This is a genomic window from Blautia sp. AM29-29 (assembly GCF_003480555.1).
In the GTDB taxonomy this organism is placed as follows: Bacteria; Bacillota; Clostridia; order Lachnospirales; family Lachnospiraceae; genus Fusicatenibacter; species Fusicatenibacter saccharivorans.
Window position 1 is genome coordinate 57672 of record NZ_QUJD01000004.1, and the last position, 57671, is coordinate 115342.

Annotated in this window: 48 protein-coding genes (1 of these 48 only partly in view); 7 read left to right on the plus strand and 41 right to left on the minus strand. The window is 49.2% G+C overall.

Annotated features, from left to right (window positions below; translation table 11 throughout):
• From DW769_RS04000 to DW769_RS04040, 9 genes are all read right to left on the minus strand, one after another.
• Positions 1–388 carry the 5' portion of a CapA family protein gene (locus DW769_RS04000; RefSeq protein WP_158565914.1) on the minus strand. 923 nt of this gene lie to the left of the window's left edge, so 388 of the gene's 1311 nt are visible here — the first part of the coding sequence; the start codon lies at positions 386–388; its stop codon lies beyond the left edge, outside the window.
• A gap of 129 nt (positions 389–517) precedes the next feature.
• Positions 518–1258: a gamma-glutamyl-gamma-aminobutyrate hydrolase family protein gene (locus DW769_RS04005; RefSeq protein ID WP_055226730.1), complete on the minus strand. Its 741-nt coding sequence runs from the start codon at positions 1256–1258 to the stop codon at positions 518–520.
• Positions 1259–1354: 96 nt separating this feature from the next.
• Positions 1355–2446, minus strand: coding sequence for a M42 family metallopeptidase (locus DW769_RS04010; protein ID WP_055265634.1), 1092 nt, complete (start codon positions 2444–2446; stop codon positions 1355–1357).
• Positions 2447–2489: 43 nt separating this feature from the next.
• Positions 2490–3290 carry a M55 family metallopeptidase gene (locus tag DW769_RS04015; RefSeq protein ID WP_055219245.1) on the minus strand — a complete coding sequence of 267 codons (801 nt, stop codon included), beginning with the start codon at positions 3288–3290 and terminating at the stop codon, positions 2490–2492.
• Positions 3287–4279, minus strand: coding sequence for an ABC transporter ATP-binding protein (locus DW769_RS04020; RefSeq protein WP_055219243.1), 993 nt, complete (start codon positions 4277–4279; stop codon positions 3287–3289). Before DW769_RS04020 ends, DW769_RS04015 begins: the two co-directional genes overlap by 4 nt.
• A 1-nt stretch (position 4280) precedes the next feature.
• Positions 4281–5294, minus strand: a complete 1014-nt coding sequence (locus DW769_RS04025; RefSeq protein ID WP_055219240.1) for an ABC transporter ATP-binding protein — start codon at positions 5292–5294, stop codon at positions 4281–4283.
• A 15-nt stretch (positions 5295–5309) separates the two neighbouring features.
• Positions 5310–6194 carry an ABC transporter permease subunit gene (locus tag DW769_RS04030; RefSeq protein WP_055265632.1) on the minus strand — a complete coding sequence of 295 codons (885 nt, stop codon included), beginning with the start codon at positions 6192–6194 and terminating at the stop codon, positions 5310–5312.
• A gap of 12 nt (positions 6195–6206) precedes the next feature.
• Positions 6207–7127: an ABC transporter permease gene (locus DW769_RS04035; RefSeq protein ID WP_118749996.1), complete on the minus strand. Its 921-nt coding sequence runs from the start codon at positions 7125–7127 to the stop codon at positions 6207–6209.
• Between the two features lie 140 nt (positions 7128–7267).
• On the minus strand, positions 7268–8968 hold the full coding sequence (locus DW769_RS04040) for a glutathione ABC transporter substrate-binding protein (protein ID WP_118749997.1): 1701 nt from the start codon (positions 8966–8968) through the stop codon (positions 7268–7270).
• A 446-nt stretch (positions 8969–9414) separates the two neighbouring features.
• Here DW769_RS04040 and DW769_RS04045 point away from each other — a divergent pair, with 446 nt between their 5' ends.
• A complete protein-coding gene (locus DW769_RS04045) occupies positions 9415–11385 on the plus strand; it encodes a sigma 54-interacting transcriptional regulator (protein ID WP_118749998.1) in 1971 nt (656 codons plus the stop codon).
• A gap of 1 nt (position 11386) precedes the next feature.
• Here DW769_RS04045 and DW769_RS04050 read toward each other — a convergent pair whose 3' ends face one another.
• The 4 genes from DW769_RS04050 to DW769_RS04065 all read right to left on the minus strand — a co-directional run bounded on the left by DW769_RS04050 (position 11387) and on the right by DW769_RS04065 (position 15538).
• Positions 11387–12454, minus strand: a complete 1068-nt coding sequence (locus DW769_RS04050) for a P1 family peptidase (protein ID WP_118749999.1) — start codon at positions 12452–12454, stop codon at positions 11387–11389.
• A 376-nt stretch (positions 12455–12830) separates the two neighbouring features.
• A complete protein-coding gene (gene spoVG, locus DW769_RS04055) occupies positions 12831–13121 on the minus strand; it encodes a septation regulator SpoVG (protein WP_022463229.1) in 291 nt (96 codons plus the stop codon).
• A gap of 28 nt (positions 13122–13149) precedes the next feature.
• Entirely contained in the window at positions 13150–14265 is a 1116-nt protein-coding gene (gene glgD / locus DW769_RS04060; RefSeq protein WP_117761731.1) for a glucose-1-phosphate adenylyltransferase subunit GlgD, read from the minus strand.
• A gap of 1 nt (position 14266) precedes the next feature.
• Positions 14267–15538: a glucose-1-phosphate adenylyltransferase gene (locus DW769_RS04065; RefSeq protein ID WP_022463227.1), complete on the minus strand. Its 1272-nt coding sequence runs from the start codon at positions 15536–15538 to the stop codon at positions 14267–14269.
• A gap of 560 nt (positions 15539–16098) precedes the next feature.
• Here DW769_RS04065 and murC point away from each other — a divergent pair.
• From murC to DW769_RS04090, 5 genes are all read left to right on the plus strand, one after another.
• Positions 16099–17490: a UDP-N-acetylmuramate--L-alanine ligase gene (gene murC, locus DW769_RS04070; protein ID WP_118750000.1), complete on the plus strand. Its 1392-nt coding sequence runs from the start codon at positions 16099–16101 to the stop codon at positions 17488–17490.
• Between the two features lie 535 nt (positions 17491–18025).
• Positions 18026–19189 carry a DnaD domain protein gene (locus DW769_RS04075; protein ID WP_118750001.1) on the plus strand — a complete coding sequence of 388 codons (1164 nt, stop codon included), beginning with the start codon at positions 18026–18028 and terminating at the stop codon, positions 19187–19189.
• Between the two features lie 21 nt (positions 19190–19210).
• On the plus strand, positions 19211–20209 hold the full coding sequence (locus tag DW769_RS04080) for an ATP-binding protein (RefSeq protein ID WP_022463224.1): 999 nt from the start codon (positions 19211–19213) through the stop codon (positions 20207–20209).
• Positions 20206–21396 (plus strand): ribose-phosphate pyrophosphokinase, encoded by a 1191-nt coding sequence (locus tag DW769_RS04085; RefSeq protein ID WP_022463223.1) that lies wholly within the window; start codon positions 20206–20208, stop codon positions 21394–21396. Before DW769_RS04080 ends, DW769_RS04085 begins: the two co-directional genes overlap by 4 nt.
• Positions 21397–21659: 263 nt before the next feature.
• Entirely contained in the window at positions 21660–24092 is a 2433-nt protein-coding gene (locus DW769_RS04090) for a GH36-type glycosyl hydrolase domain-containing protein (RefSeq protein WP_118750002.1), read from the plus strand.
• A gap of 89 nt (positions 24093–24181) precedes the next feature.
• Here DW769_RS04090 and DW769_RS04095 read toward each other — a convergent pair whose 3' ends face one another.
• From DW769_RS04095 to DW769_RS04235, 27 genes are all read right to left on the minus strand, one after another.
• Positions 24182–24961, minus strand: coding sequence for a tRNA threonylcarbamoyladenosine dehydratase (locus tag DW769_RS04095; RefSeq protein ID WP_055226710.1), 780 nt, complete (start codon positions 24959–24961; stop codon positions 24182–24184).
• Positions 24962–25006: 45 nt separating this feature from the next.
• Positions 25007–25462, minus strand: coding sequence for a threonine/serine exporter family protein (locus DW769_RS04100; protein ID WP_117761736.1), 456 nt, complete (start codon positions 25460–25462; stop codon positions 25007–25009).
• On the minus strand, positions 25459–26241 hold the full coding sequence (locus DW769_RS04105; protein ID WP_117761737.1) for a threonine/serine exporter family protein: 783 nt from the start codon (positions 26239–26241) through the stop codon (positions 25459–25461). The genes DW769_RS04100 and DW769_RS04105 overlap by 4 nt, the downstream gene beginning before the upstream one ends.
• Entirely contained in the window at positions 26238–27599 is a 1362-nt protein-coding gene (locus DW769_RS04110; RefSeq protein WP_118750023.1) for an MATE family efflux transporter, read from the minus strand. The genes DW769_RS04105 and DW769_RS04110 overlap by 4 nt, the downstream gene beginning before the upstream one ends.
• Before the next feature lie 142 nt (positions 27600–27741).
• A complete protein-coding gene (locus DW769_RS04115; protein WP_147398848.1) occupies positions 27742–28842 on the minus strand; it encodes a hypothetical protein in 1101 nt (366 codons plus the stop codon).
• 31 nt (positions 28843–28873) lie between these two features.
• Positions 28874–29230, minus strand: a complete 357-nt coding sequence (locus DW769_RS04120) for a helix-turn-helix domain-containing protein (RefSeq protein ID WP_118750004.1) — start codon at positions 29228–29230, stop codon at positions 28874–28876.
• Positions 29231–29410: 180 nt separating this feature from the next.
• Positions 29411–30925, minus strand: coding sequence for a serine hydrolase domain-containing protein (locus DW769_RS04125; RefSeq protein ID WP_118750005.1), 1515 nt, complete (start codon positions 30923–30925; stop codon positions 29411–29413).
• A 26-nt stretch (positions 30926–30951) separates the two neighbouring features.
• A complete protein-coding gene (locus DW769_RS04130) occupies positions 30952–32319 on the minus strand; it encodes a glycoside hydrolase family 32 protein (RefSeq protein ID WP_199688471.1) in 1368 nt (455 codons plus the stop codon).
• A gap of 32 nt (positions 32320–32351) precedes the next feature.
• The gene (locus DW769_RS04135; RefSeq protein ID WP_022461557.1) at positions 32352–33749 is read right to left on the minus strand and encodes a glycoside hydrolase family 32 protein; all 1398 of its coding nucleotides are present in this window, start codon (positions 33747–33749) and stop codon (positions 32352–32354) included.
• 215 nt (positions 33750–33964) lie between these two features.
• Complete coding sequence (locus DW769_RS04140; RefSeq protein ID WP_022461556.1) at positions 33965–35776, minus strand: extracellular solute-binding protein; 1812 nt, start codon at positions 35774–35776, stop codon at positions 33965–33967.
• 124 nt (positions 35777–35900) lie between these two features.
• Positions 35901–36812, minus strand: coding sequence for a carbohydrate ABC transporter permease (locus DW769_RS04145; protein WP_082426161.1), 912 nt, complete (start codon positions 36810–36812; stop codon positions 35901–35903).
• Between the two features lie 19 nt (positions 36813–36831).
• Positions 36832–37773, minus strand: a complete 942-nt coding sequence (locus DW769_RS04150) for an ABC transporter permease (protein ID WP_055265610.1) — start codon at positions 37771–37773, stop codon at positions 36832–36834.
• A 602-nt stretch (positions 37774–38375) separates the two neighbouring features.
• Positions 38376–39353 carry a LacI family DNA-binding transcriptional regulator gene (locus tag DW769_RS04165; protein WP_117802617.1) on the minus strand — a complete coding sequence of 326 codons (978 nt, stop codon included), beginning with the start codon at positions 39351–39353 and terminating at the stop codon, positions 38376–38378.
• 328 nt (positions 39354–39681) lie between these two features.
• Entirely contained in the window at positions 39682–40611 is a 930-nt protein-coding gene (locus DW769_RS04170; protein WP_055219198.1) for a DUF4097 family beta strand repeat-containing protein, read from the minus strand.
• Positions 40608–41225 (minus strand): DUF1700 domain-containing protein, encoded by a 618-nt coding sequence (locus DW769_RS04175; RefSeq protein ID WP_022461551.1) that lies wholly within the window; start codon positions 41223–41225, stop codon positions 40608–40610. The genes DW769_RS04170 and DW769_RS04175 overlap by 4 nt, the downstream gene beginning before the upstream one ends.
• Positions 41222–41539 carry a PadR family transcriptional regulator gene (locus DW769_RS04180; RefSeq protein WP_022461550.1) on the minus strand — a complete coding sequence of 106 codons (318 nt, stop codon included), beginning with the start codon at positions 41537–41539 and terminating at the stop codon, positions 41222–41224. Before DW769_RS04180 ends, DW769_RS04175 begins: the two co-directional genes overlap by 4 nt.
• Positions 41540–41679: 140 nt before the next feature.
• A complete protein-coding gene (locus DW769_RS04185) occupies positions 41680–42231 on the minus strand; it encodes a flavin reductase family protein (RefSeq protein ID WP_055219194.1) in 552 nt (183 codons plus the stop codon).
• An 85-nt stretch (positions 42232–42316) separates the two neighbouring features.
• A complete protein-coding gene (locus DW769_RS17170) occupies positions 42317–43441 on the minus strand; it encodes a non-canonical purine NTP pyrophosphatase (protein WP_117509935.1) in 1125 nt (374 codons plus the stop codon).
• A gap of 12 nt (positions 43442–43453) precedes the next feature.
• Entirely contained in the window at positions 43454–44389 is a 936-nt protein-coding gene (locus DW769_RS04195; protein WP_055265602.1) for a carbohydrate kinase family protein, read from the minus strand.
• Positions 44390–44478: 89 nt separating this feature from the next.
• Positions 44479–45768 (minus strand): 23S rRNA (uracil(1939)-C(5))-methyltransferase RlmD, encoded by a 1290-nt coding sequence (gene rlmD, locus DW769_RS04200; RefSeq protein WP_118750007.1) that lies wholly within the window; start codon positions 45766–45768, stop codon positions 44479–44481.
• Positions 45769–45787: 19 nt separating this feature from the next.
• A complete protein-coding gene (locus tag DW769_RS04205) occupies positions 45788–46618 on the minus strand; it encodes a deoxyribonuclease IV (RefSeq protein WP_117813516.1) in 831 nt (276 codons plus the stop codon).
• A gap of 60 nt (positions 46619–46678) precedes the next feature.
• Positions 46679–48211, minus strand: coding sequence for an ATP-binding protein (locus DW769_RS04210; protein WP_117509938.1), 1533 nt, complete (start codon positions 48209–48211; stop codon positions 46679–46681).
• A 26-nt stretch (positions 48212–48237) separates the two neighbouring features.
• The gene (locus DW769_RS04215) at positions 48238–49302 is read right to left on the minus strand and encodes a metallophosphoesterase family protein (protein WP_117802487.1); all 1065 of its coding nucleotides are present in this window, start codon (positions 49300–49302) and stop codon (positions 48238–48240) included.
• 129 nt (positions 49303–49431) lie between these two features.
• A complete protein-coding gene (gene asnS / locus DW769_RS04220; protein WP_117762055.1) occupies positions 49432–50823 on the minus strand; it encodes an asparagine--tRNA ligase in 1392 nt (463 codons plus the stop codon).
• A 75-nt stretch (positions 50824–50898) separates the two neighbouring features.
• Complete coding sequence (locus DW769_RS04225) at positions 50899–53367, minus strand: hypothetical protein (protein WP_118750008.1); 2469 nt, start codon at positions 53365–53367, stop codon at positions 50899–50901.
• Entirely contained in the window at positions 53367–54524 is a 1158-nt protein-coding gene (locus DW769_RS04230) for a class I SAM-dependent methyltransferase (protein ID WP_118750009.1), read from the minus strand. Before DW769_RS04230 ends, DW769_RS04225 begins: the two co-directional genes overlap by 1 nt.
• 147 nt (positions 54525–54671) lie before the next feature.
• Entirely contained in the window at positions 54672–55097 is a 426-nt protein-coding gene (locus tag DW769_RS04235) for a hypothetical protein (RefSeq protein ID WP_082424871.1), read from the minus strand.
• A gap of 163 nt (positions 55098–55260) precedes the next feature.
• Between DW769_RS04235 and DW769_RS04240 the strand changes: the two genes are divergently transcribed.
• Positions 55261–56352 (plus strand): TM7S3/TM198-like domain-containing protein, encoded by a 1092-nt coding sequence (locus tag DW769_RS04240; RefSeq protein WP_158579790.1) that lies wholly within the window; start codon positions 55261–55263, stop codon positions 56350–56352.
• Positions 56353–56429: 77 nt separating this feature from the next.
• On the opposite strand, the gene DW769_RS04245 is transcribed toward DW769_RS04240, so the two are convergent.
• Positions 56430–57650: an ABC transporter substrate-binding protein gene (locus DW769_RS04245; RefSeq protein ID WP_158579791.1), complete on the minus strand. Its 1221-nt coding sequence runs from the start codon at positions 57648–57650 to the stop codon at positions 56430–56432.
• Positions 57651–57671: the final 21 nt, after the last annotated feature.

A 57671-nucleotide genomic window follows, 5' to 3' on the forward strand; every position in this document is an offset into this window, starting at 1 on the left:
CTGTTGTGTCCAGAATGGCAGGACGCGATGCTTCGTAAAGATTTTTGCCTGCTCCGGCATATGCCACATCCTTTTTTTTCAGTTCGCTGATCGTAGATGCAAGTCCTTCATAGGAATAATCCATCGTATGATTATTCGAAATCCCAAGAAAATTAAAACCGTAACGCAGGGTATCTTCCAGACACTTCGCATCTGCCGTCAGCCATGTTCCGCCGGAATACGCCGATGCGTAACAGCTGCCGTCCGATATCGTCGTTTCCAGATTCGCCATCCGAACCTCTCCCTGCATCAGAAATTCGCGAATCGGCAAAACATCCTGATATCCCGGCAGAAGCCGTTTCATAATCAGAATATCACCTGCCGCCGATACTCTTATTGTTCTGTTCATTCTTTTTTTGCCTCCCGAACGATTCCTGCTCTCTGCTTTTGGAATCGCATCTTTATCCATTCTTATTTTTTCGTAACGGTTCAAAAGTCCCATCCCGGTTTTTCTTTCCTTTTACATAGCTCCAAATCGTTACCTTTTCTCTCTGTATCTGCTGCTTCTTTCTACCAGATCCGCAAAAAGGCGGTTCATCTCCGGCGCTGAGTGGATCAGCCCTTCCGGATGCCACTGTACGGCCACAATCTGTCCGTTGCGGCTTTCTATCGCCTCGATGGTTCCATCCGGCGCCGTTGCTGAAACCACGATGTCCTCTCCCGGCGTACGCACTGCCTGATGATGCATGGAGTTTACCGCATGGGTTCCCGCCCCGAGGATTTCTGCCAGATGGGTTCCCTCTTTAATTTCCACATGGTGATGCAGATAAGACCGCTCCAGGGACTGCAGATGCAGAATTGTGGTTTCCTTCTGTGTATAGATATCCTGGTACAGATCACCGCCGCACAGGACATTTAAAAACTGAATTCCCTTGCAGATGCCAAGCATGGGCATTCCCATCTCTTTTGCTGCCCGTCCAAGTGCGAACCATGCCTCGTCGATCTCCGGGCGAATGGTCTGGATCTGCGGTTTTGGCTCTTCTCCATAATACCACGGATTTAAGTCCTCTCCGCCGGGAACCAGAATTCCGTCGCACACAGCAAGTATGCCTTCCGGATCCGCTTTCATGGCAACTGCCGGAATTGCCATCGGAATTCCGCCGTTGTTCAGAACTGATTCGATATAATCGCTGTTGACATACATTCTCTCCGCACTTGAAAAAAGTCCCGGCTGTGTTTTATACGTATTTCCCAAGATTCCAATGATCGGTTTTCTCACTTGTAAACTCTCCTTTTTTACCAGATATGCCGAAAACGGCTTCACCTTTCCTGTGAACCCGCTTCCGGCATGCTTTTTCTTTCGTTATCGAATATTTTACAGTACATCCTGATGGCAGATATGACGGATCTTTTCCTCATCTAAAGCACGAATGACATTGGCTGCCATTGCGCTTGCTGCCTCCAGGTCTTCTTTTGCGCAGAAATTGTAATGGCTGTGCGCATAGCGGGATGGAACACCAAGCACCAGACACGGAACTGCTTTTCCTGTCACGCTGATTTTTGCTGCGTTTGTGCTTCCGCCTCTTCTTACGCTCTCCTGGTATTTAATTCCGCATTTTTCTGCTACTTCCTCGGCCAGTGAAATAAACTGCGTATTGGAAATATAGCTGTTGTCCAGGATACGAATCTGAACACCCTTCTTCATGCAGCCCTGTGCCTGTCCTGCGCTGATGAAAAAGTCATCGGAAGGAGATCCCTCAAATACAATGGCAAGGTCCGGTTTTACAATCTGACTTGTTACCACAGCACCGCGGGTTCCGACCTCCTCCTGTGCTGCAAAGGCGCCGACAACATTAACCGCAAGAGAAGCCTGCTCCTTTTCCAGCTGTTTCATCGTATCTACGATGCATGCGCAGCCGGCCCGGTTGTCAAATGCTTTTCCGAAGCAGATTTCATGCTCTGCATCGTATTCAAAGGTTACATCCGGCATCATCGGATCACCGATATGGATTCCGAAAACGTTTTCAACCTCCTCGCGGCTTGTTGCTCCGACATCCACATACATTTTTTCAATTTCCAGAGTCTGACTGCTGCGTTCCGCTGTTGTCATGAAATGAACCGGTTTTGCGCAGATAATACCATGTACCATTTTTCCGGATCTGGTGCGGATCCATACCGCATGTGCCGGAAGGCTGGTCAGATGAAAGCCGCCAAGCATGATAATGCCAAGGCATCCGTTGTCCTGGATATTCTGTACCATGAAACCGCATGCGTCCAGATGGGCATCCAGCTGGATGACCGGACGGGAATCCTGCTTTGTTCCCGGCATCCGCACATACAGGTTATTCATTGCGTCATTTTCTACATCAAATTCTTTGCAGTAATCTGCTATGGTACGGATGACATCCTCCTCGAATCCACTTGGTCCAAATGCATCGGAAAGCTTACCAAACATTTCTATATCCATTGTTTTATCCTCTTTTCTTTGGGTTTCTGTCAGATTTATATTCTTAATATACAACAAAGCAATGTGCTGTGACAATATCCATCCAGCGATCTGTCTCCAGCTTATTTGTGAAGGTATCTACCTTCTGCATTCCCGGATAAAACGACATCGTGTACGCTTTTTTCCAGTCTTTATAGGTTACCTCATATGTAAAGTGCTCCGGAAGAGCCACCTGACACTCTTTTTTCTGTCCGGCAACTGCCTTTTTTACCCCTTCCCGGATTTCGGATATCACTTTTCCTTTCGCTTTGCACCACGTTGCCGCACCGACACCATGCTTCGTTTCCACTGTCGTAATGCCCGGAATCAGTTCTTTGGCCTGACGGCAGATCTCTTCATCTCCGGAAAGGAACAGCACCGGTACGTGATGTGATGCTGCTGTATAGCTGTTCAGCATGCACTCACTCATCACTTTTCCATTCAGATGAATATACAGGCTGTTTCCTGTCGATGTGTGGCTGATCGAAAAATTGGGATCTCCTGCCGGTGCATGGTATCCAAGATACAGTACGCCGTCATAGCTGTCGTCGATACCATACATCATATTATACGGATGACCACTCTTTCCCCGGATCAGGGTGACATACTCCGGCATTTTCAGCGGGTCAATGTTGGATGCATCTCCGTGACCGTCCTTTACGACAATCTCATCCGCGCCCGCTTCATGTGCTGCTTCGCATGCCGCAACGACCTCTTCGGTCATCTCCTCTGCAAATCTCTGGTATACGCTTTCCTTCTTATGTGTTTCATCGGTCAGTGCCACTCCGGCACAGCCCTCGATATCTGCACTGATAAAAAGCTTCATTTCTGCTGTTCCCTTCTTTCTTTATCATAAAGATGACAATATACGTAATGTCCGTCATCCACTTCATATCGCTCCGGTGCCTGTGTTTTGCAGCATTCCATGCATTTTGGACATCTGGTATGGAATTTGCAGCCTGTCGGCGGCTTGTGGGCGGATGGGATGCTTCCCTCAAGCAGAATTCTTTCTCTTTTTGCCGTCGGATCCGGAACCGGAACTGCGGAAAGCAGTGCCTGCGTATACGGATGCATCGGATTGCTGTAAATTTTCTCTTTTTCTCCGACCTCCACGAAATTGCCGAGATACATAACACCGACACGGTCACTGATGTATTCCACAACGCTCAGGTCATGTGCAACAAAAATATAGGTCAGATCCAGGTCATGCTTCAGTTCATTTAAAAGATTCAGAACCTGCGCCTGAATAGACACATCCAGTGCCGAAACCGGTTCGTCTGCGATGATCAGAGACGGTTCTACCGCAAGTGCACGGGCAATTCCGATTCTCTGACGCTGACCGCCGGAAAATTCATGTGGATAACGGTTTGCATGGTAGTCATCCAGTCCTACCCGGTGCAAAAGATCCAGCACTTTCTTTTCCAGATCCGCTTTATCCTGATACAGATGATGCACCAGCAGCGGCTCTGCAATGATATCAAAAACGGACATTCGTGGATTCAGGGACGCATACGGGTCCTGAAAAACCATCTGTACTTTTTTCCGGATGGAACGCATTCTCCGGTCATTGTACTCTGTAATATCTTCTCCATCCAGATACACATGGCCCGATGTCAGATTTTCCAGTTTGCAGACCCCTCTTCCCAGTGTGGATTTTCCGCAGCCGGACTCGCCTACAATTCCGAATACCTCGCCTTTTTTCACCTCAAAGGTAACTCCGTCTACCGCTTTGACGAATTCCTTTTTCCCAAATCCGCTTCCGGCAACCGGATAATAAATTTTCAAATCCTCTACTCTAAGTAATGTATCCGACATCCTAGTCACCTGCCTTCTCTACGTGATCTGTTTTGAGCTGTCCGCTTTCGCAGAGCCAGCATCTGCTGATATGGCCTTCCTCGATCTGGAAAAATCCCGGTTCTTCCTCGCGGCATTTTTCCGAAGCGTATGGACATCGCGGCTCAAATTTGCAGCCTTTCGGCATATATTTCGGGTTTGGAACGTTACCCGGAATCGACTTCAGTTCTTTTCCGGCGTCTCCCAGTCTCGGAATCGATCCCAGCAGTCCCTTCGTATACGGGTGGGACGGATTGGCAAAAATTGTTTTTACATCTCCGCGCTCTACCACGCGGCCGCAGTACATAACGGCAACATCATCGCAGACCTCTGCAACAACGCCAAGATCATGTGTAATAAACAGGATGGATGTACCCGTCTCTTTTTTCAGCTGATTCATCAGATCCAGTATCTGTGCCTGAATCGTTACATCCAGTGCGGTCGTCGGCTCATCCGCAATCAGGATTTCCGGCTTGCATACAAGCGCCATGGCAATCATGACCCTCTGTCTCTGTCCGCCGGAAAGCTGGAACGGATACTCCTTCATCATATGCTCCACACGCGGAACACCCGTTTTCCGGAGCATGTCCTCTGCCTTTTTCAGTGCCTCTTTTTTTGATATTTTTTCGTGCTGCAGAACGCATTCTGCCACCTGGTCTCCAATCTTCATGACCGGGTTCAGACTGGTCATCGGTTCCTGGAAAATCATGGAAATCTTGCTTCCGCGCAGCTTTCTCTGCTGTTCCTTCGTCAGCTTTACAATGTCATCGCCATCCAGCAGGATTTCGCCGTCAGCAATTTTTCCTTTCGTTCCGGTCAGTAATCCCATCACAGAGAGGGATGTCACGCTCTTTCCACTTCCCGACTCGCCTACGATACCAAGCGTTGCGCCGCGTCGAAGCTCCACATCGACACCGTCTACTGCTTTGATCACGCCGCCATCGGTATAGAAATACGTATGTAAATTTTTTATCTCAAGTACGTTATCAGTAGCCACTTCTGCTCCTCCTTATCAATCGGAAAGTTTCGGATCGAGTGCATCGCGAAGTCCGTCGCCTAACAGGTTAAAGCTCAGTACGGTAAGGAAAATCGCAAGACCCGGGAAAATCGTCACATACATTGCACTTGCCATATAGTTTCTTCCGTTGGAAAGAAGCAGTCCCCATTCCGGTGTCGGCGGCTGTGCGCCCATTCCCAGGAAGGAAAGGCTCGATGCTGTCAGAATGGAAGATCCAAATGACATGGAATACTGTACAATGATGTCCGGAATGGCTCCCGGCAGAATATGGTGAAACAGAATTCTTGCATCGGAAACACCGATGTTCCGTGCCGCCAGGACAAAGACGGAATTTTTCAGGCTCAGCGTTTTACTTCGGACAAGCCGCGCAAAGGTCGGTGTAGAAAAGACAGCGACCGCAATCACAACGTTTGTCATGCCGCTTCCGAGGATTGCCACGATGGCGATTGCAAGAATCAGTCCCGGAAAAGCGAACAGGACATCGCAGATTCTCATAATAATAGAATCAATCCATCCGCCGTAATATCCGGCCAGAAGTCCGAGAATGGTACCACAGACTGCACCGACCGTAACAGCGCCGAATCCGACTGCAAGTGAAATCCGGGTTCCACAGACGATACGGGAAAACAGATCCCGTCCAAACTCATCCGTTCCAAACAGGTGCTTCATACTTGGTCCCTGCAGAATCGCATTGTAATCATACTCATTGATTCCGTACGGCACAATTTTGCTTCCGAAAAACGCAAGGAAAATGAGAAAAATGATAAAACAAAGCGCAACTACTGCATTTTTCTGTTTTTTAAATTTTCGAACCATCTCAGAAAACGGAGTTTTAATTCTCTCCTGGTTCTCGGTCTGTACTTTTTTCTTTTCTTTCATTCCACTCATCTCCTACTGAAGTTTAATTTCCGGATTCAGAACCGCATAGAGGATATCGACAATCAGGTTGATGACGATAAACTGCAGCGAAAAGATCAGAATCAGGGACTGGATTGCCGGATAATCTCTGTAATTGACCGATTCAATCAGAAGGGAGCCAAGGCCAGGATAGGCAAATACCGTTTCTGTGACAACAGAACCTCCCAGCAGAAAGCCGAACTGCAGACCCACAACCGTCACGACGGAGATCATGGAGTTGCGGAAAACATGCTTCCAGATCACAACCTTTTCTTTGATTCCTTTTGCTCTTGCTGTTCTGACGTAATCTTCTTTTAAAACCTCAATAATGGAGGATCTTGTAAATCGTGCGATCACGGCTGCAATTCCGACGCCGAGCGTGATCGACGGCATAATCAGACTTTTCAGGCTTGTTCCGCTTGTTGTCGGCAGAATTCGCAGTTTTACCGCAAACAGCATAATCAGCAGAAAGCCGATCCAGAACGAGGGGAGCGAAATACCTGAGACCGCAATCGTCATTCCGGTATAATCCTGCCATTTTCCCCGGTGTGTTCCGGACCACACACCAAAGAGCACACCAACAACCGAGCTCCACAGCAATGTGACAAATGCCAGACGGACGGTATTTCCGAATCTTCCCGCAATTTCCTTTGTAACCGGCTGCTTTGTTCGAAGGGAGGTTCCGAGATTTCCTTTTAAAAGTCCTGTCACGTAGGTAACATACTGTGCCGGAATGGATTTATTGAGGCCAAGCTCTTCTCTTACTGCCTCTACGTCATCCTGTGTTGCCTGCTCTCCTGCAACGAGTCTCGCCGGATCTCCCGGAATCAGGCGGACAAAGAAAAATACAAATGTAACAACAATAATCAGTGTGGGGATCGTACCCACAATACGCTTCAGTATATATTTTGGCATATTGTATCTCCTACTTTCATGCTTATCCTACAGGTACAATCCCACGGATCACTGCCTGCTTTCCTGTTTGTAAGAAACCGGCGCCCTCTTTTGATGGAAGGACGCCGGGGTCTTTTTCATATCCTTATTTCAGTCTGCCGTTATTCGGCTGCCATTCTGGCATTTCTCATGCCGATGCTTCCATCGCCTAACAGATATACTCCGGTAATGTTGTTGCTGGTTGCCCAGATGTTTTTATCACTTGCGATGCAGAGCAGCGGAAGATCCTTCCATACAGTATCCTGTACTTCTGCATAGATCTCACCACGTTTGTCTTCATCTGCTGTTGCAAGACCATCTTTGAGAAGCTGATCTACTTTTTCATTCTCATAGTAGCTGATGTTGTAGCTCATCGGCGGTTCAGATTCGGTTGCCAGCATCGGGCGAAGTCCCCAGTCAGCATCACCGGTGGAAGTAGACCATCCGCTTAAGTAGCAGTCAACCTCGGCATCTGCTCCTGCGCAGTCAGCTCCCTGAACCTTTTCATTCAGAACGGCATTTTCCATTCCGTTCAATTCCAGATCAATACCAACCTCAGAAAGCTGCTGTTTGTAGAACTCTGCTTTTTTCTGATTTGCTGTCGTGTTGCTGTACATCAGTGTTGTGGTAAATCCATCCGGATATCCTGCTTCCTTTAACAGCTCTTTTGCTTTTTCCGGATCGTAGGAATACGGATCATTTCCTTTGTAGTGCTGTACTTCTTCTCCTACCATAGAAGTTGCCACAGAACCGTAACCGTTCATAACGACCTGGATATATGCCTCTTTGTTGATTGCATAAGCCATTGCCTCACGAACCTTCACATCGTTGAACGGTGCTTTCTGTGTATTCATGAAGAAGTACCATACGGCGATGCTGTCGCCCATTCCAACGGATACGTTGCTGTCACCTTTTAAGGTGTCAACACTTTCTGTCGGTACAGACCACATAATCTGTGCGTCACCTGCCTGAATTGCAGATACACGGGTAGCACTTTCTGCAACCGGTTTGAATGTGATGCTCTTAAATCCTGCATCTGCATCTGCCAGAGCAGTTCCGCCGCAGACGTCTGCGTCATATCCCCACCAGTCTTTGTTCAGTTCTACTTTCATATGGTCACCGGCAACCCACTCAACAAATTTGTACTGTCCGGTTCCTACCGGTGCCTGTGCACAGGCATCTTCTCCTGCTTCAATCTGTTTCGGGCTCATGATCAGCGTAGCCGGATGTGCCAGGTTGCTGATGAAAGCACCGAATGACTGTGATAAATAAATTTTAACGGTATAATCATCTATCTTCTCTGCATGATCCAGAACATTGCAGAGGAATGTAGTACGTTTCAGTCCAAGGCTCTTGTCTGCCCATTTATTTACGTTTGCAATCAGGGCATCTGCATTCCACGGAGTTCCATCGGTAAAGCTTACGCCCTCACGAAGATGAATCGTATACTCGGTTGCTTCATCATTTGCTTCATAGCTGGTTGCCAGCATCGGAATGATCTGCATATTCTCATCGAATCCAAACAAACCGTCCATCATCATTCGCTGTACACCACCGGAAAGTGTATCGGAAGTATCCATCGGATCCATAGTGGTAAAGTCTACAGCTACCATTGCCGTAACATCAGAATCCTGGGATACCGACTCGCCTGCCGGAATCGTGATGGTATTCTCTGTATCTGCTTCCGAACCGGATGAGGTCGATGCAGCAGATGCTGTTGATGTGCTCTTACTTGCGTCAGAAGAACCTGTCGATCCGCATGCTGTCAATGCCAGTGCCGTTGCTGCTGCAACCAGAGCACGCATTACATGTCTTTTTTTCATTGTTGTCTCCTCCTTTTCTGCAAATGCTGCTGTTTTTCTTTGTCCTTTTTTTCACAGATAACAGAACCATGATATAAAAAAGAGCAAAGATGCCTTACTTTTTTTTTACAGCCCCTTTGCTTAATCGGTATTATAGATGTAATGCGTCACTATGTCAAAGCATTCTTCCTGATTTTTTCTTTTCTTTTTTGTCTTTTTGCATTTAGGTTGTTTATTTTCGTCAAAAATGATATAATTATCCTAATTTTTAACCCATTACCACTTTTTAACCGAATCAAGTAAGTCCCCTGCTTCCATTGCGAAAAGCAATAAGCAGTGGGTGGGGACTTGCTTGTATCAGGAGGAGTGCAAGCTCCTTCTGATAAACTGCGGAGCAGTTATTCGGTTATGAGCAAGTAGCGAAGCGGATTGCGAATACCCGCTTGACCAGGAAAAGAGGTCCCTTTATGAACAGAAAACAAAAGCTTGGCAACGTATTGATCATTTCTTCCCGGAAACGAATGCTTTCCGAATTTCAGTCTTATCTTCACTCCGTGCTCGGTGAATATCTCACCTTCAATACCCTTTTGAGAGAGCAGGCCACAGACCCCTCTCTCTTCCGGGGATACCAGTGCGTCCTTTTTCCAAGCGTCCGCGCCATGGAAACCTTTCCGCTTACCCTTGACTCCTCCATTTTGCAGCTCCCCTGCGACCGCGTTTTCAACCATATGTTCCTGGATAAAATCATTCAGATTCCGCCGCACGAACGTGTCTATCTGGTAAACGATGATAAATATTCCACGCTCGCTATCATTTCCCAGCTTGAGGAATGCGGCATCACACAATATGACTTTGTTCCGTTTTATCCCGGATGCAAGGATACCGAGTCTGACATTCAGTTTGCCATCACCGCCGGCGAGCCGCAGCTCGTTCCTTCCCGCATTCCCAATGTGCTGGATATCGGCAACCGTATCATCGATATTTCCACTATTTTACAGCTCTGCGAATATTTCAACATTCCTCTGCAGACCGTAAACCGTGTATCGCGCAATTATGTCAATCAGATTCTTCACACCGTCAAGACCTCAGAAACCTACTATACAAATTATGTACAGACCGAACAGCTCATGCAGGTTATCCTGTTCTCTCTTCCCATTGGCATCTGTCTGTTTGGTGCGGATGGCCGCATTCAGTTCATGAACGCTAAATTTGCACATGCCTTCTCGCTTCCCTCCTCCAACTTTGAAGGACAGCCTTTTTCGGAATGTCTTCCGCCTGCCTACGCGGACACTGCTTTCGACCGCAACGGTGACTGGACCATTCTCCTTTCGGATCAGAAAACACAGATCACGTTAAGCGTTCTCTCTATGGTTTTTCCGGATACAGAGCCTGTTTTTCTTGCGTTTCTTCCCGAGAGCAGATCCACGGAAATGTCGGTACCGAAAGACGAAAAAACGGAAGAAAGCACTTTTTTCGCTTCCTCCCGTACCTTTTCCCTTTCCCTGTCCCACGCAGATTCCGTCCAGAATCTGATGGCGCAGGCCAGACATCTTGCACTTTTTGATTTTCCGATTCTGATCCAGGGAGAAAGCGGTACACAGCGCAGGACACTCGCACGTGCGATCCACAATTTTTCGCGCCGCCATCATTATCCGTTTTCCGTTCTTCATTCTCCGGGAAATGATCTGACCGAAGCCTCCCTGCTCCGGCTTCTTGCCGAAACCAACCATGGCACACTCGTTCTTTCCCAGGTGGACCGTTTTCCGCTTTCCATTCAGGATCTGCTGGTCAATGTTCTTACCAATGTTCATGGTAACTTCTTTTCCGCACCGGAAACCCGCCGTTTCGATGTGCGGATCATTGCTATTGCGGATGATAACCTTTACAAAAAAGTAGAAAAAGGAACCTTCCTGCGGGAACTTTTTCACCTTTTAAGTGCTTCAGAGCTTCAGACAGTCCCGCTCCGCAGACGCAGGGAGGATATTCCCGATCTTCTCAATTACTTTCTGCTTCAGTTTTTCCACAACACCGATATGACCTGCGACCGGATCTTTTCGGAAGGGCTTCTGCGCTTTCTGAAGGAATATGCGTACCCCGGAAATATTCATGAGCTGTACAATCTGTCCTGCAGCCTGTTTACCCGGTACAGCAGCCATAAGCTGCAGCTTTCCGATCTGCCAACGTACCTCCGCTCCCGCCAGATGGCTGACGTTTCCCTCACCGACCTTCAATATCAGGTTCTTTCTTTCGTATCGACGCATCCGAAAGCAGGCCGCCTGGCAATCAAAAACGGACTGGCCGACGGAGAAACCTTTGTATCCGAAGCGGCTCTGCGCACCGTACTCGGAGAGCTTTCTTCCGCCGGTTATCTCATCGTGCACCGGACAAAAGGCGGATGTGAAATTTCCGAGCTGGGGCGTATGGTTCTGGAAAAATAATTTATTTCAGAAATCCCGGTATTTCCAGAAATTCTGCAAGGCTGCGGTATCTGGCTCCGTCCAGGCCTCTTTTTTCCTTTGCGGTTACCATAGAGTTCAGGATCGCTTCCTCCACAGCCTCTGCCGCTGCTTCAAATGCCTCGTTGATTTTTTCTTCTTTTATCCGGGCACACGCTTCCACCTCACATGTACTCTTTGTGTCTACGCGGTTTGCTGTTGTAAATCCGATCATGATTTCACCGCTTCCATGGCCGGTATAGGCTCCTGTTCTGGCGATTCCGACTCCACAGCGGCGGATAATCCGGTACAGCTGCCGCTCCGATACCGGAAGATCTGTTGCCAGAACCGTCATAATCGATCCCCGGTCTTCGGCGCTGCTTCCACATTCTTCCTTCCGGATCCGCTCCAGAATCTTCTCTCCTGCCGGTTTTCCACTGATTTTCAAATCTCTGGTTGCCCCGAAATTTGACTGTACCAGAACACCAATGGTATATGTTTTTCCGTCAAGCACCAGCGTGCGGGATGCTGATCCGATTCCCCCTTTCAGCCCATAGCAGATAGTTCCTGTTCCGGCACCGATATCACCTTCCGCAAAGTCTGTATCCGCCTGCTCCAGTGCATGATACAGCTCTTTTTCCCCCACTACCCGGTTACAAATCTCATTGATTCTCGAATCATTACATTCTCCGACAACCGGATTGATGGAAAAAACATCTTCCCCTTCTTTTCGGGTCTGCTGTATCATCCATGAAATCATGGCATCCGCCACTTTTCCGACATTCAGTGTATTGGTCAGGGCAATGGGCGTTTCAAGAGTTCCGAGCTCCTGTACCTGCACAAGACCGCACGTTTTCCCGAAACCGTTATGCACGTAGGCAGACGCCAGGTACTTTTTCAGAAACGGATTGCCTTCTCCCGGCACAATCACCGTCACTCCGGTATGCTGATTTCCACTTTCCACCGTCGCATGGCCTACCCGCACACCGGGCACATCCGTAATTTTGTTTCGCGGTCCATTTTCATGATGTCCAATCCGATATCCGTAATCGCTGATTCTCTTCTGTCTCATCCTGTTTCCTCCTCTTTTTATGATGTACTCCCGGAATTTTTCAGCTCGCACAAATACAGGCACAAAAAAAGACTCCGAAGATACATTTTTCTCTCACTTTACGCTCTCTTCTCTCTTCTGTCCATACCTCTTCCCACAATTTTTCTTCTTTTCTTTATATTTTTTCCATTTCTTTTAGAATTTGGACACACTTTGCTCACATATTCCTTTTATAATAAATCTCGGATAGTTGATAAACCACTCACTATCTCCCCCCTCATAAAAAGATGGCGATATACTTTTGTATATCGTCATCTTTGTTTTTACTGACAAAAACGCCCCCGGCGGAAAACGTAACCACTTCCGTTTTCCGCCCGGGGGCGTTCTTTCTTTTTGCTCAGGCCTCTGCAGCAGCTTCCTCTGCTTCCGCTTCTGCCATCGCCTGTTCGTACTGTTTCAGGATAATGGTCTGAATCTTTTCTCTGGTTCCGGAGTTGATCGGATGTGCGATATCGCGGTACTCCCCGTCCGTAGCCTTACGGCTCGGCATTGCAATAAACAGTCCTTTTTCTCCTTCAATCACTTTGATATCATGTACGACAAATTCATCATCGATTGTGATAGACACAACCGCCTTCATTTTTCCTTCTTTTGTTACCTTGCGTACTCTCACGTCTGTAATGTTCATAAACTTTTATGCCCCTTTCACCCCATAATCAGATGGCGTATCTTTCGTTTTTTTCGACAACAATTTTGATGCCGTCCTCCCCACAGTGATAGGAGTTTGCACGGATGGTGTCCCTGCTCTCCACAATACAGTTTTCAATGTGAGTGTTGTCTCCGAGATATACATCATTTAAGATGATAGAATTTTTAATCACACAATTGTTTCCAACATATACCTTCTTGAACAAAACAGAGTTCTCAACCTGTCCGTTGATGATACAGCCGCTGGATACAAGAGAATTTTTCACTGCACAGCCAGGATTGTATTTTGCCGGCGGAAGATCGTCGATCTTGGAGTAGATGCCCGGATACTGGCCGAAGAAGTAATCTCTTACCTCCGGTTTCAGGAAATCCATGTTGGTTCTGTAATAGGAATCTACGGTAGCAATGTTGCTCCAGTAGGTATTGATCTTGTATCCGTAAATCCGTTTCAGGTTTTTGTAACGGATTAAAATATCCTTTACAAAGTCGTAGCGGTCTTCCTGTGCGCTGCGCTCAATCATTTCGATCAGCTGGCGACGGCGGATGACATAGATACCGGTGGAGATCACATTGGAGCTCGAAACCATCGGTTTTTCCTCGAACTCCTCGATGCGGCAGTCCTCATTCATCTTCAGGACGCCGAAGCGGCTGGTATCTGCTTCCTTGGAATCCGTGCATACCACAGTAACATCCGCACGTTTTGCAATATGATATTCCAGCACCTTATTGAAATCCAGTTTGTATACGCCATCTCCCGATGCGATAACTACGTACGGTTCATGGCTGTTTTTCAGCCAGCTCAGGTTCTGACTGATCGCGTCTGCCGTTCCACGGTACCACCAGCTGTTATCTGATGTAACGGTTGGAGAAAATACAAACAGACCGCCATGTTTTCTTCCGAAATCCCACCATTTGGAAGAGCTCAAATGTTCATTTAAGGATCTGGCGTTGTACTGTGTCAGGACAGCCACCTTCTGAATATGAGAGTTTGCCATGCTTGACAGCGCAAAATCGATGCTGCGGAAGCTGCCTGCGACCGGCATAGCTGCAACGGCTCTTTTATTGGACAGCTCTCTCATTTTGTTGTTGTTACCGCCTGCAAGAATAATTCCCAATGCTCTCATATTACTCACCGTCCTTTTCTACAATTGCTCCGCCGGACGGAAGTGTGCCATCCGGGTAATCCTCAAGGGAAGTTTCGCCGGAAATGCAGACATTCTTTCCAATGGTTACGCCATCCGGAATGACTGCCTTTTCTCCAACGGTCACAAGTCCGAATCCGTAAATATTCGGTTTTAAGACGTTCGGCGCTTCCTCGCCAACGCCCATCACAACATGTTTGCCGACATGTACGTTTTCTGCAATAATGGCTTTATTGACCTGGGTTCCCTCGCCGATTGTGCTGTGGCGCATAATAATAGAATCTCTTACAACAACACCCTTTTCAATGCGCACATCCGCACCGATGACGGAATTATGTACCTCTCCGTAGATTTCAGCGCCCTCGCCGATAATACAGCGGTCGATGACAGCGTCCCCGGAAACATACTGCGGACGGATGATATCACCTTTGGTATAGATCTTCCAGAATTCCTCATATAAATTGAATTCCGGAATAATATCGATCAGCTCCATATTTGCTTCCCAGTATGAGCCAAGCGTTCCGACATCTTTCCAGTAGCCGTTGAACTCATACGCAAACAGACGTTTTCCGTTGTCGCGGCAGTACGGCAGAATGTGTTTTCCGAAGTCACAGCTCGGCTGATCCTTCAGGGCTGTCAGAGATTCCTTTAATGCTTTCCAGCTGAAAATATAGATGCCCATAGAAGCGAGGTTGCTTCTCGGGTGCTCCGGTTTTTCTTCAAATTCGGTAATTCTTCCGTTTCCGTCTGTGATCATGACACCGAAACGGCTTGCTTCTTCGATCGGTACCGGCATACATGCGATGGTCACATCTGCGTGGTTTGCTTTGTGATAGTCAAGCATCACCTCGTAATCCATTTTGTAAATGTGGTCGCCGGAAAGAATCAGAACATATTCTGGATTGTATGTTTCCATATAAGCCATGTTCTGGTAAATTGCATTTGCAGTTCCTGTATACCATTCGCTGTTTGTACTTTTTTCGTATGGCGGCAGAACGGTTACGCCGCCTTCGTTTTTATCGAGATCCCACGGAATACCGATTCCGATATGGGTATTCAGCCGCAGCGGCTGATACTGGGTCAGTACGCCTACCGTATCAATTCCCGAATTGATACAATTACTGAGCGGGAAGTCGATGATTCGATACTTTCCGCCAAATGCTACTGCCGGTTTTGCCACTTTCTCCGTGAGCACACCGAGACGGCTTCCCTGGCCGCCTGCCAGCAGCATTGCTATCATCTCTTTCTTAATCATGCAATCACCTCTTGTCGTATCTAAAGATTTGCAGTAACTGTAAGAATGTACGGCATACTTCCTGTCTGCCTTCAGAAATGATCCCCTGTCGGTCCTGGCTTTTCATATCCACGCACTTCTTTGATAACTACAAGGTAAATTATACCACACTTCCGTCACATTGTGAACGTTTTTTATAATTTTTCTTTATTTTTTTCTTATATTTTATTACTTTTGACTATACATTTTTCAACTTGCCAGAATCGCATCATGATTTTCAACAATTTTCGACAATCCGTTTATTTTTTTTACCAGTTTTTGTCACTTCCCGTCGTTTTCATTTTGCAACATTGCATTTTGCACATAGTCTGCTCCATAATGTTTATTTATTATTTTTTATTTCATTTTCATTTTCCTTTGCTTTTTTTCTTTTACTTTTCCGGCAAATACGTGTATACTATTAGCCAGAACAGTTCCGGCCGGATTCCGGGGAAACGGCTTTGGATTTTACTCTGTTCTTTCCTATGATTAATTGAGAAAATTTCCCCAATTCAGTGAAAAGACACATTGAAGGAGATACTATGTACGAAGTAGATTTCAGTAAACCAATCCATATACATTTTATCGGCATCGGCGGCATCAGCATGAGCGGCCTTGCTGAAATTCTTTTAAAAGAAAATTTTACGATTTCCGGTTCCGATGCAAAGGAAAGTGACCTGACCCGCCACCTGACTTCTCTTGGCGCACAGGTTTTCTACGGCCAGAAGGCGGAAAATATCATTCCTGGCATCGACCTTGTCGTTTACACCGCAGCGATCCATCCGGACAACCCGGAATTTGCCGCCGCCAAAGCTGCCGGCATTCCGATGCTGACCCGCGCTGAACTGCTTGGACAGATCATGCGCAACTACAATATGCCGATCGCCGTTTCCGGTACCCACGGAAAGACGACGACAACCTCCATGCTCTCCCACATTCTGATGGCAGCCGACTGTGACCCAACGATTTCTGTCGGCGGTATTCTTCCGTCCATCGGCGGAAATATCCGTGTCGGCCATTCCGAAACTTTCCTGACCGAAGCATGTGAGTACACCAACAGTTTCTTAAGTTTCTTCCCGAAAATCGGCATCATCCTCAATATGGATGCGGATCATCTTGACTTTTTTAAGGATATTGATGATATCCGCCATTCCTTCCGCGAATTTGCCCGTCTGCTCCCGGCCGACGGCATGCTGATCATCAACGCCGATACGCCGAAATACGATTACGTAACCAAAGGCCTTGGCTGCAAAATTGTCACCTACGCGCTGGAGAATCAGGCTGTCGCTGATTATACCGCTGCCAACATCACCTACGATGAGTTCGATCACCCGTCCTTCGACTGCATCTGCCGTGGCGAGCTGCGCGGTCGCTACACGCTGATGGTTCCGGGACTTCACAACGTTTCCAACGCCCTGGCTGCCATTGCACTGGCCGATGAACTGCAGCTGCCGGAAAACGCCATCCACGAAGGCTTTGCCACCTTCCGCGGAACCGACCGCCGTTTCCAGTATAAGGGTACATACCACGGAGCAAAGGTGATCGACGATTATGCGCATCATCCAACCGAAATCCGTGCAACGATGGAAGCCGCTGAAAACTGTGCGCACAGAACACTGTGGTGCGTCTTCCAGCCGCATACCTACACCAGAACGAAAGCGCTGCTCGATGATTTCGCCGCCGCTCTTTCCCTGGCAGACCATGTGGTTCTCGCCGATATTTACGCAGCCAGAGAAACCGATACGCTCGGCATCTCCTCCAAAGATATCCAGGAGCGCATTGTAAAACTCGGCACTGCCTGCGAATATTTCCCATCCTTTGCGGAAATCGAAAACTATCTGAACGAAAATCTTGCCGAGGGCGACATGCTGATCACCATGGGTGCCGGAGACGTTGTAAAAATCGGTGAGGAGCTTCTTGCTTCCGAAAAATAAAATCATTCTTTCGCTTTACCTGCTCCCTGTGGAAAATGGAGTTTTCCTTTTTCCACAGGGTCTTTTTTTGCTCCGAATCCACACAATCTGTCTTTTCGCCAAATAGTTACGCACATTTTTATTCACAGCTATTTTCCTGTATTTTCGCCTGTTTTCAGAGTTATCCACATTGTCCACAATTTTATACACATTTTTACGATCCACACAATGTGGATTCCCTGTGTATAACTTTGTTTACATAATGATATCACCAGAAAGTCCTATACTTCCCTGTTTTCCTCCATTTTTCAACATTTTTGGTAGATGATAATATTTCACAAAATGGATTTCTCCACATTATCCACATTGTCCACAGTCCTTTTTCATCCACCGTGCCTTTTTCCCGGAATGTTTTTTCCGCAAAACACCTATTCACTTGTCGAAAATACTGTGTTATACTTGATTGTGTATGAGAAGGCAAGACGTATAATAAAAAACAGATCGCTAAAAGTAAAAATCTGCCGCACGATAAGAACAGGATGGTGTAATTTTGAGTATGCTGACATTAAACAATGACTGCCTGGCCAGTGTGACTGCTGTGCCGGATCTTTTTCTGGAACAATATATGCCCGCAGCCAACGGAGAATTTGTAAAAGTGTACCTTTATCTGCTGAAGCTGGTCAAAGACCATCAGCAGGATTCCACTCTGTCATCGATGGCAGATTTTTTTTCCTGCACGGAAAACGATATCGTCCGTGCGCTGAAATACTGGGAGAAGCAGGGAATCCTCTCGCTCTCCTACACCGCCGGGGAAAGCGTTCCGACCGGAATCGCCTTTCTGCCGCTTGTCCGGAAGGAAGAAAGCGGAATCCTTCCAACACCGGAATCCTCGATTTCCGGCCCGATTGCGGCTGCACCGGCTGTTTCTGCTGTATCCGTTGAAATCCCGCAGACGGAACAGACCCCGGCTCCATCACCACAGCCGGCCGTTTCTGCCCCATCTGCCTCTTCTCCGGCAGATGATCTTTCCAGTTCCGGTATTTCCGGACAGTCAGCAGAAAAAAAACTCGCTCCCGGCAGCCGTGAAGAACTGCAGCACGTTCTTTACGTTGCGCAGACGTATTTCGGTCATCTTCTGTCGCCGACGGAAATCGAATGCATCATGTTTTTCTATGATGATCTCCATTTTTCCGCGGATCTTCTGGAATACCTGGTGGAATACTGTGTTTCGAAGGGAAGCACCAGCATCCACTACCTGAAAAAGGTAGGACTCGCCTGGCAGGAAAGCGGAATCCGCGATGTTGCCTCTGCCAAACAGGAGACCACGACATTCAACAAACATTACTACACAATTTTGAAAGCATTCGGCATCCGCAACCGCGCACCGGTGGAAAAAGAAGCCGAGATGATGGACCGCTGGCTGAATACCTACGGTTTTACGATTGATCTTATCACGGAAGCCTGTCAGCGCACCGTTTCCAAGATCGGCCAGCCGAGCTTCCAGTACGCGGAAGGCATTCTCTCCAAATGGAAGGAACAGGGCGTCCGCTCCATGGCAGACGTCGAACAGCGCGATGCGGAGCACCAGAAAAGGAAGAAAACCGCATCTGATCAGAATGCGGCACGAAAAACCGCTCCTGCTGCTTCAAGTAACCGCTTCAACAATTTCCATCAGAGAGAATACGACTACCAGAAGTTAGAAGAACAGCTTCTGAAATAACGCCCGGAGGACGAAACAACTATGGCACTGACAAACCCGCAATACGATGCGATTATGCGCATGTACAACGAACGGCAGCTCCGCCACCAGAGAGAACAGCAGGAGCACATCCGCATTGCTTATGAAAAGATTCCGCGCCTTGCGGAAATCGACGCCGAGATTGCATCCCTCTCGGTCCGGAAAGCAAAAGCGATGCTGAACGGAGACGCTTCCATGGATCTCGACCTGAATGCTGCCATCCGTGACCGTTCCCAGGAACGCGCGGCGCTCCTTTCCATGCACGGCTACCCGGCAGACTATCTCGAGCTGACGTATGACTGCCCGCTCTGCCGCGACACCGGCTACATCAACGGCACGCAGAAATGCGCCTGCTTCAAAAAAGCTGCCGTCGATCTTCTGTACCGGCAGTCCAACGTGGAAGAGCTTCTGAAAACCGAAAATTTCGGCCAGTTCTCCCTGGATTACTACTCGGACAGCCTGACCAGTACCGGAACACCGCTCACTTCCCGCGAGGCCGCTGCTGCCGCGCTCGAAAAAAGCCAGGCGTTCGTCCGCAATTTCGGCTCGTCGTTTGAAAATCTCTTCTTTTACGGCGACACCGGTGTCGGAAAAACGTTTCTTTCGCACTGTATTGCCCGCGAGCTGATCGAGCAGTCGTTCTGTGTGATTTATTTTACTGCATTTGATCTGTTTGACCTGTTTGCACGCTACACCTTTTCCAGTTCAGAAGAAGCAAAAGACGCTCACGCCAATATCTTTGACTGCGATCTTCTGATCATCGATGATTTAGGTACGGAACTGACCAACAGCTTCGTCTCTTCCCAGCTCTTTCTCTGCATCAACGAACGCATCCTGCGGAAGAAATCGACGATTATCTCCACGAACCTGCCCCTTGACCGCTTCATGGAGACGTACTCGGAACGTACCTTTTCACGAATTTCAAGTAACTACACCATCATTAAACTTTTTGGAAACGATATTCGGATCCAGAAAAAACTTTTGGGAGGAACCAAAGCATGAGTAAGGGAACTGAAGGACATTTTGACACACTGCCAATCGGAAGACTGGGACTGATCCCGCTGAACAGCAGCGCCGCACTTGGAAAAAAGGTCGACGATTATCTGGTCAGCTGGAGAAAAGGACGCGGCAATGAATTTGCGGAAAAATATGTCGCTGCCTATGAAGGATATGAGCGTGACAGCTACATTATCCAGTCTCAGGTTCCGCGTTTCGGTTCAGGCGAGGCAAAGGGTATCATCAACGAATCTGTCCGCGGTGACGATATCTACATTCTGCTCGATGTCTGCAACTACAGCCTGACCTATTCTCTGTGCGGCTACACCAACCACATGTCTCCGGACGACCACTTCCAGGATCTGAAGCGTGTCATCGCAGCCATCGGTGGAAAAGCCCGCAGAATCAATGTCATTATGCCATTCCTGTATGAGAGCCGCCAGCACAAGAGATCTGGAAGAGAGTCTCTCGACTGCGCACTTGGTCTGCAGGAGCTGACTGCTATGGGCGTAGAAAACATCATCACCTTCGACGCTCACGACCCGCGTGTCCAGAACGCGATTCCGCTGCATGGATTTGAAACCATCCAGCCGGCTTACCAGTTCATCAAAAACATCCTGCGCAATGCACCGGATATGAAGCTCGACAAGGATCATCTGATGGTCATCAGCCCGGATGAGGGCGGTATGGGCCGTGCTATCTACATGGCAAACAACCTCGGTGTTGACATGGGTATGTTCTACAAACGCCGCGACTACTCTACCATCATTGACGGACGCAACCCGATCGTTGCCCATGAGTTCCTCGGTGCTGATGTCAAAGGTAAGGATATGATCATCATCGACGATATGATCTCCTCCGGCGAGAGTATGCTGGAAGTTGCCAAACTCTTAAAGGATCGTGAGGCACGCAACATCTACATGTGCTCGACCTTCGGACTGTTCACCAGCGGACTGGAGAAATTCGACAAGGCTTATGAGGAAGGACTCTTCACAAAAGTTCTGACCACCAACGTCGTATACCAGACACCGGAGCTTCTCTCCCGCGAATATTACATCAGCTGCGACCTGAGCAAATATATCGCTCTCATCATCGACAAGCTGAATCACGACGCCTCCATCAGCGGACTGCTGGATCCGGCGGATCGTATTCAGAAAGTTATTAAGAAATTTAAGAATCACGAGAAGATCTGATATTCCAGGGTTCAAAGTTCGAAAGCTGTTCGTGCTTGCACGATAAAGCGTTCGAATTTGGAACCCGCCAAACATGAGGAAGCAGCGCCAGCGGATTCCGAATGTTTGCAGAATTGCGGAGCAATTCGTGAATATTCACAAACGCCGAAACTGTCACGAAAACGGTTTCGGCGTTTTTTTATATTTTTAGCAAATTCTTGCTAGTTTTTTCTTTTTTCGGCTGTATAATGAAATTACATTGTACGACGAAGGAGGTATCACACATGCAATTTGGACATTTTGATGATGCGAAAAAAGAGTATGTCATCACAAGCCCGAAGACTCCGCTTCCGTGGATCAACTATCTGGGATCTGAGAACTTCTTTTCTCTGATTTCCAATACCTGCGGCGGATACAGCTTCTACAAGGACGCAAAACTTCTGCGTCTGACCCGTTACCGTTATAACGATACGCCGCTCGATCAGAACGGACGCTACTACTACATCAAGGACGGCGATACCGTCTGGAACCCGGGCTGGCAGCCGACCCAGACGCCGCTCGATTCCTACGAGTGCCATCATGGCCTTGGCTACAGCCGCTTTGTTTCTTCCAAAAACTTAGTTGCCGCTGAACTGACCGCTTTTGTTCCGCTGGCAGATTCCTGCGAAGTAAACCGTCTCATGCTGACCAACAACGGCACCGAAGAAAAAACACTGGCTCTGACTTCTTTTGTAGAGTTCTGCTTCTGGAACGCCATGGACGATATGACCAACTTCCAGAGAAACTTCAGCATCGGCGAAGTTGAGATCCAGGGTTCTGAGATTTACCACAAAACTGAGTACCGCGAGCGCCGCAGACATTACGCTGTTTATGCAGTCAACTGCCCGATCGACGGATACGATACCGACCGCGACGCTTTCCTTGGCGCTTACCGCGGAAATGACCGCCCGGAGACCGTTCTGCGCGGCACTGCAGGCAACACCGTTGCCAGCGGATGGGGTGTGATCGGTTCCCACCACATCGACGTTACCTTAAAACCAGGCGAGTCCCGCTCCTTTATCTTCGTTCTCGGCTACTGTGAGAATGCAGCGGATGACAAATGGGAAGCTCCTGGCGTGATCAACAAAAAACCGGCAAAAGAGATGCTCTCCCACTATCAGACCGACGAGCAGGTTGACGCAGCACTTGCAGAGCTTGCTTCCTACTGGGAAGGCCTGCTGGCAAAATATGCGCTCTCCTGTGCAGATGAAAAACTGGGACGCATGGTCAACATCTGGAACCAGTATCAGTGTATGGTTACCTTCAACATGTCCCGTTCCGCATCCTACTTTGAGTCCGGCACCGGCCGTGGCATGGGCTTCCGTGACTCCTGCCAGGATCTGCTCGGCTTCGTTCATCTGATCCCGGACCGCGCAAGAGAGCGTCTGCTCGATATTGCCGCTACCCAGTTTGAAGACGGAAGCGCATACCATCAGTACCAGCCACTGACGAAAAAAGGAAACATGGATATCGGAAGCGGCTTCAACGATGACCCGCTCTGGCTGATTGCCGGATGTGCCGCCTACATCAAAGAGACCGGAGATTTCTCTATTCTCGACGAGCAGGTTGATTTCGACAACGATTCCACCAAGGCGCAGCCTCTGATGGAGCACCTGAAACGTTCCTTCGACTTTACCGTAACCCATCTCGGACCGCACAAACTGCCGCTCATCGGCCGTGCAGACTGGAATGACTGTCTGAACCTGAACTGCTTCTCTGCAGAGCCGGGCGAACCGTTCCAGACGACAGGACCTTCCGAGGGACCGGTTGCTGAGTCCATTTTCATCGCCGCTATGTTCGTGAAATACGGCAAAGAGTACGCAGCCATCTGCCGCCGCAGAGGCAATGAGGAAGAAGCTGTTTACGCAGAAAAAGAAGTCGAAAAAGTTTACCAGGCAGTCCTTGATGCAGGCTGGGACGGCGAATGGTTCCTGCGTGCTTATGATGCAGCAGGCGAAAAAGTCGGCTCCAATGAGTGTAAGGAAGGTAAGATCTACATCGAGCCGCAGGGCTTCTGTGTTCTTGCTGAAATCGGTGTCAAAGAAGGACTGGCAGAAAAAGCCCTGACTTCTGTCCAGAACATTCTGGAAACCAAGTACGGCGTTGTTCTTCTGCAGCCGGCTTACACCAAGTATTACCTGAATCTTGGTGAGGTTTCCTCCTATCCGCCGGGATACAAAGAGAATGCTGGTATCTTCTGCCACAACAACCCATGGATCTCCATCGCTGAGACCGTTGTCGGCCACGGAAACCGCGCATTTGACCTGTACCGCAAGATCTGCCCGGCTTATATTGAGGACATCAGCGAGATCCACCGCACCGAGCCGTACGTCTACTCTCAGATGATCGCCGGAAAAGACGCTGCTCACTTCGGTGAGGCAAAGAACTCCTGGCTGACCGGTACTGCCGCATGGACTTTTGTCAATGTTTCCCAGTACATCCTCGGCATTCAGCCGGATTACGACGGACTGACCTTAAATCCGTGTATTCCGTCCAATATGGAAGAGTTCAAGATCCGCAGATACTTCCGCGGTGCATGGTATAACATCACCTTCCAGAATCCGGAGCACAGGGAGAAAGGTATTTCTTCCCTCACGGTAAACGGAACCGCAGTAGAAGGAAATCTGATTCCGCTCACCGAAGGCTGCACCGAATATGATGTTGTTGCCGTAATGTAATTTTTCAAATTTCAAATCTCCATAAACACAAGGCGAGCCCCGGAAAGCACAACTGCTTTTTCGGGGCTCGTCCCTTTTATTCTTATTTTTTACTGCAGCTGCCGTCTCTCTCTGACACCGGAAAGATCTTTGATGACCTCTCCCGCCAGAATCAGTCCTGCTACGGACGGCACAAACGCTACGCTGCCCGGGATATCACGCCGCTCCGTGCATTTTCTTGCAGCTCCCGGAGGACAGATACAATTTGTCCGGCAGCTGATGCTCATATCCTCAAGCGGACGGAGGGATTTTTCCTCTGAATAAACCACTTTCAGTTTCTTCACGCCGCGTTTTTTCATCTCACGACGCATGACCTTTGCCAGCGGACACATGTTCGTTTTATAGATATCCGCCACGCGGAACTTCGTCGGGTCCAGCTTGTTTCCGGCTCCCATGCAGCTGATGACCGGCACATTGCACGCTTTGGCGCGCATGATAATCTCAATCTTCGCTGTCACCGTATCGACAGCATCCACCACGTATGAATACTTCGAAAAATCAAAATCGTCCGCATTTTCCGGCAGATAGAAGCATTTGTATACCTCTACCTCCGCTTTCGGATTGATATCCAGAATGCGTTCTTTCATTACGTCTACTTTATATTTTCCGACACTGCTTCTCGTCGCAATAATCTGACGGTTGATGTTGGTGAGGCAGACCTTATCATCGTCTACCAGCACAAAATGGCCGACACCGCTTCTTGCCAGCGCCTCCACGGTATAGCCGCCCACGCCGCCGATACCGAAAACGGCAACGGTTGCATTCGCCAGAAGATCCATGCTCTCCTGTCCGAGCAGAAGCTGTGTTCTGGAAAACTGATTTAATGCCATTTGTTTTCCTTCCTCCTTGTTTATAATCTCTACTACAATAATAGGTTATTTGCTTTTGTCTGTCAACACCTTACGGAACCAGCTCTGCGGAAACTCAAAAACAAAGAGAATGCCAAGCACAATCGCAACTGCATCCTTCAGTGTCAGAAATCCTCTTGCACCGGCGCGCTCCAGATCATTGGTTACCACGTAAAAAGCAGTCCAGTAGATGCCGCTTCCCGGCACCAGCGGGAAAATACCCGCAATCAGAAATACCGTTACCGGGCAGCGCTTGTACACCGCAAAGCTGCGCGACAGAAGGATGACGAGCACCGTTGCAAAAAAGATGGACACCGGCTCTGTCGTATGCGGGAGGATCAGTTTATAGCAGATCCAGCCGCAGGCACCTGCCAGTCCGCAGTACAGGTAGTATTTCCGCGGCACCTGGAACAGTAGCGCAAACGCAATCGTTCCGACGCAGGCGGCAAAAAATTCCGCAATCAAACGAATGGTATCACTCATAGCTGCAGCCCTCCCGCCAGTTGATGATATCCTGTGATAATCAGTCCGACACCGAGCGCAATACAGAATGTCACAAGCAGCGCATCGAGCATCCGCACGGAACCCGCGATGTAGTCCTGATCCGCAATATCACGGATGGCGTTCGTGAAATTGACACCGGGCACCAGCGGAATAATCGAACCGATGATGACCTTGTCCAGATGATGGCCGATCCCCGCCTGATACAGAAAAACGGCAATCAGTGTGACAAGCGCGCCGCCGGAAATATTCGTCGCAATTTTTGACATTCTGCCGCGCAGCAGGTACAGCAGATAGAAGTACAGAACAAAGCCCGACAGAAATGCTACCATGCTGTCCACCACATCGCCGCCGAACAGAAAACAGAAGCACGCGCTTCCGACACCGGATGCAAGTACCTGGTGCCATCTTGGTTTGTCCGGCATCCGCTGAATGTCGAGCAGCCAGGCCTTCGCCTCCTTCGGCGCGTGCAGCCCCTCCTCGATTTCGCGGGAGAGCTGGTTGACTGCCGTTACCTTGTCGAGCCGCGCCGCCGACAGCGGAATGTGACGCACGCGGGCAAATTCCTGCTTTTTTCCGCTCTCAGCTGTCAGAAAAATACCACTGCTCAACACAAACGCATCGCTGGAGTCAACGCCATACGCCCGCGCAATGCGGTCGATCGTCTCCTCCACACGGAAGATTTCCGCGCCGCTCGCCAGCAGGATGTCTCCCGCCAGCGATGCCACATCAAGCGCTTCTCTCGTCGATTCTGCGTTCATCTTTGTTTTCCTCCTTTTTCAAAACCATATACCCATTTTCCTTTCAAAAACAGATACAGGAAAATGACAGAACTGATACTCCAGGTCAGCGGGTAAGCCCAGAAAATCACGCGGATATCCGGGATCAGCCGGACCGTCACGGTAATGTAGCTGACGCGGAACAGGCACCAGACACAGAGCATGACAACCATGGGAACCGCGGCGTGCCCGGAACCGCGGAGCACAGCCGCGATGCAATGAGAAAACGCCAGCAGAAAATAAAACAGTGCAATCGTTCTCGCCTGCATCACGCCGTAATGGACAACGGCCGGATCGCTGTTAAACGCCGCAATCAAAGTCGGTGCGGCCGCATAGATCACAAACCCGATCAGCTCGGCGATGGTAATGGAACAGAGAATGCCAAACCGCGCTCCTTTTTTCGCCCGGTCATACTGTTTTGCACCGAGATTCTGGCTGACAAACGTCGTTAATGCCATCGTAAAGCATGTAACCGGAAGGAATGCAAAACCCTCGATTTTTGCATATGAACCGCAGCCTGCCATCGCCATTTTCCCGAATGCATTGATGTTCGTCTGCACGAAAACGTTTGCGATCGAAATAACCGAGTTCTGGAAACCGGACGGCACACCGTTGCGGATAATCTCGCCAAGCGCCCGGCCGTCGAAACGGATTTTGCGGATATGAAGACGATACTCTTCCTTCGTCCGCAGCAGATGGATCATACAGAGAATCGCACTTGTAAACTGGGAAATTACCGTTGCAAGCGCTGCCGCACCGACCCCAAGGCCAAGGCCGCCGATAAAAAGCAGATCGAGCGCAACATTGATACACGATGACACGATCAGATAGATCAGCGGGTGGCGGCTGTCGCCGACGGACTGCAGAATGCCGACGAAAATGTTATACATGATAAAACCAAGAGATCCTGCAAAATAGGTACGGAAATATTCGACGGACTGCGGCAGGACATCGGACGGTGTTCCCATCAGCACAAGGATTCTCGGCGCCAGATACATGCCAAGCACAGTCAGCGCTGCACCGGCCGCCAGGCCGAACGCCACGGTCGTATGGATCGCTTTCTGCAGATCTTCCCGGTTTTTCGCTCCGTAATACCTTGCAATCACGACACCGGCGCCCATTGCGATACCGTTAATAAAACCAACCATCAGAAAGATCAGATTGCCCGAAGAGCTGACCGCTGCCAGTGCATTGCTTCCCAGAAAATTTCCTACAATCAGCGAGTCGGCCGTATTGTACAACTGCTGGAACAGATTACCAAGGAACAGCGGGATCGCAAACAGAATCATCTTTTTTGAAATACTGCCCTCCGTCATTCTTGTTTTACTTTCTGTACTCATTCGTAAAAACCCCCATTTCTTTTTCGTACAGTCAAAACCGGTCATCCGCAGGTTCCCGCCCGGTGCGTGTCCAGCCTTCTTTTCAGCAGACACGCACCGGAACTCACCCGAGATGACCGGTTTGGAAATATCCTTTTTTCTATTATATCGAACCTTCTCTGGAATGACAAGCCACAAATTCATACAGAATGGCTTCGACACGTCCCAGCATCTCCTCTTCCGTGCAGAGTTCTTCCGGTTTCATGGATTCCAGGTAATCGTAGAATGCCATAAGAATGCTCGGTTCCCGGATGCTGAGGTAAATCAGCCGCTCTGTCCGCGTCTGGAACAGAAGATAGCCCTCGTTTGCATTGACCGAAATATTCAGCGCATGCTCTGCTCTCTCTTTCGTTTCCCGGATCATACGAAGATTCGCGCGATCCCGCAGCGCCAGAAAGCGGCGGATCAGGGCGATACGCTCGTCAAAGTCCAGCGGAGAATAGCATTCTTTTGGATACTCATCCACGCGCCCCGTTTCCAGGAAACTTTTGATGCCATCCTCTGAAAAAAACATCGTCGTTTTTTTATCCAGTACCTGTGTCTGCATCACCTTTGCGTACTGTGCAACCGCCCGTATCATCTGCTCACGCCCCGGCATTTCTTTTACGAGATGGCGCTCCAGCATTTCTGCTGTCAGAAGGCCGGAAAGACACGGCATTCTCTGGAAGAAATACCGCGGGGAATCTGATGCGATAAAGTGACGAATCAGTGTTTCCGTATAGCCAAGCTGGGACTGTACCGTGTCAAGACGTTCAAACAACGGCTCCGACTGTTTGAAATAGCCTTCAAACATCTCGCGCATCATCCGCAGCGTCGTCTCCTCCCGGAACAAAAGTGCATTCTGGTAATCGGCGCTGAAAGCAAGCGCACAGTGCTCCGTCAGGATGAGGTACGGGAAAAGGCGGAACTCATTCAGCCGTGCCGTCACATTGTCGTAGTAGTACCGCGCACGGTAATCGCAGCCGCAGGCACAGATCGGGAGAATTTTCTGCAGACAACTCAGGTTGTAATTTTTCCGCATCGAAACCATCTTCTCGTTGTTGTTCATGCAGAACAGATGTTGAATCGTCAAATTCGAGTTCTGTTCCCCGAATACCTGCAGAAGTTCCATGGCAAAATCGAAGTCCGGCTGGACCAGAACGGAAATTTTTCCGTCTTCTTTTACAGCTTCACCGAAAAACAGCTGCAAAATTGCATGCCGCACATGCACTGTGCCCCGAAAGGGAATCTCTCCGCTACCCCCCCCCGTTCAATTCCAGTTTTGCAATCTCCGCCTCATGGAAGATATATTCCTTTTTCCCCTCACGGCAGCTGAACGTTTCAATCAGTTCTCCGACCGATTTGCGCCGGTAATAAACCTCTTCACCCATCTGGGTAATGTAAAATGCATCCATGAAATCTGTTTTTTCCCGTGGCGTCAGCTGCATGAACTGTGCCATCTTCCGCACAACATCCTCCCCGGACGGATTTCGTTTTCCATTGATGATCTTATACATGAAAGAACGATCGAGTCCGCAGAACTGCGAAAGCGGGTAAACCCCGACATCTTTCATGGTGATATATTCGGATAATAAATCTGAAAAAACTGACATAGAGCCTCCTGTATCTTTATCTTTTGCGTCGATCTTTTTCCAAGATAATCAAAATTTTACCATATTAAGAAAAAATTGGCAATTCTTCTCTCGGACTTTACATATTGTTTCCCTCTTTTTACAGGATTTTCACACAGTTATGTAAAAACCGGCGGAAAATTCCGCCGGTTTTTCTCTCTTTCAATCTATTTCATCTTCTTTTATCCCAAACACAGTCAGTACCTGACGCGGTGAAATTCCGAGTCCACCAACACTGATCAGCGTATCCTCTGCCTCCAACAGAAGATTTTCCTTCTGGAATCTGACAATCATGCGGCCACCACTCAAACCGTCCATCCGCCGAATCTCCATCTCGAGCGTATTTAGCGTACGCCATGCAGCAGAACCAGCATAAATATGGCCATCCGCTTCACTATAGGCGAAATCCCGGCGCATGGAGAGGACAAATTCCTTTTCTTTCCCGCCTTCCTGTACTTTCCAGTACATCTTATCGCAGCCAAAAGCGAATCGCATCTCCTGAATCGGACTTGTCTCCAGCGAAAACAGGCCGCTTCCGCCGATCAGAATTTCTGCGGAATCCGGCAGCAGCTGGTTACCCATCAGAGGAGCCGATACATAAACATGCTTACTTACTTTTTCTTCCATAAACGGATTTCTCGTTCCTCTGCGCGGCTGCAGTGCCAGCTGTGCGGTACGCTCTTTTACCGCACCGGCAAGCGGGGACGGCGGCAGCTCTCCTGCTTCCTTCTTCACATACGGGATCAGTTCTTCCTGCAGTGCGCTCAACTCCTCCTGTGTCTGTTCTGTTGCTGTTGTCAGGATCACAATCAGATCGAGATCCGGGAACACAACGCCGAACTGACCGTACGCACCATCTGCGCGGAAGGAGCCCGGATAACGGCACATCCAGCACTGATAGCCGTAGCCCTGCGCCCAGTCTTTTACGTGGCCTTCCGAATCGCCCTCCGTCTCAATCTGCTTGCGGCAGGCGCGTTCAAACCAGTCTTTTCGAAGCAGCTGTTTTCCTTCCCACTCGCCCTGTTTGGACAGAAAATACGTGAATTTTGCCATATCCTCCGTCACCATCTTCATACCGCCTCCACCGAGCTCCGTCCCGTCTCCGAGCAATGCACAGGTAAGGGATGTGATGCCAAGCGGCTCCAGCAGACGGGATTTCAGAAACTCTGTAACATTCTGTCCCGTTTTTTTCCGCAGAACGGCAGCCAGCATGTTGGTTCCGGCTGTATTGTATTTATAAAACGTTCCCGGCTCATGGAGCACCGGATGATGAAGAAAGGTAGAAATCCAGTTTTCGGAATTGTCCATAATCTCCGTCTCATGGCCGCAGCCCATAATCAGCAGGTGATGCAGTGTGATCTTTTTGAGATTTTCAGATGGGTTTTCCGGCAGCAGATCCGGAAAGATATCGACAATTTTCTCATCCAGCGATAAGATTCCCTCCTGCTCTGCAAAACCAATCGCCGTTGCTGTCAACGATTTGCTGAACGAATACAGTGGATGACGGAATTTTTCATCATACGGCTTCCACCAGCCCTTCGCTGCACACTGTCCATGGCGGATCACCATAAAGCTGTGCAGCTCAATCTGACTTTCTTCCATCCGGTCGAGAAAATTCAAAATTCCTTTGGAGCTGATTCCAGCTGTTTCCGGTGTCACATCTTTAAAGTATCCCATTTTGCTTTTCCCCTTTCTCGCAGCCTTTATGCATCAATTTCGTAAAGTTCAACGGAAAGATCTCCCTTCCAGCTTACACGGTCGTACGGTGTCTCCGGATAAACCACACTGGAAACAGCATCTACGCCGTCCTCAGCAAACAGTTCCAGAATGGAAACATCAAAAACAAGTTCCAGATTCCATGCTCCGTCTTTCTTTCTCGCTGCGGTGCTGATGGAATATTTCTCTGTCATAAAATGCTCACTGAATTCTTTGTAGCCCGCCATGGTACGGTCAACCGTGATTTTGGTGTCGCTTACATAAATCTTCAGTTTCTGTCCCACTGAGTTTTTCAGGCAGATTTTCGCATCTCCCTTTCCGGAAATTTTCAGTCCGAAGGTCTCTGTGCGAATCGTTGTGTGGTTCTCGATCGGATAACTGCTGTGACGGAATTTTTCCAGTCCGGCCGGAGCAGCCACGAGGGTCAGCGCACCATCTACTTCTGTCAGGGACAGCTTTCTCGCCAGGGTTGCCTGGCCACAGTACTCTTCTGTCGGAGTCTGTGCTGCATACTGCCAGTTCATACCCCATCCCATCAGCAGAACATCTTTCGCATTCTGGAATGTAACGGCTGCATAGTTATCGAAGCCTTCATCCAGCCATCTTGGCTCATCGGACGGATAGGTGCAGAGGAATTTTTCTCCATCGAAATCACCCAGGAAATACTGCATTTTGCAGTGGTCGTCCTCGGAGGCTTTTGTCATGCTGACAACAAGAACCCATACATTTTTTCCCTTATACTCAATCGGGAACAGATCCGGGCATTCCCACACCCCCTTCGCATGATTTCCTTCCGGTCCGAATTCTCCAGTTTTCTCCCAGTTTTTCATATCCTGGGATGCGTAGAAGAAGACACGGTCCTGCGCTGCAAGAACAAGACTCCAGCATCTTCTGACCGGATTCCAGAACGCTTTCGGGTCACGGAAATCGGAAATTCCCGGGTTTTTGATGACCGGATTCAGATATGACTTTTCAAAATGCCGGCCCTTATCATTGCTGTATGCAATACTCTGCTGTTCCAAACCGTCCTTGTGATGGCTGGTATAAATAGCAATGATTGGCGGATTTTCATTGGTACCATACTCAGAAGAATTCTGCGTATCATACACAGCACTTCCCGAAAAGATAAATCCAAGTTCATCCGGATAAAGTGCGATTGGCTGATGCTCCCAGTGAATCAGGTCGCGGGATGTTGCATGCCCCCAGTGCATCGGTCCCCAGCTGGTATCATACGGGTACTTCTGATAAAAGAAGTGGTACACGCCATCTACATAAACCATGCCATTCGGATCATTCATCCAGCCTTTTTCCGGCGAAAAATGGATTTTCGGTCTATAATCTCTTTTTTTCATCATTTTTGTAAAACCTCCCAAAATAAACATATCCCCTATTTTTTAATGGTGTACATTTTTACTTCCAGATCTCCGTCTGTGGAAACCACCTGATACGGAGCATCCGGGTAAACGCATACGGAAGCGGTCTCCAGACCACCATCTGCATAAATCTCCAGATAGGAAACGTCAAAAATAATCTCCATGTTGACATTTCCGCGCATGTAACGTTTTGTTGTAGATACCAGCAGATCCTCTTTTTTGAAGAGCTTCGGATCTACATCATCAAAGTAACTAAGGTCGCCGCTCTTAGAGCGGTCCACCGTGATGCTGTCCACCGTTACCTCGATGACTACTTCCTCACCTCTGCTGTTTTTCAGCGCAATTCTTCCGAAATTGCCCTGCACGAGAAGTCCAAAGCTCTCGGTCAGCAGCGGCTTCTGATTTCCGATCGGGAAGGCACCCGCACGGTACTCATCGATCCCGAACGGTTTTGTTTTCAGGCGGTAGCCCTCCTCGGTCTCACAAAGTGAAAGTTCTCTTGGCAGTGTCATCAGACCGGAATACTCACCGGTCGGAACAAAGTTCGCGTAGAGCGGATTAACGCCCCATCCAAGGTAAACCGGACGGTCGTAGTTTCCATACGTTACACCGGCATAATTGTCGAATCCGAAATCAATCCACAGCGGCTCGTCTGTGATCTCGGTGCACTGGAAGGTATCTCCGTCAAAATCACCGACGAAATACTGTATATTGGCACGGCCTTCGGTTCCCGGATGTATCATGCTGACTATCAGAATCCATTTGAATCCGTCAAATTCATTTCCTGTTTTAGCACGGATCAGATCGGTGCATTCCCATACAGTCGGCACTTTATTGACACCGACACCGAACTCGCCTGTTTTCTTCCAGTTTTTCAAATCCTGGGATGCGTAAAACTCTGCGTGGTCGCCGGATGCCAGAACAAGGCTCCAGCAGTCCTTTTTGTCATTCCAGAAGACGCGTGGATCACGGAAATCCGGTGTGCCCGGGTTTTCGATCACCGGGTTGCCATAATATTTTTCAAAATGCTTTCCCTGATCCAGGCTGTATGCAATACACTGCTGCTCCAGGCCCGTTTCCATATTGTGCGCCGTGTAGACAGCCACCATCGGTTTCTCACCGTATTTCGCAAATCCGCTGGTGTTATTTTCATCGTATGCCATACTTCCGGAGTACATCGTTCCGATCTCATCCGGGTACAGGGCGACCGGCAGATGCTCCCAGTGAATCAGGTCTTTCGATACTGCATGACCCCAGTGCATCGGTCCCCATACAACGTCATTTGGGTTATGCTGATAATACAGATGCCAGATACCATCGATATAAATCAGTCCGTTCGGATCGTTGTTCCAGTTTTTCTCCGGTGTAAAATGAATGTTCGGTCTAAAATCTCTTTTTCCCTGTTTACTCATAGGATCCCTCTTTTCCTGTTCTCTCTTTTCCTATTTTATCTTTTTCCATTTGGAACTTCAACAAAAAAGAAATAAGAACGAAATAATCTTCTTTTTAAATATGGCCATGTTATATGGGATACAACATGGCCACATTTGGAATTTCTTTAGTTATAGAACATTAATTGCAAATCGTTTACGTTACTGTTTTTTCGTAATCGCTTTTCGCCCGATTTTTAGTTTGCTGCAGAAGCTGCTCGATCTACTGCGCCCTGGTAAATCTCAACCAGTTCGCTCAAACCAGCGCCCTCAAGCTCTGTCTTATAGGACTCCCAGCTTGCATCATCAACGCCGCCGGTTACCCATGTAGTGATGTAACGGTCAACGATATCGGAGACGGTCGGCTGAATCTGTGCCAGACGCTGAATCTCTTCCTGGGTCATCAGAACACGCGGAATGGTGTCATACTCTTCCATGATGTCATCTTTACCGTTTTCTTTCTGCATCTCGAGAAGCTTTACAGCATCGAAGGTGTAGCCGCAAACGGTGTCATAGTACTCGTTCTGAACGATCATAGAACCACGGCAGGTTGTGGAGTTTACACGAGCCTCACCAAAGTTCTTATATTCCGGATTCAGAGGTTTGTAGTTTCCGTTTTCATCGAGCGGTGTACGAAGAACGCCGTCTTCGTCTTTCTCATAGTTGTATCCGATTGCGCCCCAGTTAGATGTAACAGAGATTTCCGGATCGCCTACCATGTAATCTACAAATCTTGCAACAACGTGCGGGAATTTGCAGGTCGTTGTGATTGCTGTATCGGAAGAATCCTGCAGCTCAGAGTAGTTGCACTCGAAACCGGTCATACCGTCTTCGCCCTGCAGTCTCGGAACTGCTACGTACTGATCATGTACTTCCTGGTTTGTAATTTCCTGATCGCCCCAAACACCGAAGGAACCGATCTTTGCAACATTCTCTTTGATCAGAGAAGATTTGAATGACATACTTTCATCTGCCTCGAAGGAACCGTTCCAGATCAGTCCTTCTTCATACAGCATGTTGAAAAATTCTGCTGTTTTCTTGAATGCTTCGTCTGTTGCAGTGAACGTAACTTTTCCGTCAACCATTCTTAAGTGATCCGCATAGGAGTTTCCTCCGCAGTAGGAGTCAGCGCATCCGAATGCACCTGTGAAACGATAGAACAGGTTGTAGGAACCAAAGGTATCGGTTGCGCCGAACCAGGTTGCCATCGGGATTTCATCGTCTTCGCCGTTTCCGTTCAGATCGCCGCCGTCGCGGATTGCTTTCAGGCAGTCTACCCACTCGTCTACGGTTGTCGGCACTTCTTTGCCTACTTTATCCAGCCATGTTTTGTTGATCACGAATGGTCCAGGTGTTAATACAAGACCTTTCATTTCCTCTACGTACGGGAATCCATATTTATGGCCGTTCGGAGCGGTGATCTCAAGCTGATACTGCTCATTGTCATCGAGGAATGCTTTCAGGTTCGGCATATACTCTTCGATCAGGCCTTCGGTCGGAAGGAATACATCCTGGTCTGCGTACTGAACTACGGTGTTTCCGGATTTACCATCGCCGAAGTTCCAGAATACATCCGGAAGATCCTGTCCGGAAGAAAGCATCAGATTGATTTTCTCTGTTGCGCTCTCCTGCGGGATCGGCTGCCAGTCAAACTCTACTCCTGTGTCCTCGAACCATTTCTGGCACATAGCCAGGTCGCCTACTTCTACAGTTCTGTCTGCAGAGTTTACGATCAGAGCGGAAATTTTTCCGTATTTCTCTTCGAATTTTGCCGGATCTTTGATGATCGGAAGGGTACCGTCGAGCTGGATGATTCCCTCATCTACTGCTTCCTGCTCTTCTGCTGTGAGACCTGTGTCACCTGCTTCTGTACCGGATGCAGAGGTGGTGTCTCCTCCTGTGCTTCCTGCACCGGAGCTGCTTGAGCTGCCGGAGCTGTTTCCACAGCCTGCGAGCATGCTGGTTACCATAAGGCTTGCCAGTAATACGGATACGATTTTTTTCTTCATATTGTTCCTCCTTTATTTTGCTGCCTTTTCCGGCAGTGAAATACGTTAGTATTTTTGTATTCCTACACATAAACCATGTCTGCTATATCCATGAATTCTGCAACAATAAATTTTCTGTTCTGCATCAGCCCTTGACTGCACCGATCGTAACACCTTTTGCGAAGTATTTCTGCAGGAAAGGATATACGCACAGAAGCGGGAATGCGGAAACAACTACGACACAGTATTTTAACTGCTCAGCCAGTTTCTGTTTTGTTACCATCTCAGAAGCACTACTTCCCATCTGGTTGGACTGGTTCATCAGTACCAAGTTTCGAAGAACGACCTGAAGAGGCATCTTGCTGTCATCCTGCAGGAACATCAGTGCGTTGAAGAACTGGTTCCACATTGCGGTTGCATAGAACAGACACATAACTGCGATGATCGTTTTCGACAGCGGAATTGCAATTTTGAAGAAGAATCCAAAATCGCTGCAGCCGTCGATTTTTGCTGCTTCGAGAAGCTCGACCGGAATACCACTTTCAAAGAAGGAGCGGCATACGATCAGGTTGTAAGCGGACACTGCTACCGGAAGGACCATAGCCCATGTTGTGTTGTAGATGTGCAGCTGCTGTACGGTTAAGTACATCGGAATCATACCGCCGCTGAAGAACATCGTGAAGGTGAACAGGAACATAATCGGTTTTCTTCCTACCATATCGTATCTGGAAAGTGCATAGCCGGCCGGAATGGTGCAGACCAGGGAAATCAGCGTTCCTAATACGGTATATTTGATGGTGTTTGCATAGCCGGTCCAGAGCGGCTGGTATTTCAGTGTGGTTTCATATCCGTTGGTGTACCACGCTTCCGGATAGAGAAGAATTTTACCGGAGCTTACAACAACCGGGTCTGTAACAGATGCCAGAAGCACGTAATACAGAGGATATACAATTGCAATACAGACAAGGATCATGATGACGGTATTGATCACGGTAAAGACCTTGTCTCCCGTACTCATTTTTACTTTTTTCTTTTTCACAGTGTTATTATTTGCCATTTTTCAAGCCCCCTGACTCTTAGAAAATACTGATATCGCTGGTCTTCTTTGCAACTGCGTTTGTGATAACCAGAATAATGAAGTTTACAACGGAGTTAAATAAGCCAACGGCTGTCGCAAAACTGTACTGTGCGGTCTGGAGACCTACTTTGTATACGTATGTCGAAATGATCTCACTGACGGTTGTATTGGTACCGTTCTGCATCAGATAAGCTTTCTCATATCCCACGTTCATAATGTTACCTACCTGAAGGATCAGCATCAGGATGATGGTCGGCATAATCAGAGGTAAATCAATGTAAAGGATTTTCTGAAATCTGGAAGCACCATCCATCGTTGCTGCTTCGTAATACTCCGGGCTGATTGCGGTCAGTGCTGCGATGAAGATGATGGCGTTGAATCCCATCGTCTGCCAGATGTTACTTCCGATGAAAAGTTTGCGGAAGTACTCCGGAAGGCTGGTGAACATGATTGCTTTTCCGCCGGCTCCCATAACTGCGTGGTTTACAAGACCGTTTGCGGAAAACAGTACGGAAATCAGGCTGACTACAACTACGTTTGACATAAAGTACGGTGCGTAGGAGATGGTCTGGATGATTCGTCTCGGTCCGCTTCTCTGTACCTGGTTCAGTAAGAGTGCGAAGATAACCGGAATCGGGAATCCGATGATCAGGCTCTCCAGACTGATGATGATTGTGTTCTTGATTGCCGTCATGGCAATACTGGTACTGAAGAACATTTTGAAATACTTGAAGATCGGATCTGCCCACGGACTTCCCATGATTCCCATGCGGCCTTTAAAATCTTTAAAGGCGATGATCAGGCCGTACATTGGATAGTAAGCAAAAACGATCAGCCAGATCAGTGCAGGAATCAGCAGGATGTACAGCTGCCAGCACGAGAGCGCTTTTTTCAATTTTCCACTTTCTGCCGTTTTCGGCGATGACGTTTTTTTCTTCATAGTTCCCTCCTTATTTCTCTAAAAGCTTTACCAACCGCTTTTCGTTCCACATTTGCATCGTTTCCGTTTCGGCACTTTGTATTGTGGAACCTGTTCCATATCTGTATCATAGTACGCAGTTCTTCTAATGTCAACGATATTCCAATATTTTTTCGTCATTTTCAACATTTTCACAATTTCATTTTCGTTTTTTTGTGCAATATGCACCCTGTTTTTCATGAAATCCACACTAATTTTCTTTTTCCTCGCATTCCACTGTTCCACATGTTCCGCTGTTCCATGCATTTTTTTGTTCCATATGTTCCACTTTTCTGTTTTTCACTATTTTTTCGACAATTGCAACTATTTCTGTAACGTTTTCACGCCTTTTTGCGCAGTTTATCAGAAGGAGCTTACACTCCTCCTGATACAAGCAAGTCCCAACCCACTGCTTATTGCTTCACGCAATAGAAGCAGGGGACTTGCTTGATTCGGTTAAAAAAGCTCACAAAAAGAGACACCCTTTCTTTTCAGATCGAGTGTCTCTGATATCTGTTCTTCTTCTGTTTTATTGCATTCCCGGAAAATAATCCAAACTTCAGTGCTTCCCTGTTTCGTTATTTTCAGATACTTTCCCCTTTTCGGAAGGTCACATCCACAATCTGTTCCATTTCCTCAATCTTCTTTCCGTCAATCATGCGGATGACCGTATCTACGCTCCGCTTGGCAATTTCCGGCACATTCTGACGAACCGTTGTCAGCTCCGGTGTCAAAAAGCGGGTAAAATCCAGGCCGTCGTAGCCGACCACCTTCAGTTTTTTCGGAATCTTGATTCCTTTTTTCTGCAGCATCTTCATGCACACAGCCGCTGTGACATCGGCTGTAAAAAGTCCATCAATTCCATCAAAGTGGCTGATATATTTTTTCCAGATCATCGAGCCGGTCTGAAAATTCGGATTTTTGCTTCCGGCATCAATCGCTGTAACTTTACATTTATGCTGTTTGCAGACTTCTGCAAACCGTCGGTAACGGTCCATCGAGTAACCGCGCTCTGTTGCATTCGATGTAAAATAGATCACGTTCTTACATCCGGCGCTCAAAAGTGCCTGTGCCGCAAGCTCACCGCCGCGCTTATGGTCGGAATGTATACACGGAATCCCCTCTGTGACGTAGCGGTCAATCATGACAATCGGACGGTGAATTTCCGCCAGACTGACAGAAGACGGAATATCCGCACAGCAGATAATGCCGTCCATGACATTTCGCTGCAACATTTCCACAAATTCCTCGATGCGGTTCGGGTTGTCCCCAACCTCGCAGAGCATGCACTTGTAGCCATTTGTGTACAGATTGTTCTCGACATGCTTGACCAGAGATGCCATGAATGGGTGTGAAAGATTCGTAACAACAATTCCGATAAAACCGGACTTGTTGTGGAACAGGTTCTGGGCGAGTTCGTTCGGTTTGTAGTTCAGCTCCTCCACCGCCTGCATAATCTTCTGTTTTGTTTCATCGGAAATATACCCGCTCCCATTGAGTGCACGGGATACCGTTCCGATTCCCACTCCCGCTTTGATCGCGACATCTCTAATACTTGCCATAGTTTCTCCTAACTCCTCTTCTGACACTGGGCTGTTTTCTACTGATTCGTTCCGGCTTTTCCCCCGCTGCCGGTCTGTGGAGCCCGTTCCACAACGCTTTATTACTTTTATTTTAAAGCACCGCAATCTACAAATCAAGTTAAAAGCTGAAAATTTAAGTACAAAAAACAAGCGACTGTTTGGATCATTTCCCTTTTTCTGGTGAAACCATCCAAACAGCCTCCTGTGTTTTTGTCACTTTTGTCTTATTTTCCAAAAACGCTCATTCATGCGGGCATGCTTTGCGATTTTTCTGGAATTTCATATGTCCCTGAACATTCAGAAACGCTTAATCGTTTTCCAACGAGATATCACCATCCTTTGTCATCAGTGTGATTCTGCCCGCTGGCTGATCCGGTACATAAGAAAAGCTCTGCTCGTCCTCCTCTTTCTGCATCAGATTCTCCATGGTATCCGGTACATCGATCTCCCCAAAATCTGTCTTTGCCGTAATTTCCAGCCGTTCCAGATCTTTTTTACCCAGTTCAAGTTCAATATCGCCGTAGGAGTTTTCCACCGACACGTCTCCGGAAAGCTTCGTATTTTGGATTTTCGCATCGCCATCCTCCAGCGTGATCGACCCATTCTCCCACGTTCCGCTCTTCAGTTCCACATCACCGTAATCTGCTTTGCATTTGATATTCTGCATGTCACATCCGAAAAGTGTGATATCTCCATCCGCATTTTGCAGTCTTCCGCTTTCCGCCTGGATGCCATTCATCTGCACATCACCGAATCCCATCGTTACCTCTATTTTTTTCAGTACCTTCTTTTCCGGTACATACAGAATCACTCCTGTTTCCGACTGTTTACCGCCACTTAAGATTTCTTCCGTAAAGTCAATATTAATGTAAATCGTATCGGACACTGCGCTTGTCTCTTCGATGCTCAGAACACCGTCCCGCACGCGATATTCCACTGCAGTCTCTCCTTTTTTCGACGGAATCCGCCAGGCGAGATAACAGGAATCGTCACCGGACGGAAGGATGTTCAGGTCGCCGATCGTAAGGTCTGCCTGCAGTTCATCAAAATCATCAAGTTTTATCTTTTCCTGTGCGGAAATGCCGTCTTCCTTCTTCGCAGAACCGCTCATCGCATTCAGATCATACGTTTCCGCGTATGCTTTTCCGCCGCTTGCCCATCCGCTGAACATCAGCACTGCACCGGCAATACAGCAGGCACATCCTGTCAGTAATGCTGTTTTTGTCCATTTTTTCATGATCTGCTTCCTCCTTTTTTCGTTACCTTACGTGTACACCACACGAACAGCCGTCCCATCCATTTTGCAAAGTATACGCCGAACACCGCGCACAGAATACTGATTCCCAGCATGAAAACGCCCATTCCGGTAATAAAGCAGAATCCGCCGAAGGAAACCGAGACTGCCAGAATGCCGCGCAGCAGCATCTTAATTCCGGCGGCCACGCCGACAACTGCAATCAGAAAGACGCTCATATCAAGCAGTGCCGCACAGAGGGCCGCGCAGAGCAGAACGATGAGAATGCTGATCAGAATCGGGGCTCCGATCGGGGCTGCAAACAGGGCGAGAATCGCGATCCAGACGACGTTGGCGCCTGTCGTTTTTTTCTTCTCTTTCTGTTTTTCTTCCTTTTCCATTGCCTCGCGTTCATCTACTTTTTTGTCCAGAAGATTCCGCATCAGCTCGGCGGCTGCCTGTTTCGGTGTTCCGAGTTCTTTGATCACGGCCTGCTCATTTTCCGGACCGGCATCTGCAAAATACTCGGTGAAGTATTCCATCGCATCTTCATAGTCGCTCTGCGGAAGCTTCCTCAGATACTTTTCCAATTGTTTCAGATATTCCCCACTCGTCATTCTTTTTTCCTCCACTCGATGATGTTGTCAATGGTGTCACGATAGGACTTCCATTCGCCCTGCAGGTACGCCATCTGTGTTTTTCCTGCTTCTGTGATCGAATAATACTTCCGTTTTCTGCCCTGGTACTCTGCGGAATACGTCGTCACGTAGCCCGCCTTTTCCAGTTTTTTCAGGATCGGGTACAGTGTCGACTCTTTGATGTCTGCAACCAGTTTGATCGTCTGGCTGATTTCATATCCATAAGAATCTTCCCGATTCACAATCGACAGGATCATAAATTCGATCAGCAGTGCTGATACCGGAAAATACATAAAAAACCACCTCCGTTAGTTTCTGATATGTAAAATATTTATATATATATAATTTATACATATCATAAGACTATGGAGGCGGTTTGTCAAGGGGAATATATAAAATTTTTACATATTCGCTGTCATGTCATCATCTGTGTTTATTTCAGGGCTTTTCCGGAACCGAATGCGTCGCCGACTTTGTCGCCCATGGCGAGATAGGTGTTGTTGACCGGGTCGAAGGCGATTGGTTTCAGTTTTTTCGGGTCGATCTTTCCGTCGGTCAGAACGCTCTCGTCTGCGCAGACGTTCACGATCTCGCCGACCAGAATGCCGTTGTCAAAGCTTTTCACTTTGCACTCCAGTGCCATCGGAAGCTCGTCGATCAGCGGCGCGTTGACGAATTCGCTCTTCGTTGCATGGAAACCGGCGCGTGCAAATTTATCCGGAACTTTTCTGCCGGACTCGATGCCGACGTAATCGCAGCCAACAACAGTATCCTCGGTTGCCATGCTGACGGTGAAGGCACCGGTTGCGGCAAGGTTGTCTGTTGTCTTGTGGTCGCCCATGCTGATGGAGATCTCATTGAAATCTGTGACTACACCCCATGCAGCATTCATGGCATCCGGGTTGCCATCTTTGTCATATGTTGCAATAATCAGAACCGGAAGTGGATACATGTTTGGTTTTGCTCCAAAATTTACTCTGCTCATGGTTGTTCCTCCTGTTTTGCTTGATTTTCTTTATTATAACGCTTACAGCAAACTTTAACACAAGAGATTTTCTCTGCAAATTTTCTTAATCGTTTAATTTTCTCGTCATATCATGCCATTCCTCGCCGCCCCAGGTGGATGCGGAGATTCCCTCGTCGCGGAAATTCATCTTTTTGTACATCTCCACCTTATCCTGCAGGCAGGTCAGAATGAGCTGTTTTCTTCCGTTTTTCTGTTCCCGGCGGCTGTACTCTTCCATCAGCGCGCGGGCGATTCCCTGGCCGCGGTATTCCGGCAGGACACTGAGACCCAGCAGCATGACGTTTTCTCCCTTCGGGTCGTACAGACTGATTTCATCGAAAAAGGCATCACGGAATTTTGTCTCGTTTGTTGCAAGTCCGTTCAGCGTTCCGGCGATTTTTCCGGTTTCTTTGTCTACTGCCGCCAGAAACAGCTCCGGCGCGTACTGCACCCGCTCGCGCATGCTCTTTTCGGAGCACGCCTCATTCGGCGGAAAGCACGCCAGCTCAATGGCAACGCCCTGTTCCATTTCGTCCTGGCGGATGGTTCGAAGTTCATATCGTTCCATCTTATGGTATTCCTCCATTGCCCGCTCAAAAAACTGCAGAAAACCGTCTTCCACGGCAAGCTGATCGAGCGCGGCTTCTTGCTCATTCAGATCGTAATAATATTTTCCGGTCCGCAGATCGATCGACAGACGGTCGAGCGGAAAGCCTTTTTTGCTCATCGGATGGGGTGTGCTGACCATGCGGAAAGGAGCGCTCTCCATTGACGGGTCCATCGCGTCATAGCGGTGGTCCGCATCAAGAATCAGCGAAACTGCGTTTTTGTAGCGTCCCGTCAGGCCGCCGTACTTTTCTGCAAGGGCGGCGTAATGCACGGTCATTTCTTCATCGGACAGATACTTTCCGTTCACGGTCCGCACATGGACGCCGGGCTGGTCGTCCTCTGCCACGTTGTCAAAATACAGACCGGAATCACAGGAGAACACCGGCATATGAAGCGCGTTGAAATACGCCTCCACCTTTTTCCTGGCATTTTCCAGCGGCGTTTTTCCATCCTCGATAATCTCTGGCTGCTTAACACCGCCAAGATCTTTCAGCCCGATCAGCTCAATTCCAAGACCGGCAAGGCGGTGACGCATCGCGTCGAGTTTTGCCGGGTTGCCGGTTCCGTACAGTAACTTCATTTCTGCCCCCTTCTATGCCTCGATGCCGAACTCTTCCGGGCGGAAGCGCGGGCAGACATTTTCCGACGATGTGATGACGGATGCAGCAAGACGCGTACCGATTTCAACTGCCTTGCCAAGCGTTTTTCCATAGGTCAGACCGGCGGAAACACCTGCGCAGAACGCATCACCGGCTCCTGTTGTATCTTTTACCTGTACTTTCTGCGCCGGGCAGAAGCCGCTCTCTCCGTCTGCTTCCGCATAAACCGCTCCGTCGCCGCCCATTGTTACGACCATGGCCGGAACATTTGCCGCTTTCAGACGCTCGGCGAGAATCTTTTCCATCTCGGCCGGTGTTTTTTCGCTGTAATCATCGGAGAAGAAAACGCCTGCCTCGATCTGGTTGCAGATCAGGCAGTCAAATTTCTGCAGAAGATCTCTTCTGCTGACTGCGATGTTCATGTTGCTGACAACGCCGTACAATTTTTTATCGTATTTTTCACAGAGCTGTACCAGCTTTTTGATGATCTCTTTGTCCATATCGATCTCTGCCACAATGGAATCGCAGTTTTCGATAATTTCATCTCCGTTTTCTTCCAGAATATCGAGAATCGGCATCAGGTTCGGGCGCTGGGAAATGGAGCCCGCCAGGTCACCGTTGTGATCGAAGACAGCAAGCCATGTTCCCATACCGTTCGGGATTTCTTTCATGTATTCGGTATTGACTTTGTGGCGCTGCAGTTTGCGCACAACATCCTCGCCGAGTGCGGTATTATCCGCGATTCCAAGGAAGGTCGGGCGCAGTTCCAGGTTTGCGATATCCTCCACCACGTTTCGGCTCACACCGCCGTGGATGTATTCGACATGGCCGGCGTTTCTGCCGTCCGGGACGTAGATGTCCTCTGGAAAACCTTTGATATCCACAAAAACTGCTCCTAATACTACGATTCCATTTTTATTTACTGCCATGTTTCTTTTTTCCTCTCCTGTTTTTTCATTCCTTCTTTTTTCAGACAAGCCTCTTCGTCTGTTTCACGAAATTGTTTTCTTCTGTTGTATTAAGCCTTCTTTTGCGTTAGTAAACAGACTGTCTCCACATGCTCCGACCACGCGAACATATCATACCCCCATGCCTCTTCTGCCTTATATCCGTGTTTTGTCAGATACCGCAGGTCTCTCGCCAATGTCTCCGGATTGCAGGAGACGTAGACCACTTTTTTCGGTGAAAGGGTTACGACAGAGGACAGAAAGGCTTCATCACTGCCGGCTCTTGGCGGGTCCATGAAGACGATGTCGGCTTTTTCGCCTTTTTCGGCCATGGAGACCATGAAGGCGCCGGCGTCGTTCTGGTAGAAGGAGACGTTTTTGATTTGGTTTCGTTTGGCGTTTGTTACGGCATCGCGGACGGCGTCCGGGTTCAGTTCGACGCTGATGACTTCTCTGGCATCGCGGGATGCGATGAGGCCGATGGTTCCGATTCCGCAGTAGGCGTCCATGACGCGTTCGTTTCCGGTGAGGCCGGCCAGGGAGATGGCTTTTTCGTACAGGTTTTTCGTCTGAACCGGGTTGACCTGGTAGAAGGACTGCGGGGAGATGCGGAAGGTGCAACCGCAGAGTTCATCCTCGATGTAACCGCGTCCGAAGAGGACAATGTCGCGTTTTCCGAGTACCATGCTGTCGGTGCGGTCGTTGACGTTCAGTACGATCGTGGTGATCTCCGGGTGGAGTTTGCGCAGGGCCTTTACGAAGTTGTTTTTTGACGGGAAGACTGGTGATACGCAGACGAGGACGACCATGATCTCGCCGGAAGTAAAGCCGGTGCGCACCATGACGTGGCGCAGGAGGCCGTAGCCGCTGTCCTCGTTGTAGATCATGATTTTGAAGCTCTTCAGCAGACTGCGGATATCGCGGATGATGGCATCGGCACGCTGATCCTCGAGCAGGCACTCATCGACCGGGACCACTTTGTGTGTGCCCTTTTCATAAATGCCGGATATGATCGTTCCGTCTTTTTTGCGTGCAAAGGCGGAATTGACTTTATTCCGGTAATGATAAGGATTTTCCATGCCAACTATGCCTTTGACCGGGACGATGCCCTTCAGAGTTTTCTTCAGGAACTGCTCTTTTTTCGCGAGCTGCTCTTCGTAGGAGAGGTTCAGATATGTGCATCCGCCGCATTTTTTCTGATAAGGACATTTCGACGATGATGAACTCTTTTTCTGCTTTCCTTTTTCCGGTGCCACGCTCTTTGTTTTCTCTGTACGAACGGCTTTCTTTTTATTTTCCCTGTCGAAATACGTCTTTTTTCTTCCGTCAGCTCTTTTATTCTTCTCTCTCGTGTTTTCCACTTTCTCTTACCTTCTTCCTCTATTTCGCAAACCCGCGCAGCAGCGCGATCTCTTTTGCATATCCGTCCAGCTCATTCGGTGTTTCCAGATAGAACGGCAGTCCCGCCAGCGCCGGATGTGTCACAATCCGCTCAAATGCCGCAAGCCCCAGCGATCCCTCGCCGATCTTCTCATGGCGGTCCTTATGGCTCTCAAACGGATTCTTGCTGTCGTTCAGATGAACCGCTTTCAGCTTCGAAAGTCCTACCACGCGGTCGAACCCCTCAAGCACATCATCGAGGTGATCCACAATATCGTATCCCGCATCGTACACATGGCACGTATCCAGGCAGACACCCATGTGGTCTTTTAATTCCACGCGCTCCAGAATCGCCGCCAGCTCCTCAAACGAGCGGCCGACTTCGGTTCCTTTTCCTGCCATCGTCTCGAGCAGCACCGTGGTCGTCTGCTCCGGTTTTAAAATTTCATTCAGCATCTCCGAAATCAGACGGATTCCCTCTTCCGCCCCCTGTCCGGTATGGCTGCCCGGGTGGAAATTGTAGCAGTTTCCCGGCGTATACTCCATCCGTTTCAGATCATCCGCCATCGTCATCCATGCAAACTCTCTCGTGTGCGCATCCTTCGAGCACGGATTCAGCGTGTACGGCGCATGTGCCAAAATGCGCTCGATTCCATGCTCCTTACTGTAAGAAAGAAACGCTGCGACATCCGCCTCGTCGATGGCTTTCGCCTTGCTTCCTCTCGGGTTTCTTGTAAAAAACTGAAAGGTATTCGCCCCGATGGACACCGCCTCTTTTCCCATGGCAAGATATCCTTTGGACGATGATAAATGACATCCTATTGTCAGCATAACTTTTATTCTCCTTTATTTCCAAACCACAACTCACCGATTCTCTGCGAGCCGCATTACTTAAAGCACAATTTTCCGGTACGGAATTCCCATCTCCGAGAGTGCTTCCTCCTCCCGCTTCTGACACGTAAAGAGCAGCACCTGCGTCCGGTTTTCCGCCAGCCATTTCAAAGTTTCTTTCAGCCGGTTTTCATCGTAAAACGCAAACGATTCATCGAGAATCACCGGCAGCTCCTCCTCGCCGCAGAGCACATCCATCGCCGCCATGCGGAGCGCAAAGTACGCCTGCTCGATCGTGCCGCGGCTGACCTGTTCAAGCGGCACATATTCGTCTGCGGTGTGAAGGCCGATCCGCAGATTCTCATCCATATTCACCTGCAGATAGCGACCATTCGTCAGCGATGACAGCGTTTTTGACATCTGCTGTTTTAAGCGGTCGCCGATCCGACTCTGCATCTGTACGGAGAGACTCTGGATCGCCTCCCCCGCTAGGGAAAGCGCATCGAGTTCTTCCTGCAGATGATCTTTTTCCGTCATGGAAATGCAGAGCTCTTCGTATTCACTCTGCAAGTTCGACAGCACCGTCTGTTTCTGCCCCAGCTCCTGCTTCAGGCGGTCCACATTCCACTGCTGGCGGCGGATCGCCTGCTCCTCCGGCTCCGTCACGACCTGCTCGACCTCCGTTTTCCGGTGACGGAACAGACTGTACGCCAGATACAAGAGCGCCGCAATCGCAAGCCCGAGTCCCGTTCTCGTCAGCAGCGAATCAATATGGAAGAACTGCAGAATGCATAAGAACAAGAGAAATCCAGCCAGCGCCACGCACGCGGCACCCCATTTGCGGCTCTTCCGAGATTCTTTTTTCATCTTCCGCACCCGTTCGATCGGCACATCCTTCTGATAAATATCCCGCTTCATCTGCTCTTTCGCCTGCTGCAGATTCTCCTCGCTCTGACGGCACTCCTCCGTAAAAACGGAAATTTTCGTCTCAAGTTCTTCCTTCCGTTTTTCCAGTCCCGCCAGCGTCTTTTTCTGTTCCTGCTCCAGGCGCTTTCTCTTCTGCTTCAGCAGATCCAGCGCCGCCGCCACATCGAGCTCTCCATCGCTGCTCCCCTGGTAATTTGCCATATAGTTCCGCAGCTCATCCGCAAGCCCTTCCTCGGTTCTGCCTTTTAACTGCCCGATCGAAGCCGTATTATCATACACAATCTCACTGACACCGCCGAGCAGCATGGAAAGATCGCCGTCCTCCACGGAGAGCACCTCGCCGTCCGTCAGGCACACCAGCTTTGCATTGGCGTTCTGCCGCCCGAAATTCCGGGTCAGGCGGAACCGTTTGCCGCCGCTTTCAAGCACCATCTCTCCCGCATAGTATGCCGGATTTTCCCATGGCTCATAACGACTGTAGACATCATTTTTTGCCGCCCGCCCCCGGCCGCGTGTCATGCCGAACAGCATGCTGCGGATGAAAGTATGGACGGTCGATTTTCCGCTCTCATTTTCCCCGCTGATGAGCTGAATCCCATCGGAAAATTCCAGTGTGCGGTTCTGCATTTTTCCAAAATTGCGGATTTCCAGTTTTTCTATTTTCATCTTCTATACCTCCCGCAATCTTTTTTTCAGCCGTTCCTGCGTGCCGCCAGCAGCGCCTCGAGACCATAGTCGAGCGCCTTCTGTGACTGCGCATCCGTCTTTGTTTCAAATGCTTCAATATAGGCGCTGATCAGACTAGCGCCATACGTTTTCTTCAGCTGTTCCAGATCGTATGCCGGACGTGTTTCATCCTCCACGGAGATGACTCTGCCGCAGTCCAGCAGCCGTTTCGGAGAAAATTCCAGCTCGGCGGCACGGTGTCCCACAAGTTTCAGGCGGATAATTTTTCGAATCTTCCCATCCTCCCGCAGCGCCAGCTCCTGTTTCAGCTTCGTCTCCAGCGCATACTGTGTCAGATCCTCCGTCACGTTCAACACCAGATCTTCGTACTCATATCTGGCAAACGGCACAAACTGAATCCGCATGCCGTGCTCGTCCACCGTTCCGCGGATGTAGCCGTGCGGCCCCAACTGCGTCTCATCCGTCGGTTCGAGTGCGCCTGCGTATGCCATTTTGTCGGGAATAAGAATCCCCGGCTTATGAATGTGCCCGCACGCAATATAATCAAACCCAGCCTGCGCCATGCGGCCCGGATTCCACGGCATGTGGCGGGCATCGCCGCCGTGCGCGAGCAGCAGATGATATTTCATTTTTCCCTCCGGCCGCACGCCGTCCAGCCGGTTTTCCAGGATCTCTTTTTTGTCGTAACTGCATCCGTACACCGCCGTCTTCTTCTCCGGGACTTCAACACACTCCGGCTCCGGCGACAGGAGCATTACCACGTTGTCTGCCCAGTCGAAACCGCGGTAAAAGCTCTCCCGCTTCACATAATCGTGGTTTCCGGCAATCAGCACGACGATCGTCTCCGGGATGGAAGCAAAGAGATCATTAACCTCTTTCAGTTCCCGCAGAAGCGGCTGGCACTGAAACAGATCTCCCGCGATCAGCAGAAAGTCCGTCTTTTCCCGACCGGCCAGGCGGATGATCCGCCGGAAGCTCTCCCAGATGGCCTCCCCGCGCTCCTCGCTCCAGGGAAATCCCGCATCCGGCTGCATGCCAAGATGCACGTCCGCAATATGAATAAACCGCATAGGCGCATACCCCTTTCTGGATTCATTTTCTCCATTACTGCAATACGGACGTCAGGCGCACCAAATCCACATTGGATTCCACTGCACCCGGCATCCGTATTTTTTAAGTTTCTATATCACTTTTCGTAATTACAGCTCACAGTTGTTTACTGTTCTCGGGAACGGGATGACGTCGCGGATATTACCCATTCCGGTCAGATACATGACGCATCTTTCAAATCCCAGTCCGAATCCTGCATGGTGGGTAGAACCATATTTTCTGAGGTCCAGATAGAATCCGTAATCTTCCTCAGCAAGTCCCAGCTCTTTCATACGGCCAAGCAATTTCTCGTAGTCGTCCTCACGCTGACTTCCGCCGATGATCTCTCCGATGCCAGGAACCAGACAGTCCATAGCGGCAACGGTCTTGTTGTCATCGTTCAGCTTCATGTAGAACGCTTTGATCTCCTTCGGATAATCGGTAACGAAAACCGGTCTCTTGAAGATCTGCTCGGTCAGATAACGCTCATGCTCGGTCTGCAGATCGCATCCCCAGTATACTTTGTAATCGAATTTGTCGTTGTTTTTCTCCAGAAGCTCGATAGCCTCGGTGTAGGTTACACGGCCGAACTCAGAATTTACGACATGGTTCAGACGCTCGATCAGTCCCTTGTCCACGAAACTGTTGAAGAACTGCATTTCTTCCGGTGCATGCTCCATAACGTAGCGGATGACATATTTCAGCATTGCCTCAGCAAGCTCCATATCGTCCTCCAGATCAGCGAATGCGATTTCCGGCTCGATCATCCAGAACTCAGCTGCGTGGCGGGTGGTGTTGGAATTCTCTGCACGGAAGGTCGGTCCGAAGGTGTAGATATTGCGGAATGCCTGTGCAAAGGTCTCGCCGTTTAACTGTCCGCTTACGGTAAGGCTTGTCTTCTTTCCGAAGAAGTCCTGTGTGAAATCAACAGCGCCGTCCTCGGTTTTCGGAATATTGTCAAGATCCATGGTGGTTACCTGGAACATCTCGCCGGCTCCCTCGCAGTCGCTTCCGGTGATCAGCGGGGTGTTGACATAAACGAAGTCTCTCTCCTGGAAGAACTGATGGATCGCATAGGCGCAGAGGGAACGAACACGGAAGACTGCCTGGAAGGTGTTGGTTCTCGGACGCAGATGAGAAATGGTACGAAGGTATTCCATGGAGTGGCGTTTTTTCTGCAGCGGGTAATCCGGTGCGGAAACGCCCTCTACGGTAACTTCTGCCGCCTGAATCTCAAACGGCTGTTTTGCCTGCGGGGTAGCAACGAGGGTACCTTTTACGATGATGGCTGCGCCGACGTTCATTTTGGAAATCTCAGCGAAGTTTTCCATCTCATCGTGGTATACGATCTGCAGGGTTTCGAAATAGCTTCCGTCGTGCAGAACGATGAAACCAAAGGTTTTGGAATCACGTACGCTGCGCACCCAGCCGCCTACGGTTACTTCTTTGTCCAGGTATGCTTCCCGGTTTTTATAAATCTCTCGGATGGTTGTAAGTTTCATTGTTTTTTTCTCCCTAAATATTCATAGTACTTTCTTTATTCTAGCACTTTTTGCGTCATTAGAAAACCCCGCAAATCACTCGATCTTTACTTTTTTGATATAACTGATGAATACGTTGCCGTACTGTGCGAATAATGCATCGCTGTCATCGTCGGAAAGTGCGGTTGTCTCGCCCGTTGCCGGATTGTACAGCCAGGAATTTCCGAAAATATCGTATCCGGTCAGAAGCAGACTCTCGTTCTCGCCGGTCTTTACAACAACGCCGTAACCGCTGCTGATCATGTAGAGAATTTCTTCTCTTGTGCAGCCCGTCAGGTTCAGCAGTTCGTAATCATCACCGAGTGACTCCTTCAGCACGTTTTCGTCCAGAGATGCACTCTGGAATCCCGACGGCATCGTTGTCTCGTCGAGGCGCATGCCCTGCTGGCGGTTTCCGCGCTCCCACACATAGGACTGGCTGCTGTTCAGCACAACGCCGACATTCTCATCGGCAAGCTGTACGGCCTCGGCCGGGGAGCTTAAAATGGCGATCAGTTTTCCTTTTCCATATACATAGTAAAGATCTGCGCTGCCCGTGTCGTACGACATCGTAAGATCGGTCCGTAAGGTTGAATAGATATATTTCGGTGTCAGTGTCAGAAGCGACTGTGTTTTGCCGCTCGTCGAGAATTCCAGAAGGAACTGCTGCTCTCTTCTGTCGTCCACCGTTGCCAGGCGGCCCGTCACCAGTTCCTGGCTCTGCTGCTCGCCGTTCATGATGTGATCCTCCGGCGCATCCGCATAGCCGTTTTCCTGGCGTACCACGCGGTCCAGCTCCAGAAGGCCGTCCGAAATCGACACACCTGTCACATAATAGCCGTCCTGGTGATACTCTTTTTTCACGTTTCCGTCGATGCTGACAATCCGCACCGTATGCATAGCGAAAACTTCATTGCCGGAAATATCTTTTAAAATATCGCTGTCGTTTGCCATACCATAAACAAAGTCTTCATTGATAAAGCCAAGTGCCCGGATCTTCTGTCCGTCATCCGCCGCAAAGCGCTGCGTTTCCCCGCTCTCCAGATTCATCACGGTGATGTTCATCGCACTGCTTGCATTGTCCGCATCCATCCACGCGATGCTCTCCTGGCTTTCCGATACTACAAAGCAGTCCTCCGGGATACTTTCCCGGACCACCGTCGTCGTGCCGGTTTCAATATCTACCTTACACAGGTTCTCATTCAGATAGAGATACATCTCTCTCTGCTTGTTGACGTAGGAGAGGCGGTCGAGCTGTTTTTTCAGCATCTCGTAGGAAATATCCGCCGGAACGAAAATCTCCTCGGTTGCCACATTCCGCTCGGCGCGATAATAGTAAACGGCTGCTCCCACTTCACCCTCGTGGTTTCCGCGGTTCATATAGCCATAAACAACAAACGTTACATCGCCCGCATCATCCACACGTACAATGTTGACATCATGCTCTCCGTGCTGTTCCCGGTCATCCATGCTGCCGTTCTCACGGAAGCTGAAAACGCGGATCGTCTTGTTGGCGCTGCGGTTGTAGCACCAGAGATCACCGTTTACTACAAATGCGACAATATCACCTGCCGTATTCGTCACATACTTGGTATCCTCGCCGGTCACACCGAGGTTAATGCCGGATTTCGTCAGAACACCAAGCTCCGGATCAAAGATCTGCTGTGCGCTCCGCTCGAAGTCTAGCAGAATAATCTCTCCGTCGGACTCTCGCATCCGGTAGAACTCGCTTACGGTATAATACTCCGTCTGTCCGTTCTCATCCTGCGCACTGATCATGTACTCCTGTTTGATGCTGGTCGTCGTCTCATTCGCTTCTTTGATCTGCTGCACCGGCTGCTGTACGATCGTCGGTGCGAGGCTTCCCCAGGAAATCTGGTCGAGGCTGGAATGAATGTTGACATTGAGGAACGAAGAATTATCCCCCGTCTCATCCGGCTCAAGCTGCGGAACGAGCGCTTCCGCCTGCGTTTTATCCAGGCATGTCTGCGCAAACATCTGCGTGTAGGCCAGATAATCGCCGATCTCCACGCCGTTGCGCTGTACAATGCGGGTGTAATACCAGGCAGACTGGCCGTTTCCGTAGGCAACCTCGAGCTTCAGCGTATATTCCTGATTCATCAGAATCGCGGTCTCTAACTGGAAGTCTGCTTTCAGATAGCTTCCGTCCTCGTCAAACGATTTCAGCACCGAGTTTTCAATCAGCGCTCCGCCGTCTGTGCTTTCCACCGTATAGGTCACGTTTTTAATTTTCTGTCCCTTCGCATCAATTTCCAGCGTAAGCGAACGGTCCATCGGCAGCGGTGTCAGGTTTTCTCTTGTCGTTACGCCGTTCATCTCCTGGCGGTATCCGTACATGCGGTTCACTGTCGTGTCCGCGGTCTTCATGTACAGCACCGGAAGACTCGCTGCGTCCAGATCGGTCGCATTCTCCGTCGTCTCGTGGCTCATCAGGTGTGTGAACACACCGACTGATGCGGCAAAAACAAGAAAAAGGATCAGAATCCTTGCTGCTCTTTTATTCATCACGGCTCCTCCTTTTCTGTGAGGAGGTCTGCCAGTGTCGGCTTCACATGGTACGCTTCCATGCACGCTTTCAGTTCTTCCGGCAGTTTTTTCGAGCCTTCCTGGCGTTTTACCGCGCGGATCAGAAGGTTCTTCGGCGTGTGCTCCATGTCGATGAATTCGAGAATCTGTGTCTCATAGCCTGCATTCTCCAGAAGCTTTGCCCGGATTCCGTCGGTCAGAAGCGCCGCCATGCGCTCTTTTAAGATGCCGTAATCCATGATCGGATACAGTTCTTTGTTTGCAATCTGGCGGTTCAGCTCATGCTGGCAGCACGGAACAGAAAGAATAACTTTTGCATTCCATTTGACGGCCTTTTCCAGCGCATAGTCAGTCGCCGTGTCGCACGCGTGCAGCGTCACCACCATATCGACCTCGTCGCGGCCGGTATAAGAAGCGATGTCACCCTGGTAGAAATGCAGCTTTTCATAGCCATATTTCTCTGCCAGTCCGTTGCAGATTGCGATGACATCCTCTTTCAAGTCAAGTCCGATGATATTGACATCCAGTTTTTTCAGTTCGCGGAAGTAATAATACATCGCAAACGTCAGATACGATTTTCCGCAGCCGAAATCGAGAATCGTGATCTCGCGGTCCGATGTGAGCTGCGGCAGGATATCTTCGATGAACTCCAGGAAGCGGTTGATCTGGCGGAACTTGTCGTAGCGGGTCCGCACGATTTTGCCTTCTTTTGTCATAACACCGAGATCCTGTAAAAAAGGAACCGGGATTCCTTCTTCCAGAATATACCGTTTCTTCCGGTTGTGCGCCAGATTGACGGGTTTGCCGGTTCCTTTCATATGCGGTTTCTTTTTGATCGTCATCGTTCCCTTTTTGCTGACCAGAACGGATGCTGTGCAGGTGTCGGATTCGAGCTGCATCTGCTTGAAGGTTCCGTTCATCCAGTCTCTGATCCGGGTGATCACGTCGTCTTTTGTCATATTTTTATGAAACTCCTTCGTGCCGACGGTCTCCTGGCACTGAAAGAGCAGTTTTCCTTTTATTTCAACCGGGCGTATTCTCACTTTGGACACTTCACTGTCCCCTCTTGGGCCGCTGATCGTAATACGGTACAGCCCTTCCCGGATTTCATCCTGTAATAATTTCTGTAATTCCATTTATACTCTCCAAACTTTCTGAATCGTTTGTAAACATGTGTAATAAAGCCCCTTACAACCCCGCTAATATTGTAATCTGTTTTCCGCAAAACCACAACAGAAAAATTATTAAAAATGTGTTACCCTCTTATTACTTTATGGCGCGGTTTAAAGCCACAGATTGTAATAATGTTTCCTCCTGCTCCGCCTCCGGAACATTTCATTATAAAAAAGAACGCCGATCAAATCGAGCAGTTCCTCTTCTGCCGTTTTCTCGTCCTTCCCGCCGTTTTCCCTGCCGTACTGACGTGCGATATTCCGGCAGGTGTGCTCCATCATGAGCCGGTCCGGGAATTCGTCGTACATCATGCTGCCGCGGTAATCCATGCGGTCACACTCTGCCTCCACCAGCCGCTGCAGATCAGATGCCGTCCGGGAATAATACGACTGCATCCGCTGCCGTTCCCGCGCTTCCTGCTGCTCCTCCATACTTCTTCCCCATAAGGGCTGTGCCGCAAAAAACGGCTCCGGCCGCTCCATCGGATTTCCCTGATAGGAATTTCTTCTATTTTCATACACTCTATCCTGATTCATGCCTGTTTTATTTCCTTTTTGCTCTTCCTTATACCATATGCACACCGCCGCCATTCTGCCGTTTTCCAGATCTCAAACACAATTTCACTTGCCAAAACCGCCGTTCCGTACTAAAATACAACCTGTATCTATTTTTCCGATACATCATATAGGAGTGAATATCATGAATCTGAATATGCAAGCTTTCAACATCAACACGCTGCTTGGCGGTCTCGATAAAGTCCGGGACGTCATGGGTGTTTACCAGCAGCAGCTTCTTCTGATTTTGATTGTTTTTGCCCTGCTGAACTGTTTCTTCGGCTATGCGCTCCGCAAGCTCTGGAGCGTCATTCCCGGATTTTTTCTCGGCGCGGCCGCCGGTTATGCAGCGGGTACCTACACGAATCAGACCACGACGATCACCCTGGCGCTTGCCGTCGGCACCGGTCTTCTGACCGCAATCATTGCCTTCGTCCTCTACCGGATCGGACTTTTTCTTCTGATCTGCGGGCTCGTCGGCTTTTGCCTCTGGCATCTCGTCAATCCAAACGATATCACAGGTTATGGACTCGTCGCCCTCGTTGCTTTCGTGATCGGCCTGATCTGCGTTCCGTTCGAACGCATTTCCGTAATCCTGGTCACCTCCATCTGCGGCGCCCTCACAACGATCCGCATGGCATATTTCTTCAAGGACCTCGATCTGAACATGATGTTCTGGATTGTCTCTGCCATTCTCGCCGCAGCAGGCATGCTCTTCCAGTTTAAACCGTGGAAAGAGGCGGACTACTGGGAGGATGACGACGAAGAAGAACGCGAACACCGTGCAAAAGTGCGCGCCAGACGGAAGCGCAGATCCGGTTTCGATCCTCTTCCATCCAGAAAGAAGAAAAAGAAACGCCGCGGCTCCTCTTCCTCTTCTTCCGGCAACGCAAGAGATCCGTACCGCAGCTATCAGAAACCGTCGAACCGTACCCGTGTTTCGCAAAACACCATGTACGATTTCCGTTTTGTTCCGGAAGAACCTGACGATGACGACGATGAGAAAGATCTTCCGAAAATCATCCGCCGCCGGCCATCCGCAAAGCCGGCCGCTCCGGAGGAGTTTGACGAAGAAGAAACATCCCCAAAAGCTTCCATGGGCGACACGAAGCCGTATACCTCTCCTTCCAAACCGCAGATCACCGAGGACGGCATCCCGGATGTCGATCTCTCCGCGATCCGGCAGCAGATTTCCGAAGAGGTACAGAGAATTTACGAAAACGATCAGAACTCGTAATCCGCACTGCAGCGCAGAAAACCCGGCAGGCAAAGGAACATTCCCTTGTCTGCCGGGTTCATTTTTTATCCTGATTTTCAGTTATAAAGATACTTCTGATTTGTCTCCAGATCGATCGTGTCTTTGTCGATCCACTGATATCCCGTATCGATCTTCTGATCTACCGGAAGTCCCTGAATCGCGCGGACGGCCGCCACGATTGCCGCATAGCCAAGACCGTACGGATTCTGCGTTACGGTACCGTACTCGCGTCCCTCCTGGATCGCTTTCTGCTGTTTTTCACCGGAATCAAAACCGACAATCTGAATCTGCTCAGTATTTTCCATATCTGCCAGCGCATCCAGCGTCTGGTCTGCCATGTCTTCGTTCGTACAGAAGATGCCCTTCAGAGCCGGGTAGGTTTCAAGTGTATTTTTCAGCATGTCCGCGATGGATTCTTCTCCATCTCCGTAATTCACCTGAACCACTTTCACATCGGTATATTTTTCTTCGATCTCTTTTTTAAATGCTTCCACGCGCTCTACGCTGCTCTCGGTGTTGTACTGATGTGCAACAATCGCAACCTCTCCGCTGTTGCCGATGGCCTCACAGAGATGATCTGCCGCAAGCTTTGCTGCCGCTGCGTGATCAGTCGCACATGTCGAGGTGATCAGATCACTCTCGATACCGGAATCCGCGATGATGACTGGAATCTGGCTGTCGGAAGCCTCTTCCATCTGTGCCTGTCCCGACTGCTGGTCAATGATACCAAGGATCAGCGCGTCCGGATTTTCCGAAATGACAGAGTCGATGATATTGATCTGAGAGTTGGTGTCACTTTCATTTTCCGGGCCTTCAAATGTCATATAAACTTTGTCGTTTCCGGTGTAGCCAAGCGAGGCGTTCAGATCGTCAAGTGCCTGCTGCGCACCGGCTTTTACGGCTTTCCAAAAACCGGCACTTAAGTCTTTTGCAACCACGGCGATGTAAGAGCCTTTTTCAACGGTAAGTCCATCCACGGTGTCGTACAATGCTTCCATGCCGTCTTTGTGCGGAACGGTGATTTCTATTCGTTTTTTGTCTGCTTCTTTTCCTTCATCTCCAGAGCTTTCAGAAGATGTGGATGCACTGGCTGACTCTGCTGTAGAATCTGCGCTGGACGATGAGGCCTCCGGGCTTTCTTCTGCCGCCGGAGTTTCTGTCACTTCCTGAGACGACGATGCTGCGGTGCTCTTGTCTGTCACTGCTTCTTTTCCGCATCCAGCTGCCGAGCACAGCAGGATTCCGGAAAGCAGTACTGCAATCATTCTGCGTTTCATAATTCTCCCTTTCTGCTTTGC

What these genes read in the sequence shown, in the direction of transcription:
- DW769_RS04010 (WP_055265634.1), bottom strand. Translation starts at nt 2,446, where the DNA reads ATGGATATAGAAATGTTTGGTAAGCTTTCCGATGCATTTGGACCAAGT.
- DW769_RS04015 (WP_055219245.1), bottom strand. Translation starts at nt 3,290, where the DNA reads ATGAAGCTTTTTATCAGTGCAGATATCGAGGGCTGTGCCGGAGTGGCA.
- DW769_RS04020 (WP_055219243.1), bottom strand. Translation starts at nt 4,279, where the DNA reads ATGTCGGATACATTACTTAGAGTAGAGGATTTGAAAATTTATTATCCG.
- DW769_RS04030 (WP_055265632.1), bottom strand. Translation starts at nt 6,194, where the DNA reads ATGAAAGAAAAGAAAAAAGTACAGACCGAGAACCAGGAGAGAATTAAA.
- DW769_RS04035 (WP_118749996.1), bottom strand. Translation starts at nt 7,127, where the DNA reads ATGCCAAAATATATACTGAAGCGTATTGTGGGTACGATCCCCACACTG.
- DW769_RS04040 (WP_118749997.1), bottom strand. Translation starts at nt 8,968, where the DNA reads ATGAAAAAAAGACATGTAATGCGTGCTCTGGTTGCAGCAGCAACGGCA.
- DW769_RS04045 (WP_118749998.1), top strand. Translation starts at nt 9,415, where the DNA reads ATGAACAGAAAACAAAAGCTTGGCAACGTATTGATCATTTCTTCCCGG.
- DW769_RS04050 (WP_118749999.1), bottom strand. Translation starts at nt 12,454, where the DNA reads ATGAGACAGAAGAGAATCAGCGATTACGGATATCGGATTGGACATCAT.
- spoVG (WP_022463229.1), bottom strand. Translation starts at nt 13,121, where the DNA reads ATGAACATTACAGACGTGAGAGTACGCAAGGTAACAAAAGAAGGAAAA.
- glgD (WP_117761731.1), bottom strand. Translation starts at nt 14,265, where the DNA reads ATGAGAGCATTGGGAATTATTCTTGCAGGCGGTAACAACAACAAAATG.
- DW769_RS04065 (WP_022463227.1), bottom strand. Translation starts at nt 15,538, where the DNA reads ATGATTAAGAAAGAGATGATAGCAATGCTGCTGGCAGGCGGCCAGGGA.
- murC (WP_118750000.1), top strand. Translation starts at nt 16,099, where the DNA reads ATGTACGAAGTAGATTTCAGTAAACCAATCCATATACATTTTATCGGC.
- DW769_RS04075 (WP_118750001.1), top strand. Translation starts at nt 18,026, where the DNA reads ATGCTGACATTAAACAATGACTGCCTGGCCAGTGTGACTGCTGTGCCG.
- DW769_RS04080 (WP_022463224.1), top strand. Translation starts at nt 19,211, where the DNA reads ATGGCACTGACAAACCCGCAATACGATGCGATTATGCGCATGTACAAC.
- DW769_RS04085 (WP_022463223.1), top strand. Translation starts at nt 20,206, where the DNA reads ATGAGTAAGGGAACTGAAGGACATTTTGACACACTGCCAATCGGAAGA.
- DW769_RS04090 (WP_118750002.1), top strand. Translation starts at nt 21,660, where the DNA reads ATGCAATTTGGACATTTTGATGATGCGAAAAAAGAGTATGTCATCACA.
- DW769_RS04095 (WP_055226710.1), bottom strand. Translation starts at nt 24,961, where the DNA reads ATGGCATTAAATCAGTTTTCCAGAACACAGCTTCTGCTCGGACAGGAG.
- DW769_RS04100 (WP_117761736.1), bottom strand. Translation starts at nt 25,462, where the DNA reads ATGAGTGATACCATTCGTTTGATTGCGGAATTTTTTGCCGCCTGCGTC.
- DW769_RS04105 (WP_117761737.1), bottom strand. Translation starts at nt 26,241, where the DNA reads ATGAACGCAGAATCGACGAGAGAAGCGCTTGATGTGGCATCGCTGGCG.
- DW769_RS04110 (WP_118750023.1), bottom strand. Translation starts at nt 27,599, where the DNA reads ATGAGTACAGAAAGTAAAACAAGAATGACGGAGGGCAGTATTTCAAAA.
- DW769_RS04120 (WP_118750004.1), bottom strand. Translation starts at nt 29,230, where the DNA reads ATGTCAGTTTTTTCAGATTTATTATCCGAATATATCACCATGAAAGAT.
- DW769_RS04125 (WP_118750005.1), bottom strand. Translation starts at nt 30,925, where the DNA reads ATGGGATACTTTAAAGATGTGACACCGGAAACAGCTGGAATCAGCTCC.
- DW769_RS04130 (WP_199688471.1), bottom strand. Translation starts at nt 32,319, where the DNA reads ATGATGAAAAAAAGAGATTATAGACCGAAAATCCATTTTTCGCCGGAA.
- DW769_RS04135 (WP_022461557.1), bottom strand. Translation starts at nt 33,749, where the DNA reads ATGAGTAAACAGGGAAAAAGAGATTTTAGACCGAACATTCATTTTACA.
- DW769_RS04140 (WP_022461556.1), bottom strand. Translation starts at nt 35,776, where the DNA reads ATGAAGAAAAAAATCGTATCCGTATTACTGGCAAGCCTTATGGTAACC.
- DW769_RS04145 (WP_082426161.1), bottom strand. Translation starts at nt 36,812, where the DNA reads ATGGCAAATAATAACACTGTGAAAAAGAAAAAAGTAAAAATGAGTACG.
- DW769_RS04150 (WP_055265610.1), bottom strand. Translation starts at nt 37,773, where the DNA reads ATGAAGAAAAAAACGTCATCGCCGAAAACGGCAGAAAGTGGAAAATTG.
- DW769_RS04165 (WP_117802617.1), bottom strand. Translation starts at nt 39,353, where the DNA reads ATGGCAAGTATTAGAGATGTCGCGATCAAAGCGGGAGTGGGAATCGGA.
- DW769_RS04170 (WP_055219198.1), bottom strand. Translation starts at nt 40,611, where the DNA reads ATGAAAAAATGGACAAAAACAGCATTACTGACAGGATGTGCCTGCTGT.
- DW769_RS04175 (WP_022461551.1), bottom strand. Translation starts at nt 41,225, where the DNA reads ATGACGAGTGGGGAATATCTGAAACAATTGGAAAAGTATCTGAGGAAG.
- DW769_RS04180 (WP_022461550.1), bottom strand. Translation starts at nt 41,539, where the DNA reads ATGTATTTTCCGGTATCAGCACTGCTGATCGAATTTATGATCCTGTCG.
- DW769_RS04185 (WP_055219194.1), bottom strand. Translation starts at nt 42,231, where the DNA reads ATGAGCAGAGTAAATTTTGGAGCAAAACCAAACATGTATCCACTTCCG.
- DW769_RS17170 (WP_117509935.1), bottom strand. Translation starts at nt 43,441, where the DNA reads ATGAAGTTACTGTACGGAACCGGCAACCCGGCAAAACTCGACGCGATG.
- DW769_RS04195 (WP_055265602.1), bottom strand. Translation starts at nt 44,389, where the DNA reads ATGGCAGTAAATAAAAATGGAATCGTAGTATTAGGAGCAGTTTTTGTG.
- DW769_RS04205 (WP_117813516.1), bottom strand. Translation starts at nt 46,618, where the DNA reads ATGCTGACAATAGGATGTCATTTATCATCGTCCAAAGGATATCTTGCC.
- DW769_RS04210 (WP_117509938.1), bottom strand. Translation starts at nt 48,211, where the DNA reads ATGAAAATAGAAAAACTGGAAATCCGCAATTTTGGAAAAATGCAGAAC.
- DW769_RS04215 (WP_117802487.1), bottom strand. Translation starts at nt 49,302, where the DNA reads ATGCGGTTTATTCATATTGCGGACGTGCATCTTGGCATGCAGCCGGAT.
- asnS (WP_117762055.1), bottom strand. Translation starts at nt 50,823, where the DNA reads ATGAAACTTACAACCATCCGAGAGATTTATAAAAACCGGGAAGCATAC.
- DW769_RS04225 (WP_118750008.1), bottom strand. Translation starts at nt 53,367, where the DNA reads ATGAATAAAAGAGCAGCAAGGATTCTGATCCTTTTTCTTGTTTTTGCC.
- DW769_RS04230 (WP_118750009.1), bottom strand. Translation starts at nt 54,524, where the DNA reads ATGGAATTACAGAAATTATTACAGGATGAAATCCGGGAAGGGCTGTAC.
- DW769_RS04235 (WP_082424871.1), bottom strand. Translation starts at nt 55,097, where the DNA reads ATGAATCAGGATAGAGTGTATGAAAATAGAAGAAATTCCTATCAGGGA.
- DW769_RS04240 (WP_158579790.1), top strand. Translation starts at nt 55,261, where the DNA reads ATGAATCTGAATATGCAAGCTTTCAACATCAACACGCTGCTTGGCGGT.
- DW769_RS04245 (WP_158579791.1), bottom strand. Translation starts at nt 57,650, where the DNA reads ATGAAACGCAGAATGATTGCAGTACTGCTTTCCGGAATCCTGCTGTGC.